Source organism: Bradyrhizobium stylosanthis, assembly GCF_001641335.1.
Taxonomy (GTDB): Bacteria; Pseudomonadota; Alphaproteobacteria; order Rhizobiales; family Xanthobacteraceae; genus Bradyrhizobium; species Bradyrhizobium stylosanthis.
In genome coordinates this window covers 671550-728378 of record NZ_LVEM01000002.1, presented here as the reverse complement: position 1 = coordinate 728378, position 56829 = coordinate 671550, and the positions used below count along the sequence as shown (strand labels likewise).

52 protein-coding genes (2 of these 52 running past the window's edge) are annotated in these 56829 nt (G+C 65.2%); 23 read left to right on the top strand and 29 right to left on the bottom strand.

Annotated elements, in window-relative coordinates; genetic code table 11:
• Nucleotides 1-82, bottom strand: the 5' end (the start) of a protein-coding gene (gene mtgA / locus A7X65_RS15400; protein WP_063686154.1) for a monofunctional biosynthetic peptidoglycan transglycosylase. Its footprint begins 593 nt before the window's first position; only the first 82 of its 675 coding nucleotides appear in the window; the start codon lies at nt 80-82; its stop codon lies off the left edge, out of view.
• A 161-nt stretch (nt 83-243) separates the two neighbouring features.
• Between mtgA and A7X65_RS15395 the strand changes: the two genes are divergently transcribed.
• Together A7X65_RS15395 and A7X65_RS15390 are read left to right on the top strand one after the other, a co-directional pair.
• Nucleotides 244-1167, top strand: coding sequence for a polyprenyl synthetase family protein (locus A7X65_RS15395; protein WP_063686152.1), 924 nt, complete (start codon nt 244-246; stop codon nt 1165-1167).
• A 9-nt stretch (nt 1168-1176) separates the two neighbouring features.
• Nucleotides 1177-1869 carry a DUF1345 domain-containing protein gene (locus tag A7X65_RS15390; protein ID WP_063686150.1) on the top strand — a complete coding sequence of 231 codons (693 nt, stop codon included), beginning with the start codon at nt 1177-1179 and terminating at the stop codon, nt 1867-1869.
• A gap of 152 nt (nt 1870-2021) precedes the next feature.
• Here the strand turns inward: A7X65_RS15390 and A7X65_RS15385 are convergent, their stop codons facing one another.
• Both A7X65_RS15385 and A7X65_RS15380 read right to left on the bottom strand, forming a co-directional pair.
• A complete protein-coding gene (locus tag A7X65_RS15385; protein ID WP_063686148.1) occupies nt 2022-3848 on the bottom strand; it encodes a caspase family protein in 1827 nt (608 codons plus the stop codon).
• A 173-nt stretch (nt 3849-4021) separates the two neighbouring features.
• On the bottom strand, nt 4022-4450 hold the full coding sequence (locus A7X65_RS15380; protein WP_063686146.1) for a GFA family protein: 429 nt from the start codon (nt 4448-4450) through the stop codon (nt 4022-4024).
• A 93-nt stretch (nt 4451-4543) separates the two neighbouring features.
• Between A7X65_RS15380 and A7X65_RS15375 the strand changes: the two genes are divergently transcribed.
• The 6 genes from A7X65_RS15375 to A7X65_RS43130 all read left to right on the top strand — a co-directional run bounded on the left by A7X65_RS15375 (nt 4544) and on the right by A7X65_RS43130 (nt 8194).
• Nucleotides 4544-4918: a nuclear transport factor 2 family protein gene (locus A7X65_RS15375; RefSeq protein WP_063686144.1), complete on the top strand. Its 375-nt coding sequence runs from the start codon at nt 4544-4546 to the stop codon at nt 4916-4918.
• 216 nt (nt 4919-5134) lie between these two features.
• On the top strand, nt 5135-5992 hold the full coding sequence (gene bla / locus A7X65_RS15370; RefSeq protein ID WP_063686142.1) for a class A beta-lactamase: 858 nt from the start codon (nt 5135-5137) through the stop codon (nt 5990-5992).
• Between the two features lie 45 nt (nt 5993-6037).
• A complete protein-coding gene (locus tag A7X65_RS15365) occupies nt 6038-7648 on the top strand; it encodes a Na+/H+ antiporter (RefSeq protein ID WP_156527822.1) in 1611 nt (536 codons plus the stop codon).
• 38 nt (nt 7649-7686) lie between these two features.
• Nucleotides 7687-7812 (top strand): hypothetical protein, encoded by a 126-nt coding sequence (locus A7X65_RS43565; protein WP_283806160.1) that lies wholly within the window; start codon nt 7687-7689, stop codon nt 7810-7812.
• A gap of 102 nt (nt 7813-7914) precedes the next feature.
• A complete protein-coding gene (locus A7X65_RS43840; protein ID WP_430643044.1) occupies nt 7915-8139 on the top strand; it encodes a type II toxin-antitoxin system RelE/ParE family toxin in 225 nt (74 codons plus the stop codon).
• Entirely contained in the window at nt 8114-8194 is an 81-nt protein-coding gene (locus A7X65_RS43130) for a hypothetical protein (RefSeq protein WP_430643194.1), read from the top strand. Before A7X65_RS43840 ends, A7X65_RS43130 begins: the two co-directional genes overlap by 26 nt.
• An 11-nt stretch (nt 8195-8205) precedes the next feature.
• Here A7X65_RS43130 and A7X65_RS15355 read toward each other — a convergent pair whose 3' ends face one another.
• The 6 genes from A7X65_RS15355 to A7X65_RS15330 form a co-directional block, all read right to left on the bottom strand.
• Nucleotides 8206-9015: an N-acetylmuramoyl-L-alanine amidase gene (locus tag A7X65_RS15355; RefSeq protein ID WP_063686139.1), complete on the bottom strand. Its 810-nt coding sequence runs from the start codon at nt 9013-9015 to the stop codon at nt 8206-8208.
• A gap of 3 nt (nt 9016-9018) precedes the next feature.
• The gene (locus A7X65_RS15350) at nt 9019-10356 is read right to left on the bottom strand and encodes a Rieske 2Fe-2S domain-containing protein (protein WP_063686137.1); all 1338 of its coding nucleotides are present in this window, start codon (nt 10354-10356) and stop codon (nt 9019-9021) included.
• Nucleotides 10357-10559: 203 nt separating this feature from the next.
• Nucleotides 10560-11456, bottom strand: a complete 897-nt coding sequence (locus A7X65_RS15345) for a TauD/TfdA dioxygenase family protein (protein WP_063686135.1) — start codon at nt 11454-11456, stop codon at nt 10560-10562.
• A 233-nt stretch (nt 11457-11689) separates the two neighbouring features.
• Nucleotides 11690-12973, bottom strand: a complete 1284-nt coding sequence (gene ispG / locus A7X65_RS15340) for a flavodoxin-dependent (E)-4-hydroxy-3-methylbut-2-enyl-diphosphate synthase (protein WP_063686133.1) — start codon at nt 12971-12973, stop codon at nt 11690-11692.
• Between the two features lie 12 nt (nt 12974-12985).
• A complete protein-coding gene (locus A7X65_RS15335) occupies nt 12986-13939 on the bottom strand; it encodes a DMT family transporter (protein WP_063686131.1) in 954 nt (317 codons plus the stop codon).
• 35 nt (nt 13940-13974) lie between these two features.
• Entirely contained in the window at nt 13975-14469 is a 495-nt protein-coding gene (locus tag A7X65_RS15330; RefSeq protein WP_063686129.1) for a Fur family transcriptional regulator, read from the bottom strand.
• 157 nt (nt 14470-14626) lie between these two features.
• Here A7X65_RS15330 and A7X65_RS15325 point away from each other — a divergent pair, with 157 nt between their 5' ends.
• Genes A7X65_RS15325 through A7X65_RS15315 form a run of 3 tightly spaced genes read left to right on the top strand, consistent with a single transcriptional unit; the run spans nt 14627 to nt 17846 of the window.
• Nucleotides 14627-15109 (top strand): MarR family winged helix-turn-helix transcriptional regulator, encoded by a 483-nt coding sequence (locus A7X65_RS15325; protein ID WP_063687711.1) that lies wholly within the window; start codon nt 14627-14629, stop codon nt 15107-15109.
• Nucleotides 15102-16265: an HlyD family secretion protein gene (locus tag A7X65_RS15320; RefSeq protein WP_063686127.1), complete on the top strand. Its 1164-nt coding sequence runs from the start codon at nt 15102-15104 to the stop codon at nt 16263-16265. Before A7X65_RS15325 ends, A7X65_RS15320 begins: the two co-directional genes overlap by 8 nt.
• Before the next feature lie 24 nt (nt 16266-16289).
• Nucleotides 16290-17846, top strand: coding sequence for an MDR family MFS transporter (locus A7X65_RS15315; RefSeq protein ID WP_063686125.1), 1557 nt, complete (start codon nt 16290-16292; stop codon nt 17844-17846).
• Between the two features lie 161 nt (nt 17847-18007).
• On the opposite strand, the gene A7X65_RS15310 is transcribed toward A7X65_RS15315, so the two are convergent.
• From A7X65_RS15310 to pcaF, 6 genes are all read right to left on the bottom strand, one after another.
• Nucleotides 18008-19099 carry a phosphotransferase gene (locus tag A7X65_RS15310; RefSeq protein WP_063686123.1) on the bottom strand — a complete coding sequence of 364 codons (1092 nt, stop codon included), beginning with the start codon at nt 19097-19099 and terminating at the stop codon, nt 18008-18010.
• 48 nt (nt 19100-19147) lie between these two features.
• Nucleotides 19148-20836, bottom strand: coding sequence for a methyl-accepting chemotaxis protein (locus tag A7X65_RS15305; protein ID WP_063686121.1), 1689 nt, complete (start codon nt 20834-20836; stop codon nt 19148-19150).
• 231 nt (nt 20837-21067) lie between these two features.
• Entirely contained in the window at nt 21068-21658 is a 591-nt protein-coding gene (gene pcaG / locus A7X65_RS15300; protein WP_063686119.1) for a protocatechuate 3,4-dioxygenase subunit alpha, read from the bottom strand.
• Entirely contained in the window at nt 21658-22359 is a 702-nt protein-coding gene (gene pcaH / locus A7X65_RS15295; protein WP_063686117.1) for a protocatechuate 3,4-dioxygenase subunit beta, read from the bottom strand. The genes pcaG and pcaH overlap by 1 nt, the downstream gene beginning before the upstream one ends.
• A gap of 130 nt (nt 22360-22489) precedes the next feature.
• Nucleotides 22490-23383: a dioxygenase family protein gene (locus tag A7X65_RS15290; protein WP_063686115.1), complete on the bottom strand. Its 894-nt coding sequence runs from the start codon at nt 23381-23383 to the stop codon at nt 22490-22492.
• A 180-nt stretch (nt 23384-23563) separates the two neighbouring features.
• Nucleotides 23564-24772 carry a 3-oxoadipyl-CoA thiolase gene (gene pcaF / locus A7X65_RS15285; RefSeq protein ID WP_063686113.1) on the bottom strand — a complete coding sequence of 403 codons (1209 nt, stop codon included), beginning with the start codon at nt 24770-24772 and terminating at the stop codon, nt 23564-23566.
• 216 nt (nt 24773-24988) lie between these two features.
• Here pcaF and mutS point away from each other — a divergent pair, with 216 nt between their 5' ends.
• Both mutS and A7X65_RS40630 read left to right on the top strand, forming a co-directional pair.
• Entirely contained in the window at nt 24989-27727 is a 2739-nt protein-coding gene (gene mutS / locus A7X65_RS15280; protein WP_063686110.1) for a DNA mismatch repair protein MutS, read from the top strand.
• Nucleotides 27728-27868: 141 nt separating this feature from the next.
• Nucleotides 27869-28888 (top strand): hypothetical protein, encoded by a 1020-nt coding sequence (locus tag A7X65_RS40630; protein WP_156527820.1) that lies wholly within the window; start codon nt 27869-27871, stop codon nt 28886-28888.
• Nucleotides 28889-29063: 175 nt separating this feature from the next.
• On the opposite strand, the gene A7X65_RS15270 is transcribed toward A7X65_RS40630, so the two are convergent.
• The 6 genes from A7X65_RS15270 to A7X65_RS15245 form a co-directional block, all read right to left on the bottom strand.
• Nucleotides 29064-30740, bottom strand: coding sequence for a methyl-accepting chemotaxis protein (locus A7X65_RS15270; RefSeq protein ID WP_156527819.1), 1677 nt, complete (start codon nt 30738-30740; stop codon nt 29064-29066).
• Nucleotides 30741-31144: 404 nt separating this feature from the next.
• Nucleotides 31145-31954, bottom strand: coding sequence for a hypothetical protein (locus tag A7X65_RS15265; protein ID WP_063686104.1), 810 nt, complete (start codon nt 31952-31954; stop codon nt 31145-31147).
• 177 nt (nt 31955-32131) lie between these two features.
• A complete protein-coding gene (locus A7X65_RS15260; RefSeq protein ID WP_063686102.1) occupies nt 32132-32641 on the bottom strand; it encodes an OsmC family protein in 510 nt (169 codons plus the stop codon).
• Nucleotides 32642-32693: 52 nt separating this feature from the next.
• A complete protein-coding gene (locus tag A7X65_RS15255; RefSeq protein ID WP_063686100.1) occupies nt 32694-33479 on the bottom strand; it encodes an ABC transporter ATP-binding protein in 786 nt (261 codons plus the stop codon).
• Nucleotides 33480-33483: 4 nt separating this feature from the next.
• Entirely contained in the window at nt 33484-34329 is an 846-nt protein-coding gene (locus tag A7X65_RS15250; protein WP_063686098.1) for an ABC transporter permease, read from the bottom strand.
• A 211-nt stretch (nt 34330-34540) separates the two neighbouring features.
• Nucleotides 34541-35512: an aliphatic sulfonate ABC transporter substrate-binding protein gene (locus tag A7X65_RS15245; protein ID WP_063686096.1), complete on the bottom strand. Its 972-nt coding sequence runs from the start codon at nt 35510-35512 to the stop codon at nt 34541-34543.
• 188 nt (nt 35513-35700) lie between these two features.
• Here A7X65_RS15245 and A7X65_RS15240 point away from each other — a divergent pair, with 188 nt between their 5' ends.
• Nucleotides 35701-38490, top strand: a complete 2790-nt coding sequence (locus tag A7X65_RS15240) for a [protein-PII] uridylyltransferase (protein WP_063686094.1) — start codon at nt 35701-35703, stop codon at nt 38488-38490.
• Nucleotides 38491-38510: 20 nt separating this feature from the next.
• On the opposite strand, the gene A7X65_RS15235 is transcribed toward A7X65_RS15240, so the two are convergent.
• A complete protein-coding gene (locus A7X65_RS15235) occupies nt 38511-39398 on the bottom strand; it encodes a LysR family transcriptional regulator (RefSeq protein WP_245323556.1) in 888 nt (295 codons plus the stop codon).
• 114 nt (nt 39399-39512) lie between these two features.
• On the opposite strand from A7X65_RS15235, the gene A7X65_RS15230 reads away from it, so the two are divergent.
• The gene (locus A7X65_RS15230) at nt 39513-39881 is read left to right on the top strand and encodes a nuclear transport factor 2 family protein (RefSeq protein WP_063686090.1); all 369 of its coding nucleotides are present in this window, start codon (nt 39513-39515) and stop codon (nt 39879-39881) included.
• Nucleotides 39882-39919: 38 nt separating this feature from the next.
• Here A7X65_RS15230 and A7X65_RS15225 read toward each other — a convergent pair whose 3' ends face one another.
• Nucleotides 39920-40453 carry a methylated-DNA--[protein]-cysteine S-methyltransferase gene (locus A7X65_RS15225; RefSeq protein WP_063686088.1) on the bottom strand — a complete coding sequence of 178 codons (534 nt, stop codon included), beginning with the start codon at nt 40451-40453 and terminating at the stop codon, nt 39920-39922.
• A gap of 102 nt (nt 40454-40555) precedes the next feature.
• Here A7X65_RS15225 and A7X65_RS15220 point away from each other — a divergent pair, with 102 nt between their 5' ends.
• From A7X65_RS15220 to A7X65_RS15210, 3 genes are all read left to right on the top strand, one after another.
• On the top strand, nt 40556-40912 hold the full coding sequence (locus tag A7X65_RS15220; protein WP_208608616.1) for a DUF1304 domain-containing protein: 357 nt from the start codon (nt 40556-40558) through the stop codon (nt 40910-40912).
• Between the two features lie 134 nt (nt 40913-41046).
• Nucleotides 41047-42273 (top strand): ABC transporter substrate-binding protein, encoded by a 1227-nt coding sequence (locus tag A7X65_RS15215; protein ID WP_063686086.1) that lies wholly within the window; start codon nt 41047-41049, stop codon nt 42271-42273.
• Nucleotides 42274-42448: 175 nt separating this feature from the next.
• Complete coding sequence (locus A7X65_RS15210) at nt 42449-43675, top strand: ABC transporter substrate-binding protein (RefSeq protein ID WP_063686085.1); 1227 nt, start codon at nt 42449-42451, stop codon at nt 43673-43675.
• A gap of 176 nt (nt 43676-43851) precedes the next feature.
• On the opposite strand, the gene A7X65_RS15205 is transcribed toward A7X65_RS15210, so the two are convergent.
• Nucleotides 43852-44277, bottom strand: coding sequence for a DUF1330 domain-containing protein (locus A7X65_RS15205; RefSeq protein WP_063686084.1), 426 nt, complete (start codon nt 44275-44277; stop codon nt 43852-43854).
• A gap of 166 nt (nt 44278-44443) precedes the next feature.
• Here A7X65_RS15205 and A7X65_RS15200 point away from each other — a divergent pair, with 166 nt between their 5' ends.
• Entirely contained in the window at nt 44444-46666 is a 2223-nt protein-coding gene (locus A7X65_RS15200) for a transglycosylase domain-containing protein (RefSeq protein WP_063686083.1), read from the top strand.
• A gap of 495 nt (nt 46667-47161) precedes the next feature.
• Nucleotides 47162-47827, top strand: coding sequence for a hypothetical protein (locus tag A7X65_RS15195; protein WP_063686082.1), 666 nt, complete (start codon nt 47162-47164; stop codon nt 47825-47827).
• 195 nt (nt 47828-48022) lie between these two features.
• On the opposite strand, the gene A7X65_RS15190 is transcribed toward A7X65_RS15195, so the two are convergent.
• The 4 genes from A7X65_RS15190 to A7X65_RS15175 form a co-directional block, all read right to left on the bottom strand.
• Nucleotides 48023-48862 (bottom strand): M48 family metallopeptidase, encoded by an 840-nt coding sequence (locus A7X65_RS15190; RefSeq protein ID WP_063686081.1) that lies wholly within the window; start codon nt 48860-48862, stop codon nt 48023-48025.
• Nucleotides 48863-49079: 217 nt separating this feature from the next.
• Complete coding sequence (locus A7X65_RS15185) at nt 49080-50408, bottom strand: polyhydroxyalkanoate depolymerase (RefSeq protein ID WP_063686078.1); 1329 nt, start codon at nt 50406-50408, stop codon at nt 49080-49082.
• A 121-nt stretch (nt 50409-50529) separates the two neighbouring features.
• Nucleotides 50530-51348 (bottom strand): ABC transporter permease, encoded by an 819-nt coding sequence (locus tag A7X65_RS15180; RefSeq protein ID WP_063686076.1) that lies wholly within the window; start codon nt 51346-51348, stop codon nt 50530-50532.
• Nucleotides 51349-51484: 136 nt separating this feature from the next.
• On the bottom strand, nt 51485-52288 hold the full coding sequence (locus A7X65_RS15175) for an ABC transporter ATP-binding protein (protein ID WP_063686074.1): 804 nt from the start codon (nt 52286-52288) through the stop codon (nt 51485-51487).
• A gap of 106 nt (nt 52289-52394) precedes the next feature.
• Here A7X65_RS15175 and A7X65_RS15170 point away from each other — a divergent pair, with 106 nt between their 5' ends.
• Entirely contained in the window at nt 52395-53714 is a 1320-nt protein-coding gene (locus A7X65_RS15170) for an ActS/PrrB/RegB family redox-sensitive histidine kinase (RefSeq protein WP_063686072.1), read from the top strand.
• Between the two features lie 103 nt (nt 53715-53817).
• Entirely contained in the window at nt 53818-54372 is a 555-nt protein-coding gene (locus A7X65_RS15165; RefSeq protein WP_008141807.1) for an ActR/PrrA/RegA family redox response regulator transcription factor, read from the top strand.
• Nucleotides 54373-54469: 97 nt separating this feature from the next.
• On the opposite strand, the gene A7X65_RS15160 is transcribed toward A7X65_RS15165, so the two are convergent.
• Nucleotides 54470-54961, bottom strand: coding sequence for an MmcB family DNA repair protein (locus A7X65_RS15160; protein WP_063686070.1), 492 nt, complete (start codon nt 54959-54961; stop codon nt 54470-54472).
• A 251-nt stretch (nt 54962-55212) separates the two neighbouring features.
• Between A7X65_RS15160 and A7X65_RS15155 the strand changes: the two genes are divergently transcribed.
• Nucleotides 55213-56829 carry the 5' portion of an alpha-amylase family protein gene (locus A7X65_RS15155; RefSeq protein ID WP_063686068.1) on the top strand. Its footprint extends 81 nt past the window's final position, so only the first 1617 of its 1698 coding nucleotides appear in the window; it begins with the start codon at nt 55213-55215; the stop codon falls past the right edge of the window.

Genomic DNA, 56829 nt, shown 5'->3' with positions numbered 1-56829 from the left:
CGGCACGGTAGAACGGCGCGATCAGATATGGCGCGAGAACCACGACCGCGAGCGCCACCAGCAGGATTTTGACGATGCGCAAATCGACCTTTCCGGCGCAAACTGTACCGCGGCCACGGGCTGGACCATTAAGTCTGTGATAATTCGGGCCTTTTCCAGCACTTTTTAGGCCTTCCAAACGATTGACTGGGGCGGGCGCATAAAGGATTGTCCCGCCGAATTTTAGTTCTGGAGCCTTTCTTGATGACCGGCACGTCCCCGTCCGATTTCGCCAAACGTCTGGACAAGACCGCTGATGACACCGAAGCGCTGCTCGGGCGCCTGCTCACGGACGACATCCTGCACGATGAGATCGCCCGGCCCAAGCGACTGATGGACGCAATGCGCTATTCCAGCCTGAATGGCGGCAAGCGCCTGCGGCCGTTCCTGGTGGTCGAGAGCGCCGCCGTGTTCGGCGTTCCCCGCGAGGCCGCGCTGCTGGTCGGCGCCGCGCTCGAATGCATCCACTGCTATTCGCTGATCCACGACGATCTGCCGGCGATGGACAATTCGGACCTGCGCCGCGGCCGCCCGACCCTGCACAAGCACACCGATGACGCCACCGCGATCCTCGCCGGTGACGGTCTGCTCACACTCGCCTTCGACATCGTCACCCGGGACGAGATCCATCGCGACGCCAATGTGCGGCTGCTCCTGACGCGCGCGCTGGCGCGCTGCGCCGGCATCGGCGGCATGGTCGGCGGCCAGATCCTCGATCTCGCCGGCGAAGGCCGCTTCGGCGGCAACGAGCCGATCGACGTCGCACGCATTCAGCAGATGAAGACCGGCGCGCTGCTGCGCTACGGCTGCATCGCCGGCGCGATCCTCGGCCAGGCCTCGCAGAAGGAATATCAGGCGCTCGACGATTACGGCCGCGCGCTCGGCGAAGCCTTCCAGATCGCCGACGACCTGCTTGACGTCGAAGGCGATGCCGCCGCCCTCGGCAAGCCGGCCGGCGCCGATGCCGCGCTCGGCAAGACCACCTTCGTCACCCAGCTCGGCATCGACGGTGCCAAGCAGCGCGTCCGCGACCTGCTCGCGCGCGCCGACAGCGCCGTCTCGATCTTCGGCGACCGCGCCGCCGTACTGCAAGCCGCCGCGCGCTTCGTCGCCGAGCGGAAGAACTAGCGCATCCCGATGGCGGCCGAGGGCAAAGACGATCCCGTCCTCGTCCGCTTCCGCAAGATGTCGCGGCCGGTGCGGCTGATCTATGCGCGGCCGCGCACCTTCATCGCGCTCGCGGCGGGCATCCTGGTCGCCCTGCTGCTGCCGGGCTCGCACCGGCTGGTGACGCGACTGTTGTTCGGCTGGGATGCGCTGATCACGGTCTATCTCGTGCTGGTCTATGCGATGATGCTGTGCAACGACCACCAGCACATCCGCCGCGCCGCGGCGATGCAGGACGACGGCCGCTTCGTGATCCTGCTGGTGACGGCCATCGGCGCCTTCGCCAGCATCGCGGCGATCGTCTCCGAGCTCGGCACGCCGCATCGCGGCGTGCTGGAGCTGACCGTCGCGATCACCACGATCGCGCTGTCATGGGCCACCGTGCACACCACCTTCGCGCTGCATTACGCCCATGATTATTACCGGGCCGCCAAGCCGGGCGGCCTGCAGTTTCCAAGCGGCGACAAGGAAGTCCACGCGGACTATTGGGACTTCGTCTATTTCTCGTTCGTCATCGGCATGACCGCGCAGGTCTCCGACGTCGGCATCACCGACAAGACCATTCGCCGCACCGCCACCGCCCACGGCATCGTGTCCTTCATCTACAACACGGCCTTGCTGGCGCTGACGGTGAACATCGCGGCGAGCGCGATCGCGACATGATTGTCGTCTCGGCGGAGGCCGGGACCCATATCGCGTGATCCCTCGCATTCGCGGCGGTGCGAGTACGGGCGAAGACTTCATCACTACTTGTCGTCGCCAAACTCCTCCCTGGGGTCATGGGTCCCGGCTTTCGCCGGGACGACCCAGTGGTGTCAGTAACACACCTCGGCATTGGCATCGTTGCCGGGGCCGCCGCCGCCGCGATATTCGAGATGGCAGCCGCGGCTGACCGGACGGCACCCGCTGCTGTTGCAGAAGACCTGCCCGCCGCCGGAGCGACGGCCGGCGCCGGTTGCGGCAGCGATGCCGGCAGCCGCGCCGTAGCCGCCTGCCGCTTCGCCCGCCGCACCGCCGGCCTGACGACGCTGCCGCGCAGGGCGCTCCTCGCTGTCGTCGCGCTTGGCCGTTGCGGGCTTGGCCGGCTTGGCAGCGCGCTGCTTCTCGCACTCATTGTCGTCGTTGATCGCAAAGCCCTCGCGGCAGACGATCTTGGTGCACTTGTCGCCGTCGACCTTGAAGCCGTGCTCGCAGACCAGCGGGCAGACGCGTGACGGCTTCGCCTTCACCGCATCGAGCGCGTCGGTGCTCGCGACCTTCACGTCGAGCTTGGTGCCGGCATAGCGGTTGAACTGCGACAGCGAGCGCTGCGAGGACGTATTCCAGTTGCCGTCGGCCTGACCCGAGAAGCAGCCGACCCGGCCAAGCTCGGTCTGCACCGAACGGCTGAGATCGGCCGGAGCCGTCGCAGGCGTCAGCGACGCGACGTTGGTTCCGGCCGGGCTCGCAGTGCTGGCCGGCGCGGTGCTCGGCGCGGCAGCGGCGAGATTGACGCGCTGCTGCTCGGCGGCGGCGGCCTGCTGCTGCGCCTGCTCTTTGGCCTTCTGCGCGGCAAGCTGCGCCTGCTCGGCCGCCTTGGCATCGGCCGCGGCCCTGGCCTGCGCATCCTTCTGCGCGCCGACGGCTGCGAGACGGTCACGCTCGGCTTCGGCCTGCTTCGCCTTCTCGATCGCCGCCGCGTGAGCCTGCTCGGCACCGATCTTCTCGAGCTGGAGTTTTGCGAGGTTGGAATAGAAACCGTCGGGATGCTGGGCGAGGAACGCTTCCCACGCCGCCCTGTTGCCGACCTGGAGCGAGAGCTCGTAGTCGCGGCGGATATCGGCCTGCGGGTTCGCGACGGGCGCCGCCGGTGCTGCGGCCACTGCCTTGACCGGCACCAGCGGGACGTCGTCGCCGCCGAGCGAGCCATAGACGAACGGCTCCTGCTTGTTGCCGGTCGACTTGAGCACGTCGTCGCGCACGAAGCCGAAGGCGCGGCGGACGTCGAGGCCCGGCGTCGTCAGATGCTTCGAGAGCGCCACCGTGAACGGGCTGTTGGCACCGTCGCCGTCCTGCGCCGTGAAGCCGGCCTTCGCAGAATAGGCAATCAGCGTATTGGGACTGGTCGGTTCGACCTGGGCGAGACCGCGGCCGATGCCGCGCGAGGCGATCGTGCGCTTCATGGTCTTGCCGAATGGATTGTCGCGGCAGGCGTCCAGGATCACCAGGCGGAGCTGCTTGGCGGGCTCGACCGCGACCAGAACACGGTCGAGCGACAGCGCCTCGTCGTAAACATCGGTGTCGCGCTCGAGCCTGGCGTCGACCGGGATCAGATAATTGGAGCCTTCGACCTCGATGCCGTGGCCGGCATAGTAGACCACGGCGATGTCGGCGGTGCGGGTCGCATCGGCAAAGTCGCGCAGCACGCGCCGGGTATCCTGGGCGGTCAGATCGTGCCGGGAATCGACGACGTCGAAACCAGCCTCCTTCAGCATCTTCGCCATCACCGCACCGTCGTTGACGGGATTGGCCAGCGACGGCGCGTGCTGGTAGGCCGAGTTGGCGAGGACCAGGGCGACGCGCTTTCCTGCGTGAGCGGGCCCGGCGCCGAACACCAGCGCGGCGGCGAGGAGAAGCGGACAAAGTCTGAGCAAACTGCGCATGACACGACTTCCGAAGTTCAGGACCCGACTGGGCCTTTGGGACCGCTTTAGCAGGATCGGGCACCGGCGCTTGTGACCGACGTCACGAAGGCGGCGTCCGGCGACAAAACGAAGGTTCCCTCTGGTTTGTCGCGCCAGCGCGGTCGGGGTTCGCCGGCAAACGCCCGGGTTCCCTAGGGATCGCCGATATGCCCCCGATATTGTGGCAGATCGTCCGTAATCTCGTGCCAGGGCGCCTTCGAGCCCACGAAAATGTGGGCGCTCGGCCGGATTGAGGGGGCATCAACCAGGGTTCCCATGGCGACATGGACCCATTTTCCCTCGCGCACCCGGGAATAGAGCAGCGAGCCGCATCGGGCGCAGTGGGCGTCATGGGTGACCTCGTCCCCGTAAATGAGCCGCTGATCGCCGCCCTGGACGATGCGGAGCTTGTCCTGCGGGATGCCGGCGAACGGCTTGAAGGCCGACCCGGTGGTGCGGCGGCAGTTCGAGCAATGGCAGTTCAGCGCATAGGAGAACGCATCGGCCACCTCGAAGCGCACGGCGCGGCAATAGCATTCGCCGGTCAGGATACGAGCGTTCGAATTTTCTGATCCGGTCATGACGAGGCCTCTGCGCAATGGCTGACACACCCATAGCGCATCTTGCACTGTACGACTAAGTTCGCCCCCAGCCATCATTCAAAGGGATGACCCATGAGCCAGAACCGTTCGAGCGTCGAAGCCGTCGTGCAATCCTATTTTGACGGGCTCTATGAGGGCGATGCCGAAAAGCTCGGCGCCATCTTCCATCCCTCCGCCGATCTGCGCTGGGTCGAGAAGGGCGAACTGCAGGTCCTGACCGTGCCCGACTGGCTCGACCGCGTGCGYAAGCGCCCCTCCGGCAAGGCCGAAGGCAAGCCGCGCGAGGATTTCATCGTCACCATCGACCGCTCCGACGACAAGACCGCCTTCATCAAGGTGCGCTGCCAGCTGCCGCCGCGATTCTTCACAGACTATCTGGTGGCGATGAAGCTCGCTGACGGCTGGCAGATCGTGTCGAAATCGTACCGGTACGACCTGAGGGATTGAGGGGCTGCGCGCTCCTCTTCCGCCTGAAATCGGACGCACTCGTCCCTCATTCTCCGTCATTGCGAGCGTCGCTCTCGCCACGCGTCATTGCGAGCGCAGCGAAGCAATCCAGCATCCCTCCGCGGAGAGACTCTGGGTTGCTTCGCTGCGCTCGTAATGACGACGCGGATAGAGCGCACGCTACGTTTCCTGCCTCCCCTTGCCTGAAAGTCCCTCATGTCTCTCGATCGCCGCTCCCTGCTCGCCTCGCTCTGCTGGATAGCCGCTGCTCCCGCGCTTGCCGCGGAGGCGCCGCCGGAGCTCGAAACCTATGAGCGCGAAAGCGGCGGACGTATCGGGCTCTATGCGGAAAATCTTGCGACCGGCAAGAAGCTCGCCTGGCGTGCCGACGAGCGCTTCGTCATGTGCTCGACCTTCAAGGCTTCGCTTGCGGCCTGCGTGCTGGCACGGGTCGATCGCGGCGAGGAGCAGCTTGCGGCCGTGATCCCCTACGGCCAGGCCGACCTGCTGGACTACGCGCCGGTCGCCAAGCAGAATCTCGCGGCCGGCAAGATGTCGGTCGCCGAGATGTGCAAGGCGATCGTCGAGCTCAGCGATAACACCTGCGCCAATCTGCTGCTGGCGCGGATCGGCGGCCCCGCCGCGCTTACCGCATTCTGGCGATCGCTCGGTGACGCCACCTCGCGGCTCGACCACAACGAGCCCGAGCTCAACCGCTCCCCGCCCGGCAATCCCCAGGACACCACGACGCCGGCGGCGATGGCAGGCAATCTGCGGCGGCTCGTGACGGGCGAAGCGCTGTCGCAGGCCTCGCGCGTCCAGCTCACCGACTGGATGGTGAACTGCAAGACCGGCGCAAACCGGCTGCGCGGCGGGCTGCCGTCAAGCTGGACGATCGGCGACAAGACCGGCAACAACGGCAAGGATGCGTCGGGCGATATCGCCGTCGTCTGGCCCAAACCCGATGCGCCGATCCTGATCGCGGCCTACACCCAGGGCGGCTCGCCGACGGCCCCGCAGATCGAGGCCGCGTTCGCCCGCATCGGACGCATGGTGGCAGAGCGGCTGGCGTAAGGCCCAAACATTGACCTCTTGGCCGCTTCCGGGCCAAGACAGGTCATGATCGCAGCGAAATTCCAGACTTTCCTCATCCTGCTCGCGGTGCTGGCGGGCACCGCCCTCCTCGCCCGCCGTTTCAACATCGCTCCTGCGATCCTGCTGATGCTCTCCGGCGTCGGTCTTGCCTTCGTGCCGGGCATGCCGCCGGTCGAGCTGCCGCCGGAACTTGTGCTGCTGATGGTGCTGCCGCCGCTGATCTACTCGGCGAGCGTCGCCATGAGCTGGCGCGAGTTCAAGAGGAACCTGCGGCCGATCGTGCTGCTCGCAGTCGGCGCGGTGATCTTCACCGCGGCGATGGTGGCAGCCGCCACGCATTATCTCATCGGCCTGCCCCTGACCGTGGGTTTCCTGCTCGGGGCCATCGTCGCGCCGCCCGACGTGGTGGCGCCGCTCGCGATCGCGCGGCGGCTGAACCTGCCGCGCCGACTCGTCGTCATCCTCGAAGGCGAAGGGCTCGCCAACGACGCCACCGCGCTGATCCTCTACCGCTTCGCGCTCGCCGCGATCATGGTCGGGCACTTCTCGCTGCCGCTGGCGGCCGGCGAGTTTGTGCTGATCGTCGCCGGCGAGATTGCCTTCGGTATCGGCGTCGGCTGGCTCTCCCTTCGCTTCCGCAAATGGTCCAGGGACCCGCAGGTCGAGCTGACGCTGTCGCTGATCACGCCATACGTCTCCTACTGGCTGCCGGAGCATGTCGGCGGTTCCGGCGTGATCGCGACCGTGGCCTGCGGCCTCTATGTCAGCTGGAACGGCCCACTCCTGATCTCGTCGGCGACGCGCCTGCAGGGCATCTTCTTCTGGGACCTCATCATCTACCTGATCGAGGGCCTGCTGTTCCTGCTCACCGGCTTCCAGATGCGCGCGCTCTACGAGAAGTCGAAGGCGTTCCCGCTCGACGACATCCTGATCGCGACCGCCGTCGTGCTGACGATCATCGTGACCGCGCGCTTTGTCTGGCTTTATCCCGCGACCTATCTGCCGCGAATCCTCTCCAAATCGCTGCGCGAGCGAGATCCGTCGCCGCCATGGCAATGGCCGTTCGTGCTCGCCTTCACCGGCGTGCGCGGCGCGGTGTCGCTGGCGGCCGCGCTGGCGCTTCCGTTCACGCTGCCTGATGGCGACGCCTTTCCCTATCGCGACCTGATCCTGTTCGTCGCCTTCGGCGTCATCTTCGTCACCCTGATCGGCGTCGGCTTGACGCTGCCGCCCGTGGTGCGCTGGCTCGGCGTCGCCGAGGCCGGCCGCAACGAGCATGTCGCCGAGCACGAGGCCGAGATCGCGGCCCGGCGCCAGGCGCTCGATGCCGCACTGAGATCGCTGGATGCGCTCACCGCGGAAAAGGAAGTCTCCGACGAGGTGATGCGGCTGCTGCGCGCCCGCCACGAGATCCGCGTCAACCAGCTGCCCGACTCGCTCGACCCCGCCCACCACGACGTCTCCGCCGCCGGCACCGCACTGACCCGCAATTTGATCGACGCCGAACGCAAATTCATCCACGACCTGCTGCGCGACGGCCACATCACCGACGAGACGCGGCGCCGGATCGAGCGGGACCTGGATCTGGAAGAGGCAAGCCTGGCGAACCGGGAGTATCGGGGCGGGCCGCTGTAGGACGTGCAAGTCCCCTCGCCATCTGCTATTCTTGCCGGATGACAAAGCCAGGACTCGAGATCCTCCTGGAACGCGTGTCGGCCTGGCCCGAAGAGGCACAGGAAGAGCTGATGCGATCCCTGACCGACATCGAGAACAGGCATCTCGGTATCTATCTGACTTAGCGATGATGAGCGAGCCGCAGTTCGCCGTGGCTTGAAGGATATGCGCGAGGGAAGGCTTGCAAGCGACGACGCGGTCGCCGCTGTCTTCAAACGCTACAGCGCATGAGAGTCCGCTGGTCCGAAAGCGCGCTTTCGGACATCGACAGCATTTTCTCCTATATTCACGAACGCAATCGCACGGCCGCCGTCGCCGTGGTTGAGCGTATCCATCGCCCGTCTGCTCCAGGACTTTCCCAAGGCCGGTCATCTTACCGACGAACCCGGCGTGCGCATGTTCCCAACCGTTCGCTATCCGTATCTTGTGTTTTACACGGTCAATCCCGCTGACGACCAGGTCGTGATCCTTCACGTGCGCCATGGCGGTCAGGAGCGGGGCTCCTAGACGATTGCGACCTACCGCCGCTCGCAGAACTCTCCCACTGCCGCCGCCACGGCCCCGGCGATCTGCTCCTGCCGCTCCGCCGAGTTCATCTCCATCTCCTCGTCGCGGTTGATGATGGAGCCGGCTTCCAGCAGCACCGCGGCGCTCCTGGTTTGCGACAACACGACCAGGCCGTCGTAGCGGTAGACGCCGACATCCTTGTCGAGCAGCTGGCGCCGGTAGCGGCCCATCACCGGCAAGCTGTACTGGCTGGCATAGCGAAGGCCCTGCTCCTTCAGCTGCCGGCCGATCATCCGGGCCAGCTTCAGGCTGGTGGTGAAGTGCGGATTGCGTTCGGAGACGAACAGCGAGTGACCGGAAAACCGATCGCTGAAATAGCTCTTCGCGCCGTCGAACTCCCAGGCCTCGAGCAACTTGTCCGGGACCGAATCGTGGTGAACCGACAGGAACAGATCAGTCCGGCCGTCATTCGCCGCGCCGACGCGCTTGAACAGGCTCGGCCGCGCCTTGCCGTCGGTGACGAGTAGACGGGTTGCGGCAAAGCCCCCGGATTTGAGCTTCGCCGCGATCAGCCGCGCAAGCCGGAAGTTGAAGCCGAACTCGGGATCGTTGCGCGCGCTCAGCGCGCCGTAGGAGTCCGGCGTGTGCCCGACATCCACGACGATGCGGAATTTCGGCGCCTCGCATGTGGCCGACGGCTGCGGCGGCTTCGGCCTCGTCTTCTCCGGCTTTCTCGCAGCCGCGGCCTCGCCGACATGCACCAGCGACGAGGCCAGGAGCGAGGCGACCAGTCCGGCGATGATGCTGCGTGATCCTCCCAAGCGCTACTCCGCCGCCGCGATCCTCGGACGGCCGACGAAGCCGGCGACGTCGCCGAAACGCTCCAGCATCACGGCCGGCAGGTCCTTGGTCTTGCTGGTGACGCAGGCGCCGGAGCGCACCGCACAGCGGTCCTGATGCGCGGCCTGCGGCGGCGGCTCGCCCTGCTGAAGCGCACGCGCCAGCTCCATCACGACTTTGCGGAAATGCATGATGCCGAGATCGGTCGGGCCGAGATGCTCGCGGGTGCGGTCGGCGATCGGACCCTGGCTGTCCTGCACGGCGGCGTCCTGCTCGGAGACGCCCTTGATCCCGGTGTAGCTGCGGGTCTTCTGCAGCTTGCGGTCGATCAGATAGTCGTTACCCTTGTGGCGCAGCGGTACGTAATTGTCGTCTACCTCCGCGATCACGCCGTTGCCGCGATCGTAGGCATCGCGCTCGCCTTGCGTCAGCGGCCGCTCCGGATTCCAGACATAAGTGTAGATCCAGCAATTGGTGTCGGTGACGGGCACGAAGGTCTGGCCAAAGATGTTTTCGCCCGGCATCGCGCTCGGTGCATAGGCGTGGAACGGCATCAGGAACTGCGCGATGCGCCAGTAGATGTTGTCGCTTCCGGTGAGCCGGCCGCCGGCAATCGTCAGCCCCGCCTCGTGCGAATTGACCTTGATCACCGGACGCGGGTCCTCCGCGATCCAGCGCATGTGATCGCTCGACATCCGCGCGATCGGATTCACGAAATGCTTCTTGATGTCGAGGATCTCGTTCTCCTCCTTGTCGAAGGAGAGATGGGCGAAGGTGAAATGCGCGGTGTCGATCGAACCTTCCAGCGCCTGCACCCAGTTGCAGTCCTGCCACTTCTTGCTGACGTAGCGATGCGAAGCCGGCAGCAGCGCCATTTCGAGGTCGGGCAGTTCGGGCATGGCGTCCGCCGGACCCATATAGGCCCAGATCATCTCGCCCCATTCGCGCACCGGATAGGATTTGATGCGGATGAGATCCTTGGCGTTGAGATCGGGATAGGAGGTCGGCATGTCGACGCAGCGGCCGTCGGTGTCGAACTTCCAGCCGTGATAGACGCAGCGGATGCCGCACTCTTCGTTGCGCCCGAGCCAGAGATTGGCGCCGCGATGCGGGCAGTATTGATCGATGACCCCGACCACGCCGCGCGAATCGCGAAAGGCCAGCAGCTCTTCCCCGAGCACGACGATCTTCTTGGGCTCGCCGTCGGACTCGGGGAGTTCTTTAGACAGCAGGACGGGAATCCAGAACCGCCGCAGCAATTCGCCCATGCCCGTTCCGGAGCCGGACTCGGTCAGGAATTTGTTGTCCTCGGCGCGGAGCATGGAGAATCCTCCCGACGCTATTTTCGGGAAGATTGGCGCGAGAACGGGAAAGCGTCAACGCAAGAACGACTCTCGTGTGCCGGACGCGGCGCGGCATGAAATGACGCGGCGCAGAGCCGGGCCCCAGTTTGCCGCAAGCATGGGCCCCGGCTCTGCAGCGCGCCGCCGAAGAAGCGCTGGGCTGCGTCCGGGGCACGAGCAAACTAAACCGGCCGCTCCCCCTTCACCGTCACGCGCGTGCCGGAGCGCGTGTGCGGCCAGTAGTCCCACATCGCGCGGTGCTGGGTGCAGCGGTTGTCCCAGAAAGCGATGGCGTTTTCGGTCCAGCGGAAGCGGCACTGGAACAGCGGGTTTTCGGCGTGCTGGTAGAGATAGGCGAGCATCGCGTCGCTCTCGTCGCGGGGGATGCCGTTGATATGGCGGGTGAAGCCGCGATTGACGTAGAGCGCCTTCTTGCCCGTGACCGGATGCGTACGGACGACAGGATGCTCGGCATTCGGATAGGACGGACGATCGGCGACGCCGTAATTCGCATAGAGGCCGCGATAGATCGGCTCGCCGTCATGCAGCGCGGTGAGCCCGTCGAGATAGGCCTTCATGCGGTCCGACAGTGCCTCATAGGCGGCATACATGTTGGCGAACAGCGTGTCGCCGCCGCGCGGCGGGCACTGCTTGATGTAGAGGATCGAACCCATCGGCGGCTCGAGGTCGCAGGAGACGTCGGAGTGCCAGCCCTCGCCATTGGCGCGCGGCGAGTTCTTGTCGGCGTAGATCTTCATCAAGGCCGGGTCTTCATCCTCGTGCGGCGCTGCGGGGTGGAAATGCAATTCGCCGAACTTGCGGCCGAAGGCGAGATGCTGCTTTGGCGTGATGCTCTGGTCGCGGAAGAAGATGACGAGGTTTTCGGCGAGCGCGCGATGGATCTCGTCCATCTGCCGGTTGGAGCGGGCATCGCCGTCGACGAGCGCGCCGAGATCGACGCCGGAGATTTCCGCCCCGATGATGGGAGTGAGCTTTTCGACCGCGATGGTCTCGTAAGGCGCGCCGTCGTCAGTCGTGTGGCGATAGCGCGGACCCTGCTTGCCGGCGAGTGAGCTCATTGGCGTGTCTCCCGATCATTGTTGATTGGGAGGCATCGTAGCGCACGGCGACAGATACGCAATCTGCGCCGCAAACATCGGTGTCGTCCCGGCGAAGGCCGGGACCCATAGCCACAAGATTCAGTTTGGCGAAGATTCGTAACCACCATCCCGCGAAATAACCACGCCCTGTGGTTATGGGTCCCGGCTTTCGCCGGGACGACGACGGAGTGTGGGGCGCGAGCGGAGTGAAATCACTCCGCCGCGGGCGCCGGCACCTTGGCGCCCTGGCCGTAGCGCTGGTCGATGTAGTCGATCACCAGCGCCTTGAAGTCGGCCGAGATGGTCGGGCCGCGCAGCGTGCGGAACTTCTTGCCGTCGACGAACACCGGCGCGGCCGGCGCCTCGCCGGTGCCCGGCAGCGAGATGCCGATATTGGCGTGCTTGGATTCGCCGGGGCCGTTGACGATGCAGCCCATGACCGCGACGTTGAGCTCTTCGACGCCGGGATATTTGGTCTTCCAAGCCGGCATCTCGTCGCGGATGAAATCCTGGATCGAGCGCGCGAGCTCCTGGAACGTGGTCGAGGTGGTGCGGCCGCAGCCGGGACAGGCCGCAACCAGCGGCACGAAGGTGCGGAAGCCCATGGTCTGCAGCAGCTCCTGGCCGACCTGCACCTCGCGGGTGCGGTCACCGCCGGGCTCCGGCGTCAGCGAGATGCGGATGGTGTCGCCGATGCCCTGCTGCAGCAGGATGCCGAGCGCCGCGGACGACGCCACGATGCCCTTCGAGCCCATGCCGGCTTCGGTGAGGCCGAGATGGATGGCGTAATCGGAACGGCTGGCGAGATCCTGATAGACCGCGATGAGGTCCTGCACGGCCGAGACCTTGGCGGAGAGGATGATGCGGTCCTTGGGCATGCCAAGCTCTTCGGCACGTGCGGCCGAGAGCAGCGCGGACTGCACCATGGCCTCGCGCGTCACCGCGCGGACGTCGCGCGGATTCGGCGAAGCGGCGTTCTCGTCCATCAGCTTGGTCAGCAGCTCCTGGTCGAGCGAGCCCCAATTGGCGCCGATGCGGACCGGCTTGCCGTTCTTGTTCGCGATCTCGATGATGTCGGCGAACTGGGTGTCGCGCTTGTCCTTGAAGCCGACATTGCCGGGATTGATGCGGTACTTGGCCAGCGCCTCGGCGCAGGCAGGATAGGCCGCGAGCAGCTTGTGACCGATATAGTGGAAGTCGCCGATCAGCGGCGTGGTGATGCCGCGCTTGGCGAGGCCGTCGCGGATATGCGGGACGGCGGCCGCGGCTTCCTCGCGGTCCACGGTGATGCGGACCATTTCGGAACCGGCGCGCGAGAGCGCTGCGACCTGGGCAATGGTGCCGTCGATGTCGGCGGTGTCGGTGTTGGTCATCGACTGCACGACGATCGGCGCACCGCCGCCGACGGCGACGTCGCCGACCTTGACCTGGGTGGTCCGATGCCGGGGCGCGGGGCCCGCGATGTCTGAATCGAGAGGGTTTTCGAGCTTGTTCATGGCGTCCAAATATCAGGTTTTGGTGACGTTCAGCAATGCATCGCGCGGCGCCGCAGCCGTTTGGCTGGGACGGTTAACCAGAAAAAGCCCAGCAATTACAAGGACCGCGGCGGCCCCGAATGTCAGGCTCAACGTGTCGTGCATGATGAAATAGCTACCCACCACGCCAAACAAAGGGGTGATGAAGGTAAAAGCCGACAATTTGCTGGCCGAATAGGCCTTCACCAGCGCGAACCAAAGCGTGAACGTGGTTCCAACCACCCAGATCGCCTGGAACGCCATCAGGCCGATCGAGAGCGGCGCCGGGGTGTGGGTGATGGTTTCGCCGAACAGCCAGGCCGCCAGCCCCAGGATCGGGATCGAGGTCGCGACCTGATAGCCCAGCGCCTTCTCCGGCGCGGCGAAGCGCAGCCGCGTGCCCTTGGCGACCAGCGTGGTGGCCGCCCACAGGCCGGCGCCGCCGACGATCAGGAGATCGCCGAGCAGCACATGCGAATCGACATTGGGCTGCGGCACGCCGATCGCGAGCGCGACACCGGCGAAGCTGACGGCGAGACCCAGCCATTGCGAGGCGCCGAGCCGCTCGCCGAGCACTTGATAGGAGCCGAGCGCGACGAAGAACGGCGCGGTGTAGAGGAACACCACGGCGCGTGAGGCGGAGGTGAGGCGCAGGCCCTGGAAGATCAGCACGAACTCGATGCCGAACATCAGCCCGGCGATCAGGCCCGCCTTCCAGGTGCCGTCACGCTCGAAGAATTTCACGCCGCGCAGGGTGCCGATGATGAACAGCACCGGCAGCGCGCCCATCGAGCGGATCATCGCCTGCAGCATCGGCGGGATGTCCGGCAGCACCAGCTTCACCGCGATCTGGTTGAATCCCCAGGTCAGGCACAGCATGAGCATCAGGGCGACGGCGCCGGCGCTGAGAGGACGGCTGGCGGAGGTAATGGCTTGAGGTGCGGACATTTCTTCCTGGGATCCGGCTTTGCGCCGTTGTTGCTTCAAGATTTTTTCTGACAATGGGTGCAGACGCCCGTGATCTCCACCACGGACAGTTTGGGCGCGAAGCCTGAGCTGCGCGCGGCGGCATTGAGATTGCTGGCAAAGGACCCCGACGGGATCTCGCCGACGAGGCCACAGCGCTCGCAGATCAGGAACGCCACCGCCGAGGTGGCGTCGTGGTCATGGGCGGCACAAGCGAGATAGGCGTTGCGGCTTTCGATGCGGTGCACGAGGCCGTTGGCCATCAGGAAATCGAGGGCACGATAGACCGTGATCGGCGCCGGCCGCGCCATCGATTTTGCCAGCTCGTCGATCACCTCATAGGCCCCGAGCGGGCGGTGGCTGGAGAGCAAGGCCCCCAGCACCTGGCGGCGGATCGGCGTGAATTTCTGCGCGCGCTGCTCGCAAACCGCTTCCGCATGCGCCAGCGCGTCCGCAGTACAGCGGCCGTGATCATGGTCAGGCGCGGGAAAGGCCGGCTTTGCGAGGGTCATGTGGCCCGCTTTCTAGCATTTCGTCGGGGGAACCCAAAGCGCGACCGGCCGCGCGGCTGCCAGCCATGCTCATGCCGCGGGACAGCACCGCAATAACCCGGTGTGAAATAATCATAAGCTTGCTTATTATATCCCAAGCTTATTGGAGACGAAGCTCATGACCCGCGGGTCGGTCGACCACAATTTCCTGTTCACGCTCGGCGAGCTCTACCGCCTGCTGCGGGTCTATGCCGACAAGGAGGCCTCGCGCTTCGGCATCACCCGCGCGCAATGGGCGGTGCTGGCCAAGGTGGAGCGCAGCGAGGGCATGAAGCAGTCGGAACTCGCCGAGCTGCTCGAAGTGCAGCCGATCACGCTGACGCGCCTGATCGACAAGCTCTGCGACAATGACTGGATCGAGCGCCGCAACGACGCGTCCGACCGCCGCGTCAAGCGGCTCTATCTCAAGAAGGCGGGGCGGCAGCTGCTCGGCCGCATGAGCGGCCTGAAGTCGGAGCTCACGGCCAACGCGCTCGACGGCATCAGTCCGGCGGACGCCCACCGTCTCCTCACTCAACTCGAAGCAATCAAGGAAAACGTGCGCGGCGCGATCCAGACATCGGGCGCGGAACAAGCACGTAAGGAGCAGCGCTATGGCTGATCAGGTTCTCAAGTTCCCGCCCGAGCAGAAGAGCGACAGCGGCAAGCCGACCAAGAAGGCCGGCACCGATCCGCGCCGCCGCTTCGTGGCCGGCCTGCGCCGCCATCGCCGTTTCCTGCTGATGGTCGTGCTGCCCGTCATCGTCGCCGTCGGCGGCCTCACCTTCTATCTGAACGGCGGCCGCTATGTCGGCACCGACGACGCGTATGTCGGCGCGCAGAAGGTGCTGGTGACGCCCGACATCTCCGGCAAGATCCAGAAGGTCCTCGTGAAGGAAGGCCAGGTCGTCAAGCAGGGCGACGAGCTGTTCGAGATCGACCCCGCTCCGTTCCGCCATGCGGTGGATGAGGCCAAGGCGCAGCTCGCCCAGGCGCGCACGACCTACGACAACCTCATCGCCAACATCAAGATCTATGGCGACATGCTGAACCTCGCCCAGCAGGGCGTCGACCTCAAGCAGCGCGACGTCGAGCGCAAGCAGGCGCTGGTGAAGAACAATTACGGCTCCCAGCTCGATCTCGACAACGCCGCCAACGCACTGGTGACCGCCGGCGCGCAGACCCAGTTCGTCAAGCAGCAGCTGTCCAACGCAAAGACGCAATTGCTCGGCGATACCAATTTGCCGCTCGAGCAGTTTCCTCCTTACGCGCAGGCCAAGGCAAAGCTCGACGACGCCCAGCGCAATCTCGATCACACCGTGCTGCGCGCGCCGATGGACGGCGTCGCGACGCAGGTCGAGCAGATCCAGCTCGGGCGCTTCGTCACCGCCGGCATGGCCGTGTTCTCCATCGTCGACATCGCCCATCCCTGGGTGGACGCCAATCCGAAGGAGAGCGACCTCACCTATGTCACCGAAGGTCAGCCTGTTACCCTCGAGGTCGACGCGTTCCCGAACCACGTCTTCAAGGGCAAGATCGGCTCGCTCTCGCCCGGCACCGGCTCGCAGTTCGCGATCCTGCCGCCGCAGAACGCCACCGGCAATTTCGTCAAGGTGGTGCAGCGCGTGCCCGTCCGGATCTATTTCGACGAGACCGACAAATACGTGCGCAAGCTGAAGGCCGGCATGAGCGTCTATGCGACCATCGACACCGGCCACAAGCGCTCGCTCGCCAGCCTGCTCGGCCTGTCGGCCACTGCGGGCCAGGACAAAGAGTAAGGTTCAAGGACGAGGACTGACGCGATGTCCGGCCCCAATGCCAGCCTGATGGTCCCCGGCCTGCGCCGGAACATGGTGACGATCTGCGCCATGACCGCGACCATCATGCAGGCGTTGGACACCACCATCGCCAACGTCGCTCTGCCCTACATGCAGGGCTCGCTGTCGGCCTCGCAGGACCAGATCAACTGGGTGCTGACCTCCTACATCGTCGCCGCCGCGATCATGACGGCGCCGGTGGGGTGGATCGCCAACCGCTTCGGCCGCAAGCGCATCTTCATCATCTGCTCGGCCGGCTTCACGGTCGCCTCGGTGCTGTGCGGCCTCGCGCAGGACATCAACCAGATGGTGCTGTTCCGCCTGCTGCAGGGCGTGTTCGGCGCCGCGCTGGTGCCGCTGTCGCAAGCGGTGATGCTCGACTATTACACGCTGCAGGAACGCGCCACGGCGATGTCGATCTGGGGCATGGGCGTGATGATGGGCCCGATCATGGGCCCCTCGCTCGGCGCATGGCTGACCGAGACCTATTCCTGGCACTGGGTGTTCTTCGTCAACCTGCCGTTCGGCGCGATCACCGTGCTCGGGCTCGCCGTCTTCATGGACGAGACCGACAAGAATCTCAGTCTGAAATTCGACTGGTTCGGCTTTGCCGCGCTGGCGGTCGGGATCGGCGCGCTCCAGCTCGCGCTCGACCGCGGCGAGCAGCTCGACTGGTTCGAATCGGTCGAGATCGTCACCGAGTTCATCGTCTCGGGCATCGCCTTCTACTATTTCTTCGCCCACTCGTTCACGACCTCGCGCCCCTTCATCCAGTTCGCGCTGTTCAAGGACCGCAACTTCCTCACCGGCTGCATCTTCATGACGGTGATGGGCCTCGTGCTGTACTCGACCATGGCGCTGGCCTCGCCTTACCTGCAGAACGTCATCGGCTATCCCATCATGACCGCCGGCGGCCTGCTCGCGAGCCGCGGCTTCGGCACCTTCTTCGCGATGATGATGGTCGGCCGCATCATGCGCTACATCGAGGCGCGCACGCTGATCATCTGCGGCCTGACGCTGACCGCGGCCTCGCTGTTCCAGATGACCGGCTGGACCGACCAGACCCAGGTGCCGGAGATCGTCATCGTCAGCGTGATCCAGGGTTTCGGCTTCGGCCTCGTCTTCGTGCCGCTCTCGACGGTGTCGTTCCTGACGCTGCCCAATCACCTGCGCACCGACGGCACCTCGATGCTGACGCTGCTGCGCAACGTCGCAAGCTCCGTCGGCATCTCCATCGTCATCGCCGAGCTGACGCAGGGTACGCGCAAGACCTACGCGATCCTGTCCGAGCACATCAACCCGTTCAACCACGCCCTGCAGATGCCCGACGTGCGCGGCCTCATCAATCTCTCGACCGATGCCGGCCGCGCCATGGCCGACAGGATGGTCAGCGTGCAGGCGCAGATCATCGCCTTCGCGCACGACTATCAGGTCATCATGTTCTTCATCCTCTGCACCATCCCGCTGGCGCTGATGATCGGCTCCACCAAGGCGACGCTGCGCAAGCAGGCCGCGGGGCCGGAACATGCGGTGATGGAGTAGCGCGTCGGTCTCGTGCCCCGGACGCAGCGCAGCACCCCCGGCGATGCGAAGCATCGTCCGGTGTGATGCGCTGCTGAGCCGGGGCCTATATCCGCGGCACGATGGGTCCCGGTTCTGCGGCGCACCGCTACGCGCTGCACCGCGCCCGGGACAAGAGCCCCCTACAGCAACTCCTCACACCCCAGATCCTCGACGGCCATCATCACCCGCTCCAGATTGTTCCACCAGATCAGCGGCGGGATGTTGATGCTCCACTGCCAGACCGGCTTGGTGATGTGCCAGAGCACCGAGCGGCGATAATCCTGGTCGAGCGTGCCGCGCGAATAGCCGCTGACGCCATGCGCGATCAGCGTCTCGTGATAGCGGTTGAGCAGGAGGCGTTCGAGGGCCTGCCGGCGCTCGGGATACCACTGCACCGCCATCATGTAGGCGAGATCGCCGGTCGGCACGTTGATGCGCCAGTGGTCGAAGTCGAAGATGCGCACGCTGTCGTTGACGCCGGCGCGCGGCAGCATGAAATTCCAGATATGGGCGTCGCCATGGGTAATGGAGAGATGCCGGCGCGAGTGATAGCGCTGCAACAGCCGGTCCGATTGCTCGATGAAGCGGCGGTAGAGAATGCGCCGCTCCTCGCTGAGCCGATCGCCGAGAAGGTCTGCAAACCGATCGTAATGGGCGGCGAAGGTCTCCACCAGTTTTGCGGAATCCTCGGCACTCGTCCAGCTTCCGACGGTTTCGCCGAGATCGGGATGGTCCCACCAGGCCGCATGCCAGCGCGCGAGCGTCGTGACGATCGCCATCGCCTGATCGCGCGAGGGGGGCAGCGGCCATTGCGTCGCAATCTCGTGGCTGTCGGTGAGATCTTCGAGCAGCAGATGCCAGACAAGACTCTCCTCGTCGAAATGCCCGTCGAAACATCGCGGCACCAGGCCGGGCGGCATCGCCGCCGCGAGCTGGGTGTAGAAGGCCACTTCGTGCCGTCCGCTATGCGCCAGCGACTTGGCGAAGGATTGATGTGCCGTCTTCAGGATCAGCGATTGCGGAGCGCCGGCGGATTCGCCGACATAGCGCAGGCCGAGCCTGACGATGTGTGAGACGAGGGTGTCACGCTCATCCAGCACCTTCACCTCGCGCACCGCACCGGCGTCCAGCACGCCGCCCCGGCGCAGCGCCGCCGTCAACCGGGCGGGCTCAACGACTTCAGGCAGTTGTGGAGGTGTCATGAAATTCACGATGCCCCTGTCCCGCGCCATACTGCACGATCACGACCCCGGGCACCAGCAGCGGGCCTGATGCGGGACCTACGCGGCCGCGGTCGAGTCCCGCACGGTCCGGACCACGACCGACCGCAACTGCTCGAGATTGGCCGCCATCCCCGCGATGGCCTGCTTGACCTCCGCGGCGCGCTCGTTCACGGACGTGGCGTCGCGGCTGACATTGCCGATCTTGGCCGACACGTCCTTTGCGGCGGACGCCGATTCCGAGATCGATCGCGCGATCTCGCGCGTCGCCGCGTCCTGCTCTTCCATCGCGGCCGCAACCGAGGTCGCAACGCCGTCGATCTCGACGATGTGGCCTCCCATGGTTTCCACGGCATCCACCGCGGCCTGCGTCGAGGCCTGGATCTCGGCGATCAGGCGCGCGATTTCCTCGGTGGACTTGGCGGTCTGGTCGGACAGCGATTTCACCTCGGATGCGACCACGGCGAAGCCGCGGCCGGCCTCGCCGGCGCGTGCCGCCTCGATCGTGGCGTTGAGCGCCAGAAGGTTGGTCTGGCCGGCAATGCCGCCGATGAGGTCGGACACCTCGGCGATCTTCTTCACCGATCCGGCCAGCGCCTGGATGGTCGAACGTGCCTGCTCGCGGCCGGCAACGGCCGACTTGGTAACGGTCGAAGTGCGCGCGACCTGGGTCGCGATCTCCCGGATCGAGGCGCTCAGCTCCTCGGCGGCCGCCGAAACGGTCTGCGAGCTGCCCAGCGCCTGCGTCGAGGCCGCAGCCACCGCCTGTGATTCCGTGGACAGCGAGCGGGCGATCTCGGACAGGCTGGAGGCGACCCGTTCCACGCCCTGGCTCGCGGCGCTCGCGGTATCGACCGAACGGCCGGTTTCGCGCTCGACCGTCTCGGCCATCTGGTGCAGGGCGGAGCGCTTGGCGCGTGCGGCGTCCTCCTCGTTCTGCAATTGCTCCTCGCGCAGCCGCGAATTCTCGATCGCCCCCCGTTTGAACACCTCGAGGGCGCCGGCCATCGAGCCGACCTCGTCCTGCCGATGCGCGAACGGAATCTCGGCGGCGAGATCCCCGGTCGCGAGCTTCTGCATCGTGCCGGTCATGCGCACGATCGGGCGCACCACGCCGAGAGCGACGCCGAGCAGCCCGGCGGCGATGAAGGCGAGAACCGCGGCGGAGACGCCGAGCAGGATATAGAGGATCGAGCTGTCGCGGTCCGCGGCCAGCTTCTCCATGGCGGCATTCTGCTTGTTGGCGTTCTCGACGATGCTGTCGATCACGGCGCGATGCGCGGTGTAGGCGTCCTTGAGCTGCGCATAGGCGCGCTCGGCGGCGGCCGTGTCCTTGGCCTTGAGGGCCGGCAGGAGCTGGTCGGACGCCTTCCAGAATTTCTGCACCTCGGCATCGGATTTCAACACCAGGGCCGTCTTCAGGTCGGCGGACAGGCTGGAGCCGACCCAGAAAGCCTTGCGCTCGTCGTAGTCCTTGCGGAGCTGGACCAGCCGCTCGCCATGGGCCGCCAGCTGATCCGGCTCGCGCATGGCGAGCGTGGCTTCGAGATAGGCCTCGATGACATATTCAGGCGGCGGCAGGATGTCGGCGATGAGGTCGTTGCCGAGCTTGATGTCGGAATAGAGCTGACCGCCGACCTTGAGCTCGCGGAGCGCATAGAGACTGGTGGAGACGACCGCGGTGAAGCCAATGGCGAGCACGACCCCGAACGCAACGATCGCGGAAGACAACGACAAGCGAATTTTCATGAAGCAATCCGGGCACGAATCAAAATCCGCACCGAGCCTAGACTGCTACGGTAAATACGGACTTTCCTCGCGGGGAAGTTGCCGAAGAAAAGCTCCGCATAACTACGGGAAAGAGACGCCGGTCAATCGGTTTTGGGTCAGCGAGACTGACGCTCAATTGTGCAGCCCGGCTGCGGTTGCGCTGATTGAGAAGCGCGTGACGACGACCCGGCGTCGCCGCCACGCATCGTCTCAGACGTCGAAGAACACCGTCTCGTCGTCGCCCTGGAGGCGCAGGTCGAGCCGGTAGACCGGCTTGCCGGCCTCGCGCACCGCGGTGATCGTGGCACGACGCTCACCAGGCACCAGCGACAGCACCGGGTCGGCGGCGTTGCCGGCCTCGTCGCTGAAATAGATCCGGGTGTAGAGGTGCCGCAGCATGCCGCGGCCGAACACGGCGAGGACGATGTGCGGCGCCTGCGGCTTGCCGTCGGGGTCGGGCACCACGCCCGGCTTGATGGTGTCGAAGGAATAATTGCCGTCCTTGTCGGTGCCGCAACGGGCAAAGCCGCGGAAGCTGGCATTCGGCAGCGCGCGCTTGTCCTGCGGATCGGCGAAGCGTCCCTGTGCGTCCGCCTGCCAGATCTCCAGCATGCAATCCGGCACGACGGCGCCGTCGCCGTCGAACACGCGGCCCTCGATACGGATGCGATCGCCCGTGACATCGGGCGTCAGCGTCGAATTGGTGAACGCGTCGTTCCAGGCATAGTCGCCGGTCGGCGTCAGACCGTATTTGAAGAACGGACCGACGGTCTGCGATGGGGTGATACCGTTGTCCTGCACTAGTGATTCTCCATGGGGGTAGCGTTCTTGCCGCGCAGCACGATGTCGAAGCGGTAGCACAGCGCCCATTCGGGCTGGGTATTCTCGAGGTCGAACGACGAGACCATCCGCGCCCGCGCCTTCTCGTCCGGCACCGAGTTGAAGATCGGATCGAACGGAAACAGCGGGTCGTTCGGGAAATACATCTGCGTCACCAGGCGCGTGACGAAGGAATGGCCGAACACCGACAGATGGATATGCGCCGGACGCCAGGCGTTGTGATGGTTGCCCCATGGATAGGCGCCGGGCTTGATGGTGACGAAGCGGTAATAGCCGGAGGCATCGCTCACGGTGCGGCCCGCGCCGGTGAAATTCGGATCGAGCGGCGCCGGATGCTGGTCGCGGACGTGGACGTAGCGGCCGCAGGAATTGGCCTGCCAGATCTCGACCAGTGAGTTCGGCACGCCGCGGCCGTCCTCGTCGCGCACATGGCCGTGCACGATGATGCGCTCGCCGATCGGCTCGCCGGCATGCATGGTCGTGAGGTCGGCATCGCCTTCGCGCACCGTCTCGTGGCCGTAGACCGGACCGGTCAATTCCGAGAGCGTGTGGCGCATCGGGATCAAGGGCTTGTTCGGCGCACGCTTGATCGAGCTCTTGTACTCGGGCGACAGCGGCAGCGGATGCGCCTTGTTGCTGTCAGTGGGATAGATGAACGTCATTGGCGAACTCCTCCCCGGCCATGTTTTAGTCCGGCCGGTCGACATTTCCGCCAATCATTATAGGACATAACTAATTTGGGGAAGCGGGTTTAGCGGCGTTCCTGCGCCCGGCAGCGGGCCTATGCGCGCCCTATTTGATCGGCGGACGCGGCAGCACGGCTTCCCCAGCCTCGAGCCGGTAGGTGTGATCCAGCGAATACCAGGGAGCCGTGACATCGCGCGCGGTCGGATGCGGCGTATCGTGCCGCTGGAACTCGCCGATCAGCGCCTGCGTTACCCCGAACTGCACGTCGCTGTCGATGTGGGGATCGCCGGGATCGTAGACCTGCGAGATCAGCGTCTTGAATCCGGGCTTGAAGATCAGGGCATGCAGATGCGCGGGCCGGTAGGGGTGCCGGCTCTGCGCCTCGAGTAGCCGCCCAACCACGCCATCGGTCGGGATGGGATAGCCGACCATCATCACCGAGCGGAAGGCGAAGCGTCCGTCCTGGTCGGTGGTGAACTTGCCGCGCAGGTTCATGTCGGCCTGCTCGGGATCCTGGTTCTCGTAGAGACCGACCGGGGAGGCGTGCCAGACATCGACCTCGGCACCAGCGACGGGACGGCCGTCCCTATCGACGACGCGGCCGCTGACGAACAGCGGCGCGCCCGGCGTCTGCGAGCGTACGATCGATCCGCCATTCGCGACCCGCGGCGAGTTCAATCGCCAGAACGGTCCGAGCAGCGACTGATCGGTCTCGGTATTGCCGTTGTCGCCATTGTTGAGCAGGCACACCAGCGGGGAGACACCGAGCGAGCCCGCCATCAGCACGACCTCGTTATGCGTGTCGGTCGTCAGCTTGCCGAGTTCCGCGATCACAGCGGTGGCGTCGCGAAACTCCTTCTCGGTCAGGCGCACGTCGCGCACGAAGCCGTGGAGGTGCTTGACCAGCGAGATCATGATCTGGCGCAGCCGCGGATCGGACGTCCGCTCCATCACCGCCAGGGCCGCGGTCGTGACGTCCTGCTCGCGCTCGATGATCATGCTCGTCTCCCAGCCGTCCGCGGGCTCTTCACCTCGCCCCGCTTGCGGGGAGAGGTCGGAATTTGCGACAGCAAATTCCGGGTGAGGGGGCACAGGTCCCACGGCCATCTCACCTGCGGAGAGAGGCCCCTCACCCCACCCCTCTCCCCGTAAGAACGGGGAGAGGGAGAGGAGAGAGTCTTAGTTCAGCTTCTCGATCGCAACCGCGACACCCTGGCCGACGCCGACGCACATGGTGGCGAGCGCGAGCTTGCCGCCGCGCTTCTCCATGCCGTGGACCGCGGTGAGCGCGAGGCGCGCGCCGCTCATGCCGAGGGGATGGCCGAGCGCGATGGCGCCGCCATGCGGATTGACGTAGTCGGCGTCGTCGGCGACGCCGAGCTGACGCATGCAGGCGATGCCCTGCGAAGCGAAGGCTTCGTTCAGCTCGATCAGGTCGAAATCGCTGATCTTCTTGCCGAGACGCTCCATCAGCTTGCGGGTCGCCGGCACCGGACCGATGCCCATGATGCGCGGCGGCACGCCGGCCGAGGCGAGGCCGAGGATGCGCGCGCGGGGCGTGAGGCCGAACTTCTTCACCGCGGTTTCGGACGCGAGGATCATCGCGGCAGCGCCATCATTGACGCCGGAGGCGTTGCCGGCGGTGACGGTGCCGGGATTGCGCACGATCGGCTTCAACTTGGCGAGGCCTTCCAGCGTGGTCTCGGGGCGCGGATGCTCGTCCTTGTCGATGGTGATCGGACCGGCCTTGCCGCCGGGAATGGTGATCGGGGTGATCTCCTCGGCGAAATAGCCGGCAGCAATCGCCTTACCCGCGCGCTGCTGCGAGCGGATGGCGAAGGCGTCCTGGTCGGCGCGCGAGACCTGGAATTCCTCGGCGACGTTCTCGCCGGTCTCTGGCATCGCATCGACGCCGTACTGCGCCTTGAGCAGCGGATTGATGAAGCGCCAGCCGATAGTGGTGTCGAAAATCTCCGCGGAACGCGAGAAGGCTTCCTGCGCCTTGCCCATCACGAAGGGCGCGCGGGTCATGGATTCGACGCCACCGGCAATGGCCAGCTCGATCTCGCCGGAGCGGATGGCCCGGCCGGCCGCGCCGACCGCATCGAGGCCGGAGGCACAGAGCCGGTTCAGGGTCTGGCCGGGAACCGAGTCAGGAAGGCCCGCCAGCAGCAGCGCCATGCGCGCGACGTTGCGGTTGTCTTCGCCGGCCTGGTTGGCGCATCCGAAGAACACTTCGTCCACCTGCGCCCAGTCGAGATTGGGGTGTTTTGCCATCAGCGCCTTGATCGGCGCGGCGGCCAGATCGTCGGCGCGCACCTTGGCGAGCGAGCCGCCGAAACGGCCGATCGGGGTCCGCACGGCATCGCAGATAAAGACGTCACGCATCGCTGTTCTCCCTGAATGCCGCGATCCGGCCAGAATTCTTCAATGTCCGCGGAGTTTTAGGAGGGCGCCCGCGGCAGGTCAATTGACGGTTTCGCGTGCGATTTGCAGGGGCCTGCCGTCCGCAGCGCATGCCGCGGTGCGGACAACGTGGAAAACCTCTCCTGCCCGGCCAAACCGATAGGAGCAGGAGGCGAAATTTTGTAGGTTGCGCCGCTCATGACGATGCAACAGCCGATACCCGTCCCGCCCCCCGACGAAACGCCCGCGCCGCAGCCGGAAGCCGCCGCGCGCGTCACGCCGATGATGGAACAGTACCTCGAGATCAAGGCGGCACATCAGGGCCTGCTGCTGTTCTACCGGATGGGCGACTTCTACGAGCTGTTCTTCGAGGACGCCGAGATCGCCTCCAGGACGCTCGGCATCGTCCTGACCAAGCGCGGCAAGCATCAGGGCGCCGACATCCCGATGTGCGGCGTGCCGGTCGAACGCTCCGAGGATTATCTGCACCGCCTGATCTCTGCCGGCCACCGGGTCGCGGTCTGCGAACAGACCGAGGATCCTGCGGCTGCGAAAGCGCGCGGCAACAAGAGCGTGGTGCGCCGCGGCGTGGTGCGGCTCGTCACGCCGGGCACGCTGACCGAGGACACGCTGCTCGATGCGCGTGCCAACAATTATCTGCTGGCGATCGCGCGCGCCCGCTCCTCTGCGGGCGGCGACCGCTTCGGCCTTGCCTGGATCGACATTTCGACCGCCGAATTCATGGTGACCGAATGCTCCGGCGGCGAGCTCGCCGCGACGCTGGCGCGCATCAATCCGAACGAGGCGATCGTCACCGACGCGCTCTTTGGCGATAACGAGCTCGGCCAGACCCTGCGCGAGCTGCCGGCGGTGACGCCGCTGACCCGCGACGTCTTCGACGGCGCCACCGCCGAGAAGCGCCTCTGCGACTATTTTGCCGTTGCGACCATGGACGGTCTGGCTCAGCTCACGCGGCTAGAGGCCACCGCCGCGGCTGCCGCCGTCACCTATGTCGACCGCACCCAGGTCGGCAAGCATCCGCCGCTGTCGCCGCCCGCGCGCGAAGCTTCCGGCGCGACCATGGCGATCGACCCGGCGACGCGCGCCAATCTCGAGCTGACGCGAACGCTCGCCGGCGAGCGCCGCGGCTCGCTGCTCGACGCCATCGACTGCACCGTGACCTCGGCGGGCTCGCGTCTGCTCGCGCAGCGCCTCGCCGCGCCGCTGACCGATGCGCCGGCTATCGCGCGGCGGCTCGACGCGGTCAGCACCTTCGTTGCGGATTCCGCGACGCGCGAAGATGTCCGCAGCATCCTGCGCGGCGCGCCCGACATGTCGCGCGCGCTGGCCCGTCTCTCGGTCGGCCGCGGCGGACCGCGCGACCTCGCGGGTCTGCGCGACGGCATCATGGCCGCCGACCAGGTGCTGGCGCGGCTTGGCGAGATCGACCAGCCGGCGCAGGAGATCGCGGCGGTGATGGCGGCGCTGCGGCGTCCGTCGCGCGAGCTTGCAGCCGAATTTGCCGGTGCGCTCGACGAGCAATTGCCGCTGATCAAGCGCGACGGCGGCTTCGTACGCCAGGGTTACGAGCCTGCGCTGGACGAAACACGAAACCTGCGCGACGCCTCGCGACTGGTGGTCGCCTCGATGCAGGCGCGCTACGCCGACGACACCGGCGTCAAGGGTCTCAAGATCCGGCACAACAACGTGCTCGGCTATTTCGTGGAGGTCACCGCGCAGCACGGCGACAAGCTGATGTCGGCGCCGCTGAACGCGACCTTCATCCACCGCCAGACACTGGCCGGCCAGGTGCGCTTCACCACCTCCGAACTCGGCGAGATCGAGGCCAAGATCGCCAATGCCGGCGACCGTGCGCTCGGCCTTGAGCTCGAGATCTTCGAGAAGCTCTGCGCCAAGGCGCTCGAGATCAGCGACGATCTGCGCGCCGCGGCGCAAGGCTTTGCGCTGCTCGATGTCGCCACGTCGCTGGCAAGGCTCGCCGTCGACGAGAACTATGTGCGGCCCGAGGTCGATGGCTCCCTCGCCTTCGCGATCGAAGCGGGCCGCCATCCCGTGGTCGAGCAGGCGCTGAAGCGCAATGGCGAGCCGTTCATCGCCAATGCCTGCGATCTGTCGCCAGGCCCGGCGCAAAAATCCGGCCAGCTCTGGCTGCTCACCGGTCCGAACATGGCGGGTAAGTCGACCTTCCTGCGCCAGAACGCGCTCATTGCGCTGCTGGCTCAAATCGGCAGCTTCGTGCCGGCCACGCGCGCGCGGATCGGCATCATCGACCGCCTGTTCTCTCGCGTCGGCGCCGCCGACGATCTCGCCCGCGGCCGCTCCACCTTCATGGTGGAGATGGTCGAGACCGCTGCGATCCTCAACCAGGCCGGCGAGCGCGCGCTGGTGATCCTGGACGAGATCGGCCGCGGCACCGCGACCTTCGACGGCCTCTCGATCGCCTGGGCCGCGATCGAGCATCTGCACGAGAGCAACCGCTGCCGCACCCTGTTCGCAACGCATTATCACGAACTGACCGCGCTCTCGGCCAAACTGCCGCGCCTGTTCAACGCCACGGTGCGCGTGAAGGAATGGCAGGGCAATGTCGTGTTCCTGCACGAGGTGCTGCCGGGCTCGGCCGACCGCTCCTACGGCATCCAGGTGGCGAAGCTCGCCGGCCTGCCGCCCGCGGTGATCACGCGCGCGAAATCCGTGCTCTCCAAGCTGGAAGCGCAGGACCGCGGCCAGACCGCGCGAGCCCTGGTGGACGATCTGCCGCTGTTCGCGGTCCCCTCCCGCGCTGCCGCGGAAGCGGCGCCGCCGAGCGAGGCCGAGCTGCTGATGGAAGCCGTGAAGGCACTGCACCCCGACGAGATGTCCCCGCGCGATGCACTCGATGCGCTCTATGCGTTGAAGGCCAAGCTGCCGAAGCAGTGACGAGACGGGCCGCCGGCCCTTTCAACAACCAGAGAATGCTGCCATGCTGAGGGCATGTCATCGTACTCACTGCCTGTGTTGTTGCCATCACTTTCGGCCAAGCTTGCTTCTCTGGCGAGACGGACGGCGACCAACCAGGAGTTGGACGACATCCTGAGCGAACTCGCTGCTCTACCGGCCCATCTTGTCGTTCGGGCCAGCCGGGAGATTGCGGCCGGTGCGGGTCTCGGCTGGTGGCAGTTCGACAGAAGGCCGCGCGAAGTTCTCCGCGCACATTGGGCACGCCTCTTTCTCCTTCGGATCAAAGAGCGGGTCTGGCCAAAACCTGTTTCTCCTCCCGCTCCATCCGACCACGAACGACTTGCCGCGAATGCGAATCTCGCTTGGCTTTTTCTGTTTCACCCCAGCGGATATCTTCGGGCGGCAGCGCTCCATCGCGTCAACGCTGCTCCCACCTCGCCATTTTTTCTTGCCGCGCTGGCGTTGCGGCTCAACGATTGGGTTCCTCAGGTTCGAGAGGCCGCACAGCTTTGCGCCGAACGCGAATTGCCTCTCGTCGATGCCCATGTAGCCGCGGCCGCGGCGCCGTATCTTCTTGGCCGCCGGATCGCGTGGAACCGCTGGACGCACGAACAGGACACCCTCGACCAGGTATTTGCGCGGAAGGATGTACTGGAGGCACTGGCTGCGCAGCTACGGACCGGAACCACAGGACCGCTGGCTGCCTGCTTGCGCCACGCGATGCGATTTGCCGCTATCGATGGGCATTTGATCGAACTGGCACGGCAAGCCCGAGAACCATCAGTACGCGCTCTTGCGTACCGATGTCTGATCTCCGGCCGAGCCGACTGGGTCGTCGGCTTCGAATGGACGTGGATCGACAAGGTCTACTTCCAGCGACGACAAGTTCCCAAGCTCGAAACAAGATTGATCGCGCGAGTTCACAAAGCTGCAGACCTCGTCAAGGAGGCCGCGCGCGACAGATCAGCGATCGTGCGGAAGATCGCCGCCGACGCCTTGATCGCTAAACAATGTCAATTGCCGGACCGGGAAAGTTTCGTTGCACAGCTGATGAATGACAGGAGCGCGGCCGTCCGCTCGCGGGCCGACTACCTGCTTCGCCACCCGCCATCGGTGGATGCTCTGGCTGACAAGCCATGATGCGGGCCCGAATGCCGGCTGTGGGCTGAGGAACAAGCTGCCGAAGCAGTGAATGGTACCGTAGGGTGGGCAAAGCGTAGCGTGCCCACGTCTTGCGCGTTGATCGAGGGAAAGACGTGGGCACGGCGCGCGAAGAACGCGCCTTTGCCCACCCTACGTTTCCCGCGTGCTTGGCTTACGCCCGCGCCGCGATCGCCGCGGCTTCCGCGGCGGCGCGCTGCATGCTGGTCGACATCTCGTTGGTGACCGTGCTCTGCTCCTCGACGGCGGCCGCCGTCGACGTCACGTATTCGCTGACATTGCTGATCGCCTGCTTGATCGAGCCGAGCGCGTTGACGACGTCGGCGGAGATGCCGTTGAGGCTGCCGATCTCCTGGCCGATCTTGTCGGTCGCCTGCTTGGCCTGGTTGGCGAGGCTTTTCACCTCGGAGGCGACCACCGCGAAGCCGCGGCCGGCCTCGCCGGCGCGGGCGGATTCGATCGTGGCATTGAGCGCGAGCAGGTTGATCTGCCCGGTGATGCTGTTGATCATCTCGACGATGCCGGTCATCGCCTGCGCGGCCTCGGTGAGGCGCTGGGCCTGCGCGTCGGCGGAGGCGACCTGCTCGACCGCGCCCATCGCGGTCTCGCGCGATTTGGTCATCGCCTCGGAAATCTCCCGCACCGAGGCGTTGAGTTCCTCGGAGCCGGCCGCGACCGATTCCATCATGCCGCGAACGCGCTCGTTGCCCATGCGGACCAGCACCTGGCGCGTGGTGTCGGTGGCGTATTTCACCACCTTGAACGGCTTGCCGTTGAGATCGAGGATCGGGTTGTAGGAGGCCTGGATATAGACCTCCCTGCCGCCCTTGCCGATGCGCTTGTATTCGGCCGCCTGGTACTGGCCGCGGCCGAGCGCAGCCCAGAACTCGCGATAGGCCGCGCCGTCGCGCTCGCCGGGCTCGACGAACATGCTGTGATGCTTGCCCTGGATCTCGGCGAGCGAATAGCCGAGCGTCGCAAGGAAGTTCGGATTGGCGGTGATGATCGTGCCGTCCATGTTGAACTCGATCACGGCCTGCGCCTTGTCGATCGCCGAGATCTGACCGGAGAGATTGGCGTTCTTCAGCTTTTCGGCGGTCACGTCGGTTGCGTATTTGACGACGCCGAACGGCTTGCCGTTCTCGTCGAGCAGCGGATTGTAGGAGGCGAGGATCCAGACCTCGCGGCCGCCCTTGCCAAGACGCTTGAACTCGCCGGCCTGGTATTCGCCGCGGTTGAGCCTGGCCCAGAACTCGCGATAGGCCGCGCTGTCGCGCTCGGCCTGCTCCACGAACAGACTGTGATGCCTGCCCTCGATCTCGGCGAGCGAATAGCCCAGCGCCCTGCAGAAATTCTCGTTGGCGGCGACGACCGTGCCGTCGAGCTTGAACTCGATCACGGCCTGGGCGCGGCTGCTGGCGGCGATCTTCGAGGCGTCCGTCATGCTTCGGATCTTCTTCTCGGTGATGTCGGTCGCAATTTTGGCGACCATCACCGCCTTGCCCTCGCCGTCGAGCACCGGATTGTAGGATGCTTCGATCCAGACCTCGCGGCCGCCCTTCGCAATCCGCTTGAACTCGCGCGCCTGATACTCGCCTCGGTTCAGCGCGGCCCAGAACGCCTTGTACTCGGCGTTGTCGCGCTGGTCGGCCGGCATGAACATGGAGTGATGCTTGCCCTGGATTTCGTCGAGCCGATAGCCGAGGGCATCAAGAAAATTCTTGTTGGCCGTGATGATCGTCCCATCGAGTTTGAATTCGATCATCGCCTGCGAACGGCCGATGGCGGCGAGCTGCGCTTCCGCATTACCATGGGACTTGCGACCGAACATCAAACAATCTCCATCTCGAAATGCCGCCGATGGGGGAACGCACCCGTCGGAACAGGGGAAAGGAACTGAGCGGCAGCGTCGCCATACTCAATCAGCGGCTTCCGCGGGCCGTTCACTTGAAAATGAGCCGCGCCGATTTGCGCGGACGGAATCAGAAGCGGGTGTGCGATCCGATTCGTACGTGAAAAGCTCGAACAAAGTTCTAATAGAAATGTCGGAATCCGGCGGCCGGTGGATCACCCCGTCCGGACGATCAACAACAGCGCAAAAACCGGGAAAAAATAGCAATTTTTGAAATGATACTTCTCATTCAACGGCTTGCGCAGAGACCGCGTGAATCCATCGGCATGGATTGAGCTGGCATAATGGATTCTCGCGACGCCATGTCGCGCGCGACCGTAGTCTCACGGCTCTTTTCGTACCCGATGCATCGCACGCCGGCCGCGCCACCACAGCGTCAGATTCCAGGTGACGCAGGTGCAGAGCGCAAGCGTCAAACCGGCGGCCGAGCCGAACTGCACAACGGCGACGTGCATCACGGCGATGGCCATGCCGAATCCGAGCAGGCCCCAGGCGGAATTGGCGAGCACGGCGGCGGTCGGCGGACCGCCGATGCGCGGGTGCAGGATGATCATCATGCTGGTGAACACGATCGGGTAGAGCGCGATCAAGCCGGAGACACGCGGACCGACCCAGCCCGAGGTCGACACGACGATCGCAACCAGCGTTGCCACCAGCGCCGCGCGGAACGGAATGTCATACCAGCGGCGCGTCACCAGCGGCATTTTCACATGACGATACTTGGCCAGCAGCGGGATGCAGATGCCGAAGGCGACCGCGTTGACGGCGAGCCCGGCGGCAAGGGTCCAGTCGAACAATCGGATGATCGAGGCCAGCACGATCCAGACCCCGACCGCGCTGGCGACACTGACGGCGAAGCTCTGCCGCTGCGCCAGCACGACATAGACGAGGCCCATGACGATCGTCGCCGCATTCACCGGCAGGCTCGCCAATGCGCCCTGCGCGATGAAGGACGCGTCATGGTCGATGGCGAGGAAGACGTAGGAGGGACCGGCCGACACCGGCAGGGTCGCGACCAATGCGCCGATCACCGGCCCCGCGCGTTCGGTGATGACCGACGCCGACACCACGAACGCCGCCGCGATCGCCATGCGCAGGAGCAGGAAGAGGATGAAGTGAAGGTCGAGGGACATTTTTGGCTTCTTACCCTCCCCTGGAGGGGGAGGGTCGGCTCATATGGAGCGCAGCGAGATATGAGGCGGGGTGGGGTGACAGTCTCTCGACGGAAACGGCGCCCGAGCGGAGAGATCACCCCACCCCGCTCGCGCTACGCGCGATCGACCCTCCCCCTCTAGGGGAGGGTCACAGAGTCACATCCGCTGCATCGACACCGAAACCTTCGGGCCGTTCTTGATGGTCTGGTAGACCACGCAATAACGCTCGGTGAGTTTCAGCAGGAGATCGAGCTTGTCCTGTGGCGCGGGCGTATCCACCTCGAAGCGGAGGCGGATCTCGGCAAAGCCGACCGGGGTCTCCTTGTCGACGCCGAGCGTGCCGCGGAAATCGAGGTCGCCCTCGGCGTAGACGTTGCCGGTCTTGAGCGGCACCTCGATTGCGGTCGCGACCGATTTCAGCGTGACGCCGGCGCAGGCGACCAGCGCCTCGAGCAGCATGTCGCCGGAGCAGAGCTCGAGGCCGGAGCCGCCGGTGGCGGGATGGAGGCCCGCCATCGCGATGGCGCGGCCGGTCTCGACCTTGCAGGCGATGCCTTCGCTGTCGGTGGAACCCTTGGCCTTCAGCGTGATCATCGCGGTCTTGGGATCGGTCTTGTAGCGTTCCTTGATCGGGGCCTGCATCTGGCGCAGTTCGGCGGCGTCCATTGTTCTCTCCCGGAAAAATTGCTCCCCGATGTACCGGCTCGGGGAGAAATTGTCACCACCACATGGCCTGACCGGGACCCTGGGTTGCGTCACGGTCGGGGACGTTGCGGTCGAGCGAACGGTCGAGTGACGTCAGCACACTTCGCTTGAAATTCTCGAACAGCGGCGAATTGCGGTCGCGCGGACGTCCCAGATTGATCTCGATCTGGTCGAACAGCCGGCCCGGCCGCGGCCGCATCACCAGCACGCGATCGGCCAGCACCACGGCTTCGTCGACGTCATGCGTGACGAGGATCAAGGTCGGACGCGTGTCGGCCCAGAGATCGAGCAGATGATCCTGCAGGTCGCGGCGGGTGAAGGCATCCAGCGCTGAGAACGGCTCGTCGAGCAGCAGCACTTCGGGCTGCGGCACCAGCGCGCGTGCGATCGCAACGCGCTGCGCCTGTCCGCCGGAGAGCTCGCGCGGCCAGGCCTGCGCCTTGTCAGAAAGGCCGACGCGGGCGAGCGAACGCGCTACCTTGTCGCGCCGCTCGGCGGCCGGCAGATCGGCAAGTCCAAAACCGATATTGTCGGCGACACTAAGCCAGGGCAGCAGCCGCGGCTCCTGGAAGATAATGCCGATCTTGGCATGTGGCGAGGCGATCGCCTCGCTATCGAGCGTCACGGTGCCCGCGCTCGCGCGATCGAGGCCGGCGATGGCGCGCAGCAATGTCGACTTGCCGCAGCCGGAGCCGCCGATGATGGCGATGATCTCGCCCTGCCTGATCTCGGCGGAGACGCGCGCCAGCGCCTGAACGCCATTGGGATAGGTCTTGCTGACCCGGTCGAGCGCCAGCATCGCGTTACGCTCCCCTCGCGCGGTCAAAAGCGTCCTGCCAGCGCAGGAACGGCGCGGCCCCGACCTCGATCAGCCAGTCGGTGAGCTTGCCGAGGATGGCGAAGATCACGATGGCGGCGAGGATCTGCGCGGGCTTGCCGAGTTGCTGGCCGTCGAGCAGGAGATAGCCGAGCCCCTCCGAGGCGCCGATCAGCTCGGCCGCAACGACGAACATCCAGCCGAGACCGAGGCCGACGCGCAAGGACACGACATAGGCCGGCAGCACCGCGGGCAGCAGGATGCGGCGGATCATCGCGAAGCCGGAGAGGCGGAAGGTCCGCCCGACCTCGACGATCTTGCGATCGACGGAGAGGATCGCGCCCATCACGCCGAGATAGACTGGGAAGAACACACCGGCCGCGATCAGCGCGATCTTCGAGGTCTCGAAGATGCCAAGCCAGAGGATGAACAACGGCACCCAGGCGAGCGACGGGATCGCACGCAAGGCCTGCACGGTCGGATCGAGCAGCCGCCGTGCCAGCGACCAATAGCCGGAGATGGCGCCAAGCAGCGTGCCCGCGACCACGCCGAAGGCGAAGCCGAGTCCGACACGCCACAGCGTCGCCGCGACGTGGCGGACCAACTCGCCGGAGCGGGCGAGCTCGGCGATGGTGGCGAACAAGCGCGAGGGCGGCGGCACCAGGCGCCCGTTGGACCAGCCGAGCCAGACCACCAGCTCCCAGCCAAGCGCGAGCGTCAACGGCAGCAGCGCGCCCAGCATCGGCCGCGCATAGCGCGACAGCCGCGACGGAGCGGCGGCGCTTTCGGCTGGTTCCGAGGTTTGTTGCAGGACTGGCGCGTCGGAGATCATGGCCGGTAGGAAGCGCGTCTGGGGCGGGAATGCAACACTACTCTTGGCACGGCCACTGCTGTCGTCCCGGCGAAGGCCGGGACCCATACTCCCAGGGGTTAGTTTGGCGCGCAGATGGCCACTCCGAGTCCCCGTAACCACGTCTCCCTGTGGTTATGGGTCCCGGCCTTCGCCGGGACGACAATGGAGTATGCCGCGCGCTTGCCGCCCATCAATTCGTCGGCAGCGGGACCTGGTCGTCGATCAGCGCATCCAGCGTTGCCTTCACGTCGACCTTGGCATCGACGACGCCGGCCTGCTGGAGCGCGAGGCCGGCGGCGAGGATCGACTCGCGCTGCGGTGCGCCGATGCGGCTGTGGGTGAGCTCGGTGCGCTCCTTGAGCTGCTTGTCGACCACCGCCTCTGGCAGCTTGGTCACCGCGATGAAGGTCTTCTTCAGCTCGTCGTAATTCGCAAGCGAATATTTGCGCGCTTCCTCATACACCGCGAGCACGCGGCGGGCCGCGTCCGGATAGTCCTTCAGGAACTGCTCGCGCACATTGAGGATGCCCCAGGTGTTGGCATCGGCCTTGCGATAGAACAGTTTTGCGCCTTCCTCGACCTCGGCCTGCGCCATCATGGGATCGAGGCCGGCCCAAGCATCGACGTCGCCGCGGATCAGCGCGGTCTTGCCGTCGGCGTGCTGCAGCAGCACCGGCGTGATGTCCTTCTCGGTGAGGCCGGCGCCAAGCAGCGCGCGCACCAGGAAGATGTGCGGATCTGTGCCGCGCGTCACCGCGACGCGCTTGCCCTTGAGGTCGGCAACGCCAGCGATCTTGGAATCCTTGCCCGTGACCAGCGCGGTCCATTCCGGGCGCGAATAGACATAGATCGACTTGATCGGGTTGCCGTTGATCTTCGCCACCAGCGCGGCCGAGCCGGCGGTCGAACCGAAATCGATCGAGCCGGCATTGAGGAATTCAAGCGCCTTGTTGGAGCCGGCCGACTGCACCCAGGTGATGGTGATGCCGTCCTTGGCGAACTCTTTCTCCAGCAGCCCCTTCTGCTTCAGGACCATCGACACCGGGTTGTAGGTCGCCCAGTCGATGCGGATTTCCTTGAGCGGATCGGCGGCCTGTGCCGCGGGTATCATGGCAAGCGCCATCGCGCCCGCCAGCAGAATGCGCCGTGTAATCCTGGTCATGCCCAGCCTCCTCCAAAACTTCATTGTTTTTCAATGAGTTATATCTAGAGGTCAACGAGAAAATCCGCCCCTTGAAAGACCGCCGGCCGAGAACAGATTTGCCCGAAGCCGGCCTTTTCCAGCACGGAACGACTATTGCCTGTGAATGACGGGTGACAGCGCCTGTCACCTCTTATATCCGGTGAGACATGGACAGCGTCGCGACTGAACACAAGGCTGAGGTGGACGACCGCTTCGACACCGCGCGGATCACCGCCGCGGTCGATGCACTTGCCGAAAAGCACCAGGGGCGCGAGGACGCGTTCCGCACCGCCATGGCGCAATTGCTCAAGGCCGAGCTGATCGCGGCACGCGCGGCGGCGCAGGCGATCCTGCTCAAGGACCGTCACGGCCGTCGCTGCGCCGAGCGGCTGTGCCACGTGCAGGACGAGATCATCCGCATCCTCTATTCCGCCGCGACCCGCCATCTCTACCGTTCGCCGATCCCGAGCGGCGCCGAGCGCATGGCGGTGGTGGCGACCGGCGGCTATGGCCGCGGCCTCATGGCCCCGGAGTCCGACATCGATCTCTTGTTCATCCTGCCCTACAAGCAGACCGCCTGGGGCGAGCAGGTCGCCGAAGCCATCCTCTATTGCCTCTGGGACATGGGGCTGAAGGTCGGCCACGCCACGCGCTCGGTCGACGAGTCGATCCGGCAGGCGCGCGGCGACATGACCATCCGCACCGCGATCCTGGAGACGCGCTTCCTCACCGGCGACCAGCCGCTCTATGACGAGCTGGTCGAGCGCTTTGACAAGGAAGTGGTGCAGGGCACCGCGTCCGAATTCGTCACCGCAAAGCTCGCCGAGCGCGAGGAGCGGCATCGCCGCGGCGGCCAGTCGCGTTATCTGGTCGAGCCCAACGTCAAGGACGGCAAGGGCGCGCTGCGCGACCTGCACACGCTGTTCTGGATCGCGAAATACGTCTACCGCGTCCGCGACACCGACGAACTGGTCGAGCGCGGCGTGTTCGACGCGCAGGAATATCGCAGCTTCCGCCGCTGCGCCGACTTCCTCTGGTCGGTGCGCTGCAACCTGCATTTCTACTCGGGCCGCGCCGAGGAGCGCCTCTCCTTCGATCTCCAGCGCGAGATCGCCGTGCGGCTCGGCTACACCTCGCATCCCGGCATGCAGGACGTCGAGCGCTTCATGAAGCACTACTTCCTGGTCGCCAAGGAAGTCGGCAACCTCACCGCTATTCTCTGCGCCAAGCTCGAGGACCAGCAGGCCAAGCCCGCGCCGGTGCTGAGCCGGATGATGGCGCGGCTGCGCCCGACCCAGGTGAAGCGGCGCGTGCCCGACAGCGACGATTTCATCGTCGACAACAACCGCATCAACGTCGCCGCGCCCGACGTCTTCAAGCACGATCCGGTCAATCTGATCCGCATCTTCCGCCTGGCGCAGAAGAACAACCTCGCCTTCCATCCGGATGCGATGCGCGACGTGACGCGCTCGCTCAGCCTGATCAACGCGCAGATGCGCGAGAATCCGGAAGCGAACCGGCTGTTCATGGAGATCCTGACCTCCGACAACGCCGAGATCGTGCTGCGGCGGATGAACGAGACCGGCGTGCTCGGTCATTTCATCCGCGCCTTCGGCAAGATCGTCTCGATGATGCAGTTCAACATGTATCATCACTACACCGTCGACGAGCACCTGATCCGCTGCGTCGGCTTCCTTCAGGATATCGAGCGCGGCGGCATCGAGGAGTTCGCGCTCGCCAGCGACCTGATGCGCAAAACGCGTCCCGAGCACCGCGCGGTGATCTACATCACGACGCTGCTGCACGACATCGCCAAGGGCCGGCCCGAAGACCACTCGATCGCCGGCGCCAAGGTGGCGCGGCGGCTGTGCCCGCGTCTCGGCTTCAGCGCGGCCGACACCGAGCTGGTGGCCTGGCTGATCGAGGAGCATCTGACGATGTCCACGGTCGCCCAATCGCGCGACCTGTCGGACCGCAAGACCATCGAGAACTTTGCCGCCGTGGTGCAGTCGGTCGAGCAGATGAAGCTGCTGACGATCCTCACCACCGCCGATATCCGCGGCGTCGGCCCGGGCGTGTGGAACGGCTGGAAGGCGCAGCTCCTGCGCTCGCTCTACTACGAGACCGAGCCGGTGCTCACCGGCGGCTTCTCGGAGGTCGACCGGGGAAAACGCCTCACGGCCGCCTATGCCGAATTCCGCAACGCCTTCGCCGAGTGGCCGGCGGACGAGCTCGACGCCTATATCGGCCGGCACTATCCGGCCTACTGGCTCAAGGTCGAGCTGCCGCGCAAGATCCGGCACGCGCGTTTCGTTCGCTCCAGCGAGCAGGCCGGCCACAAGCTCGCGATCAATGTCGGCTTCGACGAGGTGCGCGGCGTCACCGAGCTGACGATCTTCGCCGCCGACCATCCCTGGCTGCTCTCGATCATCGCGGGTGCCTGCGCCTCGGCCGGCGCCAACATCGTCGACGCGCAGATCTACACCACGACCGACGGCCGCGCGCTCGACACCATCTCGATCTCGCGCGAATACGACCGCGACGAGGACGAGGGCCGCCGCGCCACGCGCATCGGCGAGATGATCGAGGACGTGCTGGAAGGCAAGCTGCGCCTGCCCGAGGTGGTGGCGCGGCGCACCGTGCGCAGCAAGGCGCGGCCGTTCGTGATCGAGCCGGAGGTGACCATCAACAACCAATGGTCCGACCGCTACACCGTGATCGAGGTCTCCGGCCTCGACCGCCCCGGCCTGCTCTACGAGCTGACCACCGCGATCTCGAAGCTCAATCTCAACATTGCGTCAGCCCATGTCGCGACCTTCGGCGAACGCGCCCGCGACGTGTTCTACGTCACCGATCTCCTCGGCGCCCAAATCAACGCGCCGACGCGGCAGTCCGCGATCAAGAGCGCGCTGACCCACGTGATGGCCGGCGACAAGGCGGTTCAGCCGGCGGCCTGACTTTCTTTCGCCGTCCGGCCTCATCGCGCCGACTTTCGTTCGGAGTATCGCAGCGCGTTCACCAGTGCAGAGAGCGCGGCTGGTTGGTGCTGACGACTGGGATAGTACATGTAGAAGCCGGGGATCGGCGGCGTCCAATCCTCCAGCACCCTGACAAGGCGGCCCTTCGCAATATGTCCGGCGACCTGCTCTTCGTAGGCGAGGCCAATACCAATTCCAGCGAGCGCCGCCTCAATCACCAGGTGCGTATCGTCAATGATCAGCGGACCTTCCACATTGATCGTGACCGACTTTCGTCCCTGCTCGAACTCCCACCGATATGGACCACCCGCAAGACGCAGGGTGATACATCGATGATCGCCGAGGTCCTTTGGCTTCTCGGGGATGCGTCGTGAAGCGAAATAGCGTGGCGATCCCACCACCGCCAATCGCAGTTCGGGTGTGACGCGAACCGCGATCATGTCCTTTTGAATGTACTCGCCGAGCTGAATGCCCGCATCGAACTCGCCTGCGACAAGATCCACAGGGCCAGTGACGGTGACAACGTCCAGAACGATGTCAGGGTAGGCCTCGGCAAAAGCTTTGAGCCGCGGCAGCAGCACCATCACGGCAGCCGATCGTGACATGACGATTCGAAGGCGGCCTTGGGGCTGGTGTCGAACGCTTCGGGCCTTGTCGAGGGCATGACGAATCTGCTCGAGCGCCGGAGACAAGTCTGCCAGGAGAGCCGCCCCGGCAGCGGTCGGCGCGACGCTCTTCGTTGTTCGCGCGAGCAGTTGCAATTCGAGGCGCTGCTCAAGCCTCCGGATCGTGTGGCTTAGCGCAGACTGAGAGACGCCCAGCTTTATCGCGGCGCGGGTAAAGCTACGTTCGCTGGCCACGACCGCAAACGTCGCGAGATCGTTCATGTCGTTTGTCATCGTTCATGAATATCGCTCATGAGCCTGTGCCGTTCAAGGCGTCTAGTCTCATAAGCTGGCTTGCCGTAGGCATTTGCGCGAGCAACAGCTTTGAGGATGACAATGAATACGGACGCTTCAGCCTTGCGCTCCCTTGCGCAAACCTATTTCGATGCGGCCTATGAAATGGATGCCGATAAGTTTGCATCCATATTTCACCCCTCGAGTTCCGTGACCAAGGTTGCGGAGGACGGCGCCGTGAACGTGACGCCGATTGCGACCTGGCTGGCAGCGGTCCGCAACATCAAGGCACCGAAGCAACAGGGCTTCGAGCGGGATGATCAGATCGTGTCGATCGACGTTGAAAGAGAGCTCGCGCTCCTGAAGGTGACGCTGCAAATTCCGCCACGCTCCGTCACGGACCTGTTGTCATGCCTGAAGGTGAACGGGTCCTGGACAATCGTGCAGAAAGTGATGACGTCGAAAGTCTGACGCGTTCGGAATCAATCCCTCGCACCTTCGCGAACGGGCTATCGGACCTCGACGCCCTCGTGCCGCAGCAGCCAGCGCTTGCGCTCCAGCCCGCCGCCGTACTTCACCAGCGAGCCGTCCGCGCCGATCAGGCGATGGCACGGCAGCACCACGCTGATCGGGTTGGAGCCGTTGGCGTGGCCGACGGCGCGAATGGCCTTGGGCATGTCGATGCTTGCCGCCATCGCGCCATAGCTCATCGTCGTGCCGGCCGGGATGTGCGCCAGCGCGGTCCAGACCTTCTGCTGGAACGGCGTGCCGGCGACACGCCATGCGACGCGCGAGAGCTGGCCGAGATCGCCGTCGAAATAGCGCGACAGCGCCGTCCGCATTTGCGTCGGCGCAGGCCGATCGCCTAGCTCCACCGCGCCATAGTGCAGGCGCAGCAACTCGCGCATGCGATGCTCGTAATCGTCCCAGTCGAGGGCGCGCAGATTGCCGTCGGCATCGGTGACGAGTAGCGCAGTCCCGATCGGCGTCGTCAGGCGATCGAGGCCGAAGCGTTCAGGCATCCTGGTTGAGCGAGCGGGCATTGCGGCGACCCCGGTAGTCGAAACACACCCGTCGCGTTTGCCACGCCGGATGTGCTACCGTCCACCCGAAAGCTGACGCTTTTGGGGGAGCTCAACTTGAACTTGATCGCCAATGTCCTGGTGGCGCTGGTCGCCGCGCTGCATATCCTGTTCCTGGTCCTGGAGATGGTTCTCTGGGAAAAGCCGATAGGCCTGAAGATATTCCGCAATTCGCCCGAGAAGGCCGCGATCACGAAAGTGATGGCCGCCAACCAGGGGCTCTATAACGGCTTCCTGGTTGCCGGCCTGGTCTGGGGCCTGTTCCACGGCAACCCGGCCTTCGCGTTCCAGATCAAGGTGTTCTTCCTGCTCTGCGTGATCGTGGCCGGCGCCTATGGCGCGGCGACCGTCAGCGTGCGGATCCTGATCGTGCAGGCGCTGCCGGCGGCGCTCGCGCTGGTCGCATTGCTTCTCGCCTGAGACGCTTCGGCGCAGCGCCGCGCGCCTTGCGCGGCCGCTGCCCTTCCTCCACAATCTTCGGCAGCGATGGCGACCGTTTCAATCAACGGGAAAAGACCGTCGACCGGAAATTCCGTCAGGAGGAACAACCCAACATGACCCATCGCAGAGCCTTCTTAGCTGCCACGGCGGCGCTCGCCCTTACGCTCTCCGCCAGCCAAGCTCTCGCCCAGAAGAAATACGACACCGGCGCGAGCGACACCGAGATCAAGATCGGCCAGACCGTGCCGTTCTCCGGGGCCTACTCGGTCTACGCAAATATCGGCAAGACCCAGGCCGCCTACTTCAAGATGATCAACGATCAGGGCGGCATCAACGGCCGCAAGATCAACCTGATCCAATATGACGACGCCTATTCGCCGCCGAAGACGGTGGAGCAAGTGCGCAAGCTCGTCGAAGGCGACGAGGTGCTGTTCACGTTCCAGATCATCGGCACGGCCGCCAACGCCGCCGTGCAGAAATATCTCAACGGCAAGAAGATCCCGCAGCTCCTCGCGTCCACAGGCGCTGCGCGCTTCAGCGATCCGCAGAACTATCCCTGGACCATCGCCTACAATCCGAACTACGTGTCCGAGGGACGCATCTACGCAAAGTACATTCTCAAGGAGCATCCGAACGCCAAGATCGGCGTGCTCTACCAGAACGACGACATGGGCCGCGACTATCTCGCGGGCCTCAAGAGCGGCCTCGGCGACAAGGCCGCCAGCATGATCGTCGGCGAGGTCTCCTACGAGGTCACCGATCCGACGGTGGACTCGCAGGTGGTCAAGCTGAAGTCACTGGGCGCCGATCTTTTCTACGATGCCTCGACACCGAAGTTCGCGGCGCAAGCCATCAAGAAGGTGGCCGAGCTCGGCTGGAACCCCGTGCATATCCTCGACATCAATGCGAGCCCGATCTCGGCGACCCTCAAGCCGGCCGGCCTCGACATCTCCAAGGGCATCATCTCGACCCAGTACGGCAAGGAGCCTGGCGATCCCCAGTGGAAGGACGATCCCGGCGTGAAAGCCTTCTTCGCCTTCATGGACAAATATTTCCCCGAAGGCGACAAGCTCAACACGGTCAACACCTACGCCTATTCGGTCGCCGAACTGCTGACGCAGGTGCTGAAGCAATGCGGCGACGACCTGTCGCGTGAGAACGTGATGAAGCAGGTCGCCAACATCAAGGGCTACAGCCCGAGCCTGGCGCTGCCCGGCATCAAGATCAACACCGGACCGAACGACTACCGCGTCAACAAGCAGATGCAGTTGATGAAGTTCAACGGCGAGCGCTGGGAGCTGTTCGGACCGATCATCGAGGACACCGGCCCGTCGGGCTAGTTAAGACTTCGTAGGGTGGGTTAGACGCGTCTGCGCCAGGCGCCGGCGTCACCCACCCTACGAACGCCCACCTTGCGTCGCAGCAACGCCTCCTCCACACTCGCCCTCAGCGATGGCATCGGACGCACAATGCGCCCGCAAGACCATCTGCAATAACAGACTGAGGGAATTGCGAATGAGGAATGGAATGCTGCATCTGGCCACGGCAACGGCGCTGACCCTGGCGCTGTCGATCTCTGCGGCCAATGCTCAGAAAAAATACGATCCTGGCGCCACCGACACCGAGATCAAGGTCGGACAGACCATGCCGTTCTCGGGACCGGCGTCGGCCTATTCGTCGATCGGCAAGACGCAGGCCGCCTATTTCAAGATGATCAACGATCAGGGCGGCATCAACGGCCGCAAGATCAATTTGATCCAGTATGACGACGCCTATTCGCCGCCCAAGGCGGTGGAGCAGATCCGCAAGCTGGTCGAGAGCGACGAGGTGCTGCTGACCTTCCAGATCATCGGCACGCCGGTGAATGCGGCGGTCCAGAAATATCTCAACGCCAAGAAGGTGCCGCAGCTGTTCGCGGCGACGGGCGCCTCCAGGTTCACCGATCCGAAGAACTTCCCGTGGACCATGGGCTTCAATCCCAATTACTTCGTCGAAGGCCGCATCTACGGCCAGTACATCCTGAAGGAGCATCCGAACGCCAAGATCGGCGTGCTGTATCAGAACGACGACCTCGGCAAGGACTATCTGAACGGCCTCAAGGCCGGCCTCGGCGACAAGGCCGCCAAGATGATCGTGACCGAGGCGTCCTACGAAGTCTCCGATCCGACTGTCGATTCGCAGGTCCTCAAGATCAAGGACGCCGGCGCCGATCTGTTCTACAGCGCGACGACGCCGAAGCAGGCCGCGCAGGCGATCAAGAAGATCGCCGAGATGGGCTGGCATCCGGTGCAGATCGTCGACATCAACGCGACCTCCGTCGGCGCGGTGCTAAAGCCAGCGGGCTTTGACGCCGCCAAGGGCCTGATCAGCGTCAATTACGGCAAGGAGCCGCTCGATCCGACCTGGAAGGACGACGCCGGCATGAAGCGGTATTTCGACTTCATGGCGAAGTATTATCCCGATGGCGACAAGGACTCGAACTTCAACACCTACGGCTACAGCACCGCGCAGCTTCTGGTGCATGTGCTGAAGCAGTGCGGTGACGACCTGACGCGCGAGAACGTCATGAAGCAGGCGGCCTCGGTGAAGGACTTCGCCACCGACACCGCGCTGCCCGGCATCAAGGTCAACACCTCGCCAACCGATTACCGCGTCAACAAGCAGCTTCAGATGATGAAGTTCAACGGCGAGCGCTGGGAGCTGTTCGGCCCGATCCTGGAGGATTCGGGTCCGGCGGGTTAGTTTCGGAGACAGGCCACTCAACGACGTCATGCCCGGGCTTGTCCCGGGCATCCACGTTCTTGGTGCCGCAAAGTAAGACGTGGATGGCCGGGTCATAGGCGAGCGGAAGCGACGCCGTCCTTCGGACGACTATGCCCGGCCATGACGACGGAGGGAGGGCAGCGCGCGAACGCCCCCTACGCCGGTATCTCCCCAAAGTTCTTCCCCACCGGCAGCACGGCGTGCCGGATCAGCCGCGAGTCCTCCACCGCGGCCTGCCGATGCTTCACGGCTTCGCGGTAGACCGGGTCGCGGATCATCTCGACGAAGGCCGCGACGCTCGGATACTCCGCGATGAAGCAATGGTCCCAGCGCTCGTCCTGCGGGCCGATCAGCATCAGCTCGAATTTGCCCTGCCAGACGATTCGGCCGCCGAGGCGTTCGAACACCGGGCCGCTCTCGCGGCCATAGGCGGCATAGGCCTCCGCGCCGCTGGCCTTGCGGCCGTCGGGATAGGCGGCTTCCTTGCGCAGGCGCACCAGGTTGAGCATATGGATCGGGCCCGGGCGGTCGTTCTCCCGGAACTGCGCAAAAATCTCCTTGGTCGGATCGATATGGCCCATGTGCGCTCCCTCGTTTTATGCCCGCGATCCTAGTCCTGCGGCTGGCGAAGCGGAACTGCGGCGGGCGAATGCCGCATCTCCTAATCGCGCGTTAACGCCGGGGTAACCCGGCCTTAAACAGCGACCGGTAGCGTGCGGCGGGGCGGGCTGACCGGGCGTTTTGCGTATGGCGTGGGGAAAGAAAAAGGCTGGGCGGAAGGAGCCGTTGTTCGGCTTGCCTGCTGCGCTCGCCGATCTGCGCCTGACGGCCGCGGACCGCGTTCCCGGCGGCGGCGACGACAAGCCGAAGAAGCCAGCGAAATCATCCGCCAAGCGCAAGAGCGAGGAGGCCGGCGACGAGCCGCCGCCGCGCGAGCGCAAGGCGCAAGCCAGCCGCAGCGGTGCCAAGCGGCGCGCGAAATCCGGGGGCGGGTTCGGCCTCGGCCGCCTCATCTATTGGGGCGCGGTGCTGAGCCTGTGGGGCGTCATCGCCGTGATCGGCGTCGTGATCTATGTCGGCGCCCATCTGCCGCCGATCCAGTCGCTGGAAATTCCAAAACGTCCGCCGACGATCCAGATCGTCGGCATCGACGGCAGCATGCTCGCGCAGCGCGGCGAGATGGCCGGCGCCAATATCGCGCTGAAGGATCTGCCGCCTTATCTGCCGAAGGCCTTCATCGCCATCGAGGACCGCCGCTTCTATTCGCATTTCGGCATCGACCCCGTCGGCATCCTGCGCGCGCTCGTCACCAACGTCATGCATCGCGGCGTGTCGCAGGGCGGCTCGACCTTGACGCAGCAGCTCGCGAAAAACCTGTTCCTGACCCAGGAGCGGACCATGCAGCGCAAGCTGCAGGAGGCGGAGCTGGCGATCTGGCTGGAGCGCAAGCACTCCAAGGACGAGATCCTGGAGCTCTATCTCAACCGCGTCTATTTCGGCTCCGGCGCCTACGGCGTCGAAGCCGCCGCGCAGAAATATTTCGGCAAGTCGGCGAGGAACGTCACAGTCGCCGAAGCCGCGATGCTGGCCGGCCTCGTCAAATCGCCCTCGCGCCTTGCGCCGAACCGCAACCCCGAAGGCGCCGAAGCGCGCGCGCAGATCGTGCTCGCGGCGATGGCGGATGCGAAGTTCATCACGGACGCGCAGGCGCAGGCCTCGATCGGCCATCCCTCCTACAACGTGAAGCCGGCCGGCGCCGGTACGGTCAATTACGTCGCCGACTGGATCGGCGAGGTGCTGGACGATCTGGTCGGCCAGATCGACGAGAGCATCAAGGTCGAGACCACGATCGATCCGAAGCTGCAGGGCGTGGCGGAAGCCGCCATCATCGACGAGCTCGCGGCCAAGAGCGTGAAATTCAACGTCAGCCAGGGCGCACTGGTGGCGATGACGCCTGACGGCGCGGTGCGCGCCATGGTCGGCGGGCGGAACTATTCCGAGAGCCAGTACAACCGCGCGGTCACGGCGAGGCGCCAGCCGGGCTCCTCGTTCAAGCCGTTCGTGTACCTGACCGCGCTCGAGCAGGGCCTGACGCCCGACACCATGCGCCAGGACGCGCCGATCGAGGTCAAGGGCTGGAAGCCCGAGAACTACACGCATGAATATTTCGGCGCGGTGACGCTGACCCAGGCGCTGGCGATGTCGCTCAACACGGTCGCGATCCGCCTCGGACTCGAGGTCGGACCGAAGAACGTGGTGCGCACCGCGCACCGGCTCGGCATCTCCTCCAAACTCGAGCCCAACGCCTCGATCGCGCTCGGCACGTCCGAAGTCTCGGTGGTCGAGCTGGTCGGCGCCTATGCGCCCTTCGCCAATGGCGGCTTCGCGGTGGCGCCGCATGTCGTGACGCGGATCAGGACGCTCAGCGGCAAGCTGCTCTACATGCGCCAGCCCGAAGAGCGCAGCCAGGTCATCGACCCCCGCTATGTCGGCATGATGAACACGATGATGCGGGAGACGCTGATCTCGGGCACCGCCAAGAAGGCGGAGATCCCCGGCTGGCCGGCGGCCGGCAAGACCGGCACCAGCCAGGATTACCGCGACGCCTGGTTCATCGGCTACACCGCCAACCTCGTCACCGGCGTCTGGCTCGGCAATGACGACAACTCGCCGACCAAGAAGGCCACCGGCGGCGGCCTGCCGGTCGAAGTGTGGTCGCGCTTCATGAAGACGGCGCATGAGGGCGTGCCGGTGGCGAACCTGCCGAGCTCGCCCGGCGGCTGGGGCCTGTCGAATCTCGCGCAGGCGGCCTCGCAAGTGTCGCCGCCGACGCCGGCTGCGCCCGGACCGGCACCGGTCGGCAATGGCGGCTATCGGCCGCCGCCGCCCACGCGCGCCAATGTGCGGCCGGAGCCTGCGGCGGGTCTCGACGGCTGGCTGATGGACCGGCTGTTCGGCGGGAATCGCTAGCTGCGGCGCGAGGTCCGAGAGGCCTCATGAATCAAACTGCGAAAACAACCCCATGCACAGTAGGACGTGATCGCCGGCGAGGCGCGCGGCGGATGACGCGAAGCGTCTGATGCTGCGGGGCTAATCTGACGAACGGCGCAATCGTCGCGAAGTGTGGCGAAAATCGAGCGAGGCGTTGGACGCAGCGCCACCCGCCATTGTCATTCCCCGCGAAGGCGGGGAATCCAGTACGCCGCAGCTTCTCGGCTAAGCAACAACTGTCTCTGGAATACCGGATCGCCCGCCTGCGCGGGCGATGACAGCGCTTGCTGGGTGACAGCCTGCATCCCTCGCACCACCGCTTCGGCAAATCCTGCCTAGCGCGGCAAGAATCTCCGCGGCCGGAACATCACCGAACGCCAAAACACCAGTCTCTTCAAGCTTCCGACACCGGCCCGGGGTTTGCTCTCCTAGGTTGTGTCCCGAAAGTTCGGGTTTAGTGGGAAGGAGCGTTCCATGATTTCAGGCTTGTCCAGCGCGGCGTTGCCCTATCTGCGTCCTGCATCGACATCCGGCTCCAATGCGACATCGACGCCGGGTCTCACGCCGGTGGAGTCCACTGCAACTGATGTGGCGACCGACAGCCCCGGAATAAGCGTCTCCCAACTCAAGCCGCTGCAAGGTGCCAAGCCGATATCGGTGGCGGACAATCCGGTCCTGCGCGACCTCATGGCAACGAACTGGCTGACCACCCACGGCGCGAGCGCCGGTCAACCTTCCGTCTCGGACGATGCGCCCGAGAACACCTATGCCCAGGTGAAGGTCGGCGGCAATGTGGTCGCCACGCTCTACAATGGCGGGTCATCGACGATGACCAACGAGGCCGCCGCGGCGATCGGCAAACTCGAGGATCCTCCCGGCCTGAGCGGGCCGGATCTGGCGCAGTGGCGGGCCGATCAATACGCCGCACGGCTTGGCGGCACCGTCGAAAAGGCATCCACCGCGATCACGCAATCGCAATGGACGCCGCGCGAGAGCAGGTCCACGAGCTACAGCCGCGAGCAGCTCGACGCGGCGTTCCAGGCGATGCTGGCGGACGGGCAGAGGGTCATGGCGCAGCAGCAAGCGCGCTATCTATCGTCACGCGCGCAGGCGGGGACGAGTGCGGATGTGAGTGTGTGAGCGGAGGGATAATTCGGCTCTCGCCTCACCCTCGGTGTCGTCCCGGCGAAGGCCGGGACCCATACCGCGTGAGCTGTCGATTGCGGAAGGTCGGCGTACCGAACAACTGGCCTTCGCCAAACTTCTCCCTGTGGTTATGGGTCCGGGCCTTCGCCGGGACGACGAGAGAGTAGAGCGAGCCTGGGGCAGCCCGGCCTAATCCTCGACGCCGTAGCGGTGCAGGTCGTTGCCGTAGGTGTCGAGCCACTTCTTGGCGCGTTCCATCGAGGGACACACCTTGCCGCAGACGCGCCAGAAGCGCGCCGAGTGGTTCATCTCGACGAGATGGGCGACCTCGTGGGCGGCGAGGTAGTCGAGCACGAAGGGCGGCGCGAGGATCAGGCGCCAGGAGAACGACAGCGAGCCGGCCGAGGTGCAGGAGCCCCAGCGACTGGACTGGTCGCGGATCGAGAGGCGCTTGACCCTGACGCCGAGTTCGCCCGCGTAGGCTTCCGCCGAACGCTGCAGATCCTTGCGCGCCTCACGCTTGAGGAAGTCGCTGACGCGGCGATCGACATGCTCGACGCCGCCGGCGACGCAGAGAATGCGCTCACCGCTGTCGCGCGTCTCGGTCCACACCGTGCCGCGGGTGCCTGCGCGATGAACGATGCGATGCGGCGTGCCGCGAAGCGGTATCACTGTGCCAGGCTGAAACGGCGCGGCCTTCGGCAAGCGGCCGAGACGCGCTGCGATCCACGCACCGTGACGCGACGCGAAGTCCTTGGCTTCGGCGAGCGTGCCGCGCGGGGGGATCGTGAGAATGGCTTCGCGATCGCTCGGATGGATTCTGAGCGTGTAACGCCGCGCGCGGCGGTGTCTTCGCAGGCGAATCGCAAAGAATTGCGATCCATGGGTGATGACGAGGGTCTTCGGTTCGTGGGGCCGCCGATAAAGGAGCGCGCGTGTGGCCATGTCTGTCAGTCCGGGGAGCAGGAGTTCGCCCGGATTCTGCCATAACCGCCGCCAGGGAAAGCGCTCGGCGCAAAAACAAATCATTTGCCCAATATACAGGGGTCAGGCGTCCGGGAGACCCTACAGACTGGGGTTGGAACCGGCTTTTTTCGCCCCCGCTGGACGCATGTGGCACCCCCAAGGGTTGAGGGATGACTCACTCCTATAACGCTACCTAAATACCGCGAATCTGGAGGGAACTTGCCCCTGCCGGAGCCTCCGGCAGGGGTCGGATTTTCGACGGGAAAGCCGAAATCGGCGATTATTCAGCCGCGAGAGCCTGCAACGAGCTCGGATTCGCAGCCGAAACCATGAAGTCGTGAATCCGCGGCACGATCTCCGACTTGAAACGCGATCCGTTGAACACGCCGTAATGTCCAACGCCCTTCTGGACGTAATGAACGCGGCGATGATCTGGAATCGCGCTGCACAGACCGTGCGTTGCTTCGGTCTGACCGAGACCGGAGATGTCGTCGTTCTCGCCTTCGACCGTCATCAACGCAACGCGCGTGACCTTGGAAGGATCCACGCGGGTTCCACGATGGGTCATCTCGCCCTTCGGCAGCGAGTGCTTCACGAAAACGGTGTCGACGGTCTGCAGGTAATACTCGGCGGAGAGATCCATCACCGCGAGATATTCGTCGTAGAAGTCGCGGTGCTTGTCCACGAGGTCGCCGTCGCCCTTCACCAGATTGGCGAAGAGCTGCTTGTGGGCGTCCATGTGCCGGTCGAGGTTCATGCTGATGAACCCGTTGAGCTGCAGGAAGCCGGGATAGACGTCGCGCATCATGCCCGGATGCGGGAACGGCACCTTGGTGATGACGTGGTTGCGGAACCAGTCGATGCCGCGCTCCTGGGCCAAATTGTTCACGCCGGTCGGATTGCGGCGGGTATCGATCGGGCCACCCATCAGCGTCATCGAGGTCGGCACGAAGGGATCGCGCCGCGCTTCCATGATGGAAACGGCGGCGACGACGGGCACGGAGGGCTGGCACACCGCCATCACATGGGTGTTGCCGCCGAGAACGTGCAGCATCTCGATGACGTAGTCGATGTAATCGTCGAGATCGAAGCGGCCTTCGCTGAGCGGCACCATGCGCGCGTCGGCCCAATCGGTGATGTAGACCTCATGCGCGGGGAGGAAAGCCTCGACCGTGCCACGCAGCAGCGTCGCATAGTGGCCGGACATCGGCGCCACGATCAGCACGCGCGGCTGCGGGCTGCGCAGCGGACGGGCGAACTTGCGATCGAAGTAAAGCAGCCGGCAGAACGGCTTTTCCCACACCGAGCGGACCTCGACGGGGACGCGTATGCCGTTGACCTCGGTATCATCGAGGCCCCATTCCGGCTTGCCGTAGCGGCGCGTGGTGCGCTCGAACAGTTCGCAGGCCGCGGCGACCGATTTGCCGACCTCGGTGCGCGCCCAGGGATTGAGGGGATTCTGAAACAGCAGCTTGGTCGCATCGGTGACGGCACGTGCCGGATTGAGAGAGGCCTGGGCCAGCTCGTACATCCAGTACATCGGCGTCGTCAGGACCGGACTGCCTTCTGCAGCCAGGGGCGGCGCGCCGCCAAACTCACCAATAGGCATCGCTATATTCCTCTTCGCATCGCAGCATACTGCCGAATGCGTAATATTGCGTCAATGCAAGGTTCCGTACATCTACGTGGCGGAGACGGTTAAATCGGCCTGAATCCACGAGAAAGTGACGTTATTCGCCGCCCGACAGCAGCGAGCCGTGCTTCCTGGCGCTGCGCAAAAGGGCAAGGAATGCCCAAAATGAAGCAACCAGAAGCACGGCGTTGATGGCCAACGCCTGCAGCATCAGATCGATCCGGAAGGTGTTCTCGATCAGCAGCGCGCGCATGCCCTCGAACACGTAGGTCGGCGGCAGCGTCCAGGCGGCATATTGCAGCCAGACCGGCAGCACGCTGACGGGATAGTAGATGCAGGCCAGCGGCATGACCGCGAACATCAGCGTCCAGACGATGCTCTCGGCGCCGAGACCGTTCCGCAGCACCAGTCCCGACACGAAGATGCCGACCGACCAGCTCGTGAAGATCAGATTGCAGAAGAAGGCGATCAGCGGCAGGCCGAGCGCATAGACGTTGAAGTGAAACAGCAGCAGCGCGATCAGCGTCATCGGGATGACGCCGATGGCGAGCCGGATCAGGCTCATGACCATCAGCGACAGCAGAAACTCGATGGGCTTCAACGGGCTCATCATGAGGTTGCCGAGGTTGCGCGCCCACATCTCCTCCAGGAAGGAGATGGAGAAGCCGAGCTGGCCGCGGAACAGGATGTCCCAGAGGATGACAGCGCCGATCAGCGTGCCGCCGGCGCGCGCGAAGAAGCTGGCGTTTTCCGCGATGTAATACTGGATGAACCCCCAGGTGATGACCTGCAGCGCCGGCCAGTACAGCAGCTCGAGCAGCCGCGGCCAGGACGACAGCAGCAGGTACCAGTAGCGCAGGATCATCGCACCGATGCGGTGCGGGGCGATGCCGCGGTGCAGGGAGATGTCGGTCATTGGGGCACCGCGTAGCCCGGATGGGACCTGTAGCCCGGATGGAGCGAAGCGTAATCCGGGGCCACTGCATCCGGATGGATGGGTCCCGGATTACGCTTCGCTCCATCCGGGCTACGGCAGCAACTGAGAGGCCCCCTCATTTCGCCGCCTCCGTCGTCCCGTTCGCCCGGCCGCGGGCAACGTCCAAAAACACCTCTTCCAGCGTGGTACGGTTGTAGCGGGCCATGATCGCGTCCGGCGTGTCGTCGTCCTCGATACGGCCGCGCTTCATGATGATGACGCGGTCGCAGAGCCGCTCGACCTCGAGCATGTTGTGCGAGGCAAGCAGAATGGTGGCGTTGTGGTCGCGGCGGTAGCGCTCCAGATGGCCGCGCACCCAGTCGGCGGTGTCGGGGTCGAGCGAGGCGGTCGGCTCGTCCAGCAGCAGCAATTCCGGCTGGTTGATCAGCGCTTTCGCCAGCGCGACGCGGGTCTTCTGTCCCGCGGATAGCTTTCCGTTGGCGCGATCGATGAAATCGGTGAGGTCGAGATCGTCGGCGAGCTCGGCGATGCGGCTTGCGAGGTTCTTCACCGCGTAGAGCTTGCCGAAGATGGTGAGATTTTGCCGCACCGTCAGCCGCATCGGCATGTCGACATAGGGGCTCTCGAAATTCATCCGCCCCAGCACGGCCGCGCTCTCCTCGGGCATGCGATGCCCGAGCACCTGCACGCGGCCGGAAGTCGGCAGCACCAGGCCCATGATCATCGCGATGGTCGTGGTCTTGCCGGCACCGTTGCCGCCGAGCAGCCCGGTAATGCTGCCGCGCGGCAGCGAAAAAGAGATATCGTCGACGGCGCGGGTCTGCTTGTAGACCTTGACGAGATGATCGACCGCGATCGCCGCGGAGGAAGTGTGCTCCGCGACAGTCGGCCGACTTGAAGCCTGCTCATTCTCGGTCATGCTGGGCGTTCTTCTGCTATTGCAGCTGATAGCGCAAGGCTTGTAATCGGGGTGGTTCCGCGAGCCCAGCGTTTGTGATCCAGAAGGCACCGCCACATTGGCCGATATGACTGAAATTGCCGCTTCCGACTTCCGCCCTGCGCAGCGGCATATCCGCCTCGACACCATCCTGCGGCTGCGCTGGCTCGCGGTGCTGGGCCAGCTCGCCGCGATCTTCATCGTGGCGCAGGGGCTGGAGTTCAACGTCGAGATCGTCCCCTGCGTCAGCATCATCGCGCTGTCGGCCGCGCTCAATCTGGGCCTGCAGACCGCGGCCAATCCGATGCACCGGCTCGAGCCGATGCAGGCGGCCGGCCTGCTGGCGCTGAACATCGTGGAGCTGGCCGCCCTGCTGTTCTTCACCGGCGGCCTGCAGAACCCGTTCTCGTTCCTGTTCCTCGCGCCCGTGCTGATCTCGGCCACGGCGCTGCCGGCCCGCTTCACCTTCGGCCTCGGCGTGCTGGCCGTCGCCTGCGCCTCGATCCTGTTCTTCTTCCACCTGCCGCTGCCCTGGGATTCCGACGATCCCCTGGTGCTGCCGCCGATCTATCTCGTCGGCGTCTGGCTCTCGATCGTGCTCGCGATCGGCGTCACCAGCCTCTACTCGTTCCAGGTGACCGAGGAGGCGCGCAAGCTTGCGGACGCGCTGGCCGCGACCGAGCTGGTGCTGACGCGCGAGCAGCATCTGACCCAGCTCGACGGCCTCGCCGCCGCGGCCGCGCACGAGCTCGGCACGCCGCTCGCGACGATCTTCCTGATCTCGCGCGAGCTCGAGAAGACGGTGAAGGATCCGAGCTTTGCCGCGGACCTGAAGACGCTGCGCGAGCAGACCCAGCGCTGCCGCGACATCCTCAGCAAGATCACCCAGCTCTCCACCGACGCACCGTTCGACCGCATGAAGCTGTCGGAGCTGATCGAGGAAGTGGTGGCCCCGCACCGCGATTTCGGCGTCGATATCAAGGTGCGGATTGCGGTCGCCGCCGCGGCCGAGCCGGTCGGCTCGCGCAACCCGGCGATCCTCTACGGCGTCGGCAACATCGTCGAGAACGCGGTCGACTTCGCCCACACCACCGTCGAGGTGAACGCCTGGTGGAACAAGGACACGATCGAGCTTTTGATCTCCGACGACGGCCCCGGCATTCCCCCTGACATCCTCAACCGGATCGGCGAGCCCTATCTGTCGCGGCGGCGCCCCCAGGACGACGGCGGCGGCGAGCGGCGCGGCCTCGGATTGGGCGTGTTCATCGCCCGCACCCTGCTCGAGCGCACCGGCGCCAAGGTCTCGTTTACCAACCGTATCTTCCCGGAACACGGCGCGGTGGTGCAGATCAGTTGGCCCAGGCAGCGTTTTGAGGCTATCGAGACCCTCGAAGAAACAATAGGATAGACCGCGACCTTGCGTCGCACGAAGGCCCCGATCGACTATAGGCGGCCTTGGCGGCGCCCGATTGCGGCGCCATATGTAGATGTGCAGGAGAGAGGACAACACCTTGAACGCCATCGCCGAACTGAACGAACAGACCGACCGCTCGCTTCTCATCGTGGAGGACGACAAGCCGTTTCTGGAGCGCTTGTCGCGCGCGATGGAGACACGCGGCTTCGCGGTGACATCGTGCGACACCGTCTCGGACGGCCTCGCGCAGATCGGCAAGGCAGCGCCCGCATTCGCGGTGGTGGACCTCAGGCTCGGTGACGGCAACGGCCTCGACGTGGTCTCGGCGCTGAAGAAGAAGCGCCCGGATGCGCGCGCGATCGTGCTGACCGGTTACGGCAACATCGCCACCGCGGTGACCGCGGTGAAGATGGGCGCGATCGACTATCTCTCGAAGCCCGCGGATGCCGACGACGTCGTCGCCGCGTTGCTGTCGACCAGCGCGGAGAAGTCCGAGCTGCCGACCAACCCGATGTCGGCCGACCGCGTCCGCTGGGAGCACATCCAGCGCATCTACGAGATGTGCAACCGCAACGTCTCGGAAACCGCGCGTCGCCTGAACATGCACCGCAGGACCCTGCAGCGCATCCTGGCCAAGCGCGCGCCGCGGTAACGGTGTCGTAGGGTGGGTAGAGCGCAGCGAAACCCACCTTCTTCGCAGCTTTCACCGGAAGTGATGGGTTTCGCTTCGCTCTACCCATCCTACGGCTTCACTCCCAGAATTCCGCGTGGCCTTGCGGATCGACCAGGCGGTTGATCCGAAGCGCGGCCGCCATCGCAAAGCGCACCGTCATCTGCTTGCGCGTCGGTGCGGGCAGCTTGTGCTCGGGCGCCTCGCACTGCAGGTGCGCGCCGTAGGCGTCGGCGATGATCAGGCCGGTGCCTTCCGGAAAGATCTCGCAGGGCAGATCCTGCGTGAAGGCAAAGAACAGCCGGTCGCAATGGGCGCGGTATTCGTGCCATTTCTGGTCGGCGCGCAGATCCTCGACCGACGACTTGATCTCGACGATCCAGATCTCGCCGCGCTCGTTCAGCGCCACCAGATCGGCACGCCGGCCCGACGGCAGTGGCAGTTCGCTGATGCAGGAAAAGCCGAGCGAGCGCAGCAGCCGCGAGGTTCCGCGCGCGATGGCGAGCGCCGTCTCCGACTGGCGCCGATCCGGCGGCGGCACGAGGGCGATGTTGCGGGCGGCGTTGTCCATGGCGGGTAGGATAGCCGATTCCATTCTCGGTGTCGTCCCGGCGAAGGCCGGGACCCATAACCACAGGGAGGAGTTTGGCGACAGCTCGTCGTTCGGTACTCCCACCATTCGTATCGACAAATCACGCGGTATGGGTCCCGGCCCCACGCGCGCAATTGCGCGCTAGGCCGGGACGACTGTCTGGGAACCTCCCCTCCCCCAATCGCTTATCACGCAGCCGCCGCACCTCGGCGGAACCACCGAGGCTGCGCATGATCGACGATCTCTGGTACAAGAACGGCGTGATCTACTGCCTCTCCGTCGGCTCCTATATGGACGCCAACGGCGATGGCGTCGGCGACTTCAAGGGCCTGCTGCGCCGGCTCGACTATCTGCACGGGCTCGGCATCACCACGATCTGGCTAATGCCGTTCCAGACCTCGCCCGGCCGCGACGACGGCTACGATATCGCCGATTATTACAGCGTCGATGCCCGCTACGGCACGCTCGGCGATTTCGTCGAGTTCACCCATGGCTGCCAGCAGCGCGGCATCCGCGTCATCATCGACCTCGTGGTCAACCACACCTCCGACCAGCACCAATGGTTCAAGCAGGCGCGGCGCGACAAGAACTCGCCCTATCGCGACTGGTATGTGTGGTCCGACAAGAAGCCCGCCGGCGCCAACAAGGGCATGGTGTTTCCCGGCGTGCAGAAATCGACCTGGACGCGGGACAAGGAAGCCGGCGCGTATTACTTCCACCGCTTCTACGATTTCCAGCCCGACCTCAACACCTCGAACCCGCATGTGCAGGCGGAAATTCTCAAGATCATGGGTTTCTGGATCCAGCTCGGCGTGTCCGGCTTCCGCATGGATGCCGTCCCCTTCGTGATCTCCACCAAGGGCGCCAAGGTGAAGAAGCCGGTCGAGCAATACGACATGCTGCGCGCGTTCCGCGAATTCCTGCAGTGGCGGCAGGGCGACGCCATCATCCTCGCCGAAGCCAACGTGCTGCCGGAAACCGACATGGAATATTTCGGCAGGGATGCCGACCGCATGCACATGATGTTCAACTTCCACGTCAACCAGCATCTGTTCTATGCGCTGGCGTCGGCGGATTCCCGTCCGCTCGCCAAGGCGCTGAAGGCGACGAAGCCGCGGCCGGCCACGGCGCAATGGGGCCTGTTCCTGCGCAATCACGACGAGCTCGATCTCGGGCGGCTGACGAAGGCGCAGCGCGACACCGTGTTCAAGAACTTCGGCCCCGACAAGGACATGCAGCTCTACGACCGCGGCATCCGCCGCCGCCTCGCGCCGATGCTGGGCGGCGACCGCAGGCGGCTGGAGCTTGCCTACAGCCTGATGTGCACGCTGCCGGGAACGCCCGTGATCCGCTACGGCGACGAGATCGCGATGGGCGACGATCTCTCGCTGCCCGAGCGCAATTGCGCGCGCACGCCGATGCAATGGTCGACCGAGCCGCATGGCGGCTTCACCAAGAGCGACAAGCCGGCCTGCCCCGTCATCGACAAGGGACCGTACGGCTATCCGCACGTCAATGTCGCCAAGCAGCGGCGCGATCCCAACTCGATGCTGAACTGGACCGAGCGCATCGTGCGCATGCGGAAAGAGGTGCCCGAGATCGGCTGGGGCGATTTCACCGTGATCCCGACGCGCGATCCCGCCGTGTTCATCATGCGCTACGACTGGCGCAATAATTCCGTGCTGTTCGTGCACAATCTCGACGAGAAGCCGCGCGAGACCGCGTTCTCGACGGGGCTGCCGGGCGAAGCCGGCGCGCACCTGATCAACCTGCTCGCGGAAGACCACAGCCACGCCGACAAGCGCGGCCAGCACCGCGTCGTGCTGGAGCCCTACGGCTACCGCTGG

What these genes read in the sequence shown, in the direction of transcription:
- A7X65_RS15395 (WP_063686152.1), top strand. Translation starts at nt 244, where the DNA reads ATGACCGGCACGTCCCCGTCCGATTTCGCCAAACGTCTGGACAAGACC.
- A7X65_RS15390 (WP_063686150.1), top strand. Translation starts at nt 1,177, where the DNA reads ATGGCGGCCGAGGGCAAAGACGATCCCGTCCTCGTCCGCTTCCGCAAG.
- A7X65_RS15385 (WP_063686148.1), bottom strand. Translation starts at nt 3,848, where the DNA reads ATGCGCAGTTTGCTCAGACTTTGTCCGCTTCTCCTCGCCGCCGCGCTG.
- A7X65_RS15380 (WP_063686146.1), bottom strand. Translation starts at nt 4,450, where the DNA reads ATGACCGGATCAGAAAATTCGAACGCTCGTATCCTGACCGGCGAATGC.
- bla (WP_063686142.1), top strand. Translation starts at nt 5,135, where the DNA reads ATGTCTCTCGATCGCCGCTCCCTGCTCGCCTCGCTCTGCTGGATAGCC.
- A7X65_RS15365 (WP_156527822.1), top strand. Translation starts at nt 6,038, where the DNA reads ATGATCGCAGCGAAATTCCAGACTTTCCTCATCCTGCTCGCGGTGCTG.
- A7X65_RS43565 (WP_283806160.1), top strand. Translation starts at nt 7,687, where the DNA reads ATGACAAAGCCAGGACTCGAGATCCTCCTGGAACGCGTGTCGGCCTGG.
- A7X65_RS43840 (WP_430643044.1), top strand. Translation starts at nt 7,915, where the DNA reads ATGAGAGTCCGCTGGTCCGAAAGCGCGCTTTCGGACATCGACAGCATT.
- A7X65_RS15350 (WP_063686137.1), bottom strand. Translation starts at nt 10,356, where the DNA reads ATGCTCCGCGCCGAGGACAACAAATTCCTGACCGAGTCCGGCTCCGGA.
- A7X65_RS15345 (WP_063686135.1), bottom strand. Translation starts at nt 11,456, where the DNA reads ATGAGCTCACTCGCCGGCAAGCAGGGTCCGCGCTATCGCCACACGACT.
- ispG (WP_063686133.1), bottom strand. Translation starts at nt 12,973, where the DNA reads ATGAACAAGCTCGAAAACCCTCTCGATTCAGACATCGCGGGCCCCGCG.
- A7X65_RS15335 (WP_063686131.1), bottom strand. Translation starts at nt 13,939, where the DNA reads ATGTCCGCACCTCAAGCCATTACCTCCGCCAGCCGTCCTCTCAGCGCC.
- A7X65_RS15330 (WP_063686129.1), bottom strand. Translation starts at nt 14,469, where the DNA reads ATGACCCTCGCAAAGCCGGCCTTTCCCGCGCCTGACCATGATCACGGC.
- A7X65_RS15325 (WP_063687711.1), top strand. Translation starts at nt 14,627, where the DNA reads ATGACCCGCGGGTCGGTCGACCACAATTTCCTGTTCACGCTCGGCGAG.
- A7X65_RS15320 (WP_063686127.1), top strand. Translation starts at nt 15,102, where the DNA reads ATGGCTGATCAGGTTCTCAAGTTCCCGCCCGAGCAGAAGAGCGACAGC.
- A7X65_RS15315 (WP_063686125.1), top strand. Translation starts at nt 16,290, where the DNA reads ATGTCCGGCCCCAATGCCAGCCTGATGGTCCCCGGCCTGCGCCGGAAC.
- A7X65_RS15310 (WP_063686123.1), bottom strand. Translation starts at nt 19,099, where the DNA reads ATGGCGCGGGACAGGGGCATCGTGAATTTCATGACACCTCCACAACTG.
- A7X65_RS15305 (WP_063686121.1), bottom strand. Translation starts at nt 20,836, where the DNA reads ATGAAAATTCGCTTGTCGTTGTCTTCCGCGATCGTTGCGTTCGGGGTC.
- pcaH (WP_063686117.1), bottom strand. Translation starts at nt 22,359, where the DNA reads ATGACGTTCATCTATCCCACTGACAGCAACAAGGCGCATCCGCTGCCG.
- A7X65_RS15290 (WP_063686115.1), bottom strand. Translation starts at nt 23,383, where the DNA reads ATGATCATCGAGCGCGAGCAGGACGTCACGACCGCGGCCCTGGCGGTG.
- pcaF (WP_063686113.1), bottom strand. Translation starts at nt 24,772, where the DNA reads ATGCGTGACGTCTTTATCTGCGATGCCGTGCGGACCCCGATCGGCCGT.
- mutS (WP_063686110.1), top strand. Translation starts at nt 24,989, where the DNA reads ATGACGATGCAACAGCCGATACCCGTCCCGCCCCCCGACGAAACGCCC.
- A7X65_RS15270 (WP_156527819.1), bottom strand. Translation starts at nt 30,740, where the DNA reads ATGTTCGGTCGCAAGTCCCATGGTAATGCGGAAGCGCAGCTCGCCGCC.
- A7X65_RS15265 (WP_063686104.1), bottom strand. Translation starts at nt 31,954, where the DNA reads ATGTCCCTCGACCTTCACTTCATCCTCTTCCTGCTCCTGCGCATGGCG.
- A7X65_RS15260 (WP_063686102.1), bottom strand. Translation starts at nt 32,641, where the DNA reads ATGGACGCCGCCGAACTGCGCCAGATGCAGGCCCCGATCAAGGAACGC.
- A7X65_RS15255 (WP_063686100.1), bottom strand. Translation starts at nt 33,479, where the DNA reads ATGCTGGCGCTCGACCGGGTCAGCAAGACCTATCCCAATGGCGTTCAG.
- A7X65_RS15250 (WP_063686098.1), bottom strand. Translation starts at nt 34,329, where the DNA reads ATGATCTCCGACGCGCCAGTCCTGCAACAAACCTCGGAACCAGCCGAA.
- A7X65_RS15245 (WP_063686096.1), bottom strand. Translation starts at nt 35,512, where the DNA reads ATGACCAGGATTACACGGCGCATTCTGCTGGCGGGCGCGATGGCGCTT.
- A7X65_RS15240 (WP_063686094.1), top strand. Translation starts at nt 35,701, where the DNA reads ATGGACAGCGTCGCGACTGAACACAAGGCTGAGGTGGACGACCGCTTC.
- A7X65_RS15235 (WP_245323556.1), bottom strand. Translation starts at nt 39,398, where the DNA reads ATGAACGATCTCGCGACGTTTGCGGTCGTGGCCAGCGAACGTAGCTTT.
- A7X65_RS15230 (WP_063686090.1), top strand. Translation starts at nt 39,513, where the DNA reads ATGAATACGGACGCTTCAGCCTTGCGCTCCCTTGCGCAAACCTATTTC.
- A7X65_RS15225 (WP_063686088.1), bottom strand. Translation starts at nt 40,453, where the DNA reads ATGCCCGCTCGCTCAACCAGGATGCCTGAACGCTTCGGCCTCGATCGC.
- A7X65_RS15215 (WP_063686086.1), top strand. Translation starts at nt 41,047, where the DNA reads ATGACCCATCGCAGAGCCTTCTTAGCTGCCACGGCGGCGCTCGCCCTT.
- A7X65_RS15210 (WP_063686085.1), top strand. Translation starts at nt 42,449, where the DNA reads ATGAGGAATGGAATGCTGCATCTGGCCACGGCAACGGCGCTGACCCTG.
- A7X65_RS15205 (WP_063686084.1), bottom strand. Translation starts at nt 44,277, where the DNA reads ATGGGCCATATCGATCCGACCAAGGAGATTTTTGCGCAGTTCCGGGAG.
- A7X65_RS15200 (WP_063686083.1), top strand. Translation starts at nt 44,444, where the DNA reads ATGGCGTGGGGAAAGAAAAAGGCTGGGCGGAAGGAGCCGTTGTTCGGC.
- A7X65_RS15195 (WP_063686082.1), top strand. Translation starts at nt 47,162, where the DNA reads ATGATTTCAGGCTTGTCCAGCGCGGCGTTGCCCTATCTGCGTCCTGCA.
- A7X65_RS15190 (WP_063686081.1), bottom strand. Translation starts at nt 48,862, where the DNA reads ATGATTTGTTTTTGCGCCGAGCGCTTTCCCTGGCGGCGGTTATGGCAG.
- A7X65_RS15185 (WP_063686078.1), bottom strand. Translation starts at nt 50,408, where the DNA reads ATGCCTATTGGTGAGTTTGGCGGCGCGCCGCCCCTGGCTGCAGAAGGC.
- A7X65_RS15180 (WP_063686076.1), bottom strand. Translation starts at nt 51,348, where the DNA reads ATGACCGACATCTCCCTGCACCGCGGCATCGCCCCGCACCGCATCGGT.
- A7X65_RS15175 (WP_063686074.1), bottom strand. Translation starts at nt 52,288, where the DNA reads ATGACCGAGAATGAGCAGGCTTCAAGTCGGCCGACTGTCGCGGAGCAC.
- A7X65_RS15170 (WP_063686072.1), top strand. Translation starts at nt 52,395, where the DNA reads ATGACTGAAATTGCCGCTTCCGACTTCCGCCCTGCGCAGCGGCATATC.
- A7X65_RS15160 (WP_063686070.1), bottom strand. Translation starts at nt 54,961, where the DNA reads ATGGACAACGCCGCCCGCAACATCGCCCTCGTGCCGCCGCCGGATCGG.